The sequence below is a fragment of the Paraburkholderia sp. GAS32 genome, assembly GCF_050434225.1.
Classification (GTDB): Bacteria; Pseudomonadota; Gammaproteobacteria; order Burkholderiales; family Burkholderiaceae; genus Paraburkholderia; species Paraburkholderia madseniana.
This window is the reverse complement of record NZ_JBNPVS010000053.1, coordinates 1-56,539: the sequence shown is the minus strand read 5'-3', so window position 1 is coordinate 56,539 and position 56,539 is coordinate 1. Positions and strand designations below refer to the sequence as shown.

Here is a 56,539-nt window from a genome sequence, read left to right as displayed (position 1 = left end):
ACATCGAAACCTGCACCGCTGATCAAACCTTCGTCGAGCGCCTGCACCAATGCACCTTCATCGACCAGGCCGCCGCGCGCCGTGTTGATGATCAAGGGCTTTCTTTTCATCGCGCGGAACTCGGGCATGGCCAGCATATTCCGTGTGTTCGGTGTGAGCGGACTGTGCACGGTGATGATGTCGCTGGTCGCGAGCACCTCGTCCCACGGCGTGTAAAGCGGACCCAGACCGTCACGCCCTTTGTGCGCGGCGAACATCGGTTGCACGCCGAAGGCTTTGGCGATTTCCGCGACACGCTGGCCGAGCACGCCTTCACCGATGATGCCAAGACGCGCGCCGGCCAGATCGTGAATCGCGTGCGTAAAGAAACAGAATTGTCCGGACTTCTGCCACTCGCCGGCGAGCACGTCATCGCGATACGCGATCAGATTGCGCCGCAGCGCGAGTATCAGTGCGAACGTGTGCTCGGGCACCGTGTTAATCGCATAGCCGCGAATATTGCACACGGCGATGCCGAGCCGCTGGCAAGCCGCTTTGTCGACGCAATCGGTGCCCGTAGCGGCGATGGCGACAAGTTTCAGATCGGGCAATTGAGCGAGCACGTCCTGCGTTAGCGCCACCTTGTTGATGATCGCGATCGACACACCGGCGAGCCGCTGCAACACCTGCTCAGGAGACGTGTTTTCATACTCGATCAACTGATGATCGAAGCGCGGCTCGCGCAACACGATTTGCGGCGCAAGCGTGGCGCGGTCGAGAAAGGCGATCTTATGCATGCTCATGTCCTTGTTGATTTACAGATGCCGCTTTGCTTCGGCCACGACATGCTGCGCGGTGATACCGAAGTGCTCGTACAACGTCGCCGCGGAAGCCGAGGCACCGAAGCCCGTCATCCCGACAAAACCGCCACGCTCGCCCAGATAGCGATCCCAGCCGAAACGCAGTGCCGCCTCGATACCGACGCGCACCGTGTTCGGACCCAAAACCGCGGCGCGATAGTCAGCGTCCTGTTCATCGAAGATTTCCCAACACGGCATCGACACCACCGCGGTCGCAATGCCCTCTTCCTGTAACCGAAGGCGTGCCTGCAACGCCAACGCGACCTCGGAGCCGGTGGCCAGCAACGTCACGACACGCGCGCCGCCGTCCGCTTCGGCCAGCACATAGGCGCCGCGACGCGACAACGACTCGGCGCTATATTCGCGGCGCACCAGCGGCAACGCCTGCCTTGCAAAAATCAACGTACTCGGCCCGCGCCGATGTTCGAGCGCGAGGGCCCAGCACTCGGCGGCCTCCACCGCATCCGCGGGACGCAGCACGCGCATATTCGGCATGGCGCGTAACGAGGCGAGTATCTCCACGGGCTGATGCGTCGGCCCGTTTTTGCCGACGCCGATCGAGTCGTGGCTGAACACGTAGTGCACCGGCAGGCCCATCAGCGCGGCCATGCGCATCGCCGGGCGCTGATAGTCGGAGAACGCCAGATACGTGACGCTGGTCGCGACGATGCCGCCGTGCGCGGCCATGCCGTTGGCCATCGCACCCATCAGATGCTCGCGCACACCGCAGTGGACGTACGCGCCGCTGTGGTCGTCGGCGGTGAAGGCGTGCAACTGGCGTTTGTGGCCCGTAGGCGCTTCGAGATCGGCGCAACCCACCATGCGTTCAGGCAGCAGCGGCGCGAACAGATCGCTGATCTCGCCGGACACGGTGATGCCAGGCTGCGGCTCGTCGCGTTCCACCGCACGCTTGCGGTAAGCGTCGAGCACGTCACACCAACCTTCCGGCAAGCCACCCGCCATGACCCGTTCGAACTCGGCGCACTGCGCGTCCGGCAACGCGGCGAGACGCGCATGCCACGCGTTGTATTCGTCACTACTGCGCCGGCCCGCTTCGCGCCATGCGCTCAGGATATCGGCGGGCACGTCGAACGGTGCGTGCGGCCAGCCGAGTTGTGCGCGCGCCGCGTCGGCATCCGCCTGGAACAACTTGCCACTATGGCCGCCGCGCTGTCCTTGCAAGCGCGCAATGCCGCGGCCGATGACCGTCTTGCACGCGATCATCGAGGGCCGCGGGTCGGCGCGCGCAATCGTCAACGCCGCGCTGACCGCTTCGAGATCGTGACCGTCGACTTCGATCACCTGCCAACCGGCAACGCGAAATCGCGCGCAGACATCCTCGCTGATCGAGAGTGAGGTGCTGCCGTCGTCGGTGATCTGGTTGTCATCCCAGCACAGGATCAGTTTGCCGAGCCGCAGATGGCCGGCCAGCGAGATCATTTCCTGACCGATGCCCTCCTGCAGACAGCCGTCGCCGACGAACGCATACGTGTAGTGATCGACGAGCTCGCGGCCGAAATTCGCCGCGAGATACGCTTCGGCGATGGCCATGCCGAACGCGTTGGCAATGCCTTGCCCCAGCGGACCGGTGGTCGCCTCGATACCATGCGCCGGCTCGTACTCGGGATGTCCCGCGCAATGCGAACCCAGTTCGCGGAAAGTCTTGAGCTGGTCAAGCCCGATCGCCGCATAGCCAGTCAGATACAGCAGCGAATACAGCAACAGCGAACCGTGGCCGTTGGACAGCACGAAGCGGTCGCGGTCGGGCCAGGTTGGATCGGCGGGATTGAATTTCAGGTGCCGGGTGAACAACGCGGTTGCGATTTCGGCCATGCCGAGCGGCACGCCCTGATGGCCTTCACCCGCGCACAGAATTGAATCGATGGAGAGGAAGCGGATCGCGTCGGCCAGCGGCAACTGGGGTGCTTGCTGACGAGATTGCGTCGCTGCGGCCAACAGCGAAGTCGACGGCGTAAGCGAAGCAATCGATGCAGCAGACTGAGCTTCAGTGGTGGACATGACAAAAGGCTCCTCTACGCCGCCCCGGCATGCAGGGCGGCGGCAATCAAAACGGATTGGATCAGGCGGAAGAACTTCGTCTGAGACGGCACCGCGCAGCCTCATACGTCAGCGGATCAATGCAGGAAACCTGTCGAAATCCACGGCACCGCGGCAACGATAATCAACCCAACCATCAACGCAGCGATATAACCAAGAATCGGCTTCATGCCTTCGTCGGGATGAATGCGGCTCACCGCGCAGGCCGAGTAATAGCCCACGCCGAACGGCGGTGCGAACAGGCCCACACCCATCGACAGGATCACCACCATTGCGTAGTGCACGTCATGGATGTGCATCGCCCGCGCGATCGGGAACATCAGTGGGCCGAACAGCACGATCGCCGGAATGCCTTCGAGCACGCTGCCGAGAATCACGAATACGCAGATGGATGCAGCCATGAACATCGCCGCGCCGCCAGGCAGAGCACCGAGCGTCTGCGCGAGCTGCCCTGAGAAGCCCGACTGCGTCAACGCCCACGCCATGCTGGTCGCCGCGCCGATGATCAGCAGAATCGCGCCCGACAACGTTGCTGTATCGATCAGCATCGGCTTGAGCCGCGCCCACTCGAAACGGCGATAGATCAGCAAGCCCGCCAGCACTGCATACGCAATGCCGATGGTCGAGACTTCGGTCGCCGTTGCAATACCTTCGACCACCGCGGCGCGAATCACGAACGGCAAGGCGATTGCAGGAAACGCGATGACGAACTTGCGCAGAATCTCCACGCCCGTCGCACGCTTGACGCCCGACATGTCTTCGCGTCGATAACGCCACTGCACCACGATGCACAAGGTGATCGCCAACACGATGCCCGGCAGCATGCCGCCTGTGAAGAGCGCCGAGATCGACACGCCAGTCACGGAACCGAGCGTAATCAGCACGAGGCTCGGCGGAATCGTCTCGGTCTGCGCGCCCGTCGCGGCCAGCAGCGCGACCAGATCGCCCGGCTTCGCACCGCGCGCTTTCATCTCGGGAAACAGCACGGGCGCAACCGCCGCCATGTCCGCGGCTTTCGAGCCCGAAATGCCCGACACCAGATACATCGCGCCGACCAGCACGTACGACAGCCCGCCGCGCACGTGACCCAGCAAGCTCGCGAGAAAAGCGATCATCGCCGCGGCCATGCCGGTCATCTCGATCAACTGGCCGAGAAACACGAAGAGCGGCACCGAAAGCAGGATCAGATGCGACATGCCCTCATCCATCCGGCCGACCACCACCGGCATCGGCGTATTCGTGGTCAGCGCGAGGTAGCCGAAGGTCGCGAGTCCAAACGAGAAGGCAATCGGCACGCCGCTTAGCACACCGAGCGCGACCAGGCCGACAAAGAAGATCAGTAGGTTGATATTGCCGAGATCGTGAAGCAGCGGGCCAAGCGCAATGAAGATGCCCGCCAGCGCACCGACCGTTGCAATCGCGGCGAGCGTCAGGCGCCAGTTGCCCATACGGGCGAGCCGTACCACTGCCACCAGCAGCATCAGCGCCGAACCGACCGGCAATGCCGCCGCGCGCCACGAGTTCGACAATTCGAGAGCCGGCGTGGTGATGAACGATTCGTCCTGCGCGAAGCTGATCGCCGGACCGATCACCATCGCGAGGAACGCGATCGGCGCGGCGATCGCGACCACGTCGAGAAAGGCGCGCACACCTGGCGGCGCCATGCCGACCAGCGCCGTCATCCGCATATGCTCGCCGCGCCGCAACGCGATCACGGCGCCAAGCATGGCGAGCCACAGGAACAGCATCGATGCGAGTTCATCGGACCACACGAGCGGCGCGTGCAGCAGATAGCGGCTCGTCACACCAGCCAGCAGCACGACGATTTCCGCAAGCACCAGCAACGCAGCGGGAATCTCCACCAGATGGCCGAGAGCGGAGTCGAGCGCACAGGCGAACCGATGCTGCCGCTCGTGCGAATAGGAGATCGAGATCATCGCATTACCCCAGTTTTCCGACGGACTTCTCCAGCAGCCCCCACGCCTCGTCGCCGTACTTGCCTTTCCAGTCGTGATAGAAGCTCGTCTTGGCCAGCGCGCCACGGAAAGCGTCCCGGTCAACATCGATAAAAGTAATACCCTTCTTTTTCAGGTCGTCGCGCAACGAGAGGCTGAGCCTGGCGATATCCGCGCGTTGCAGCATCGCGGCGCTTTCGAATTCACGCGTGACGATCGCGCGGATGTCCGCAGGCAGACGCTCCCAAGCAGCGCGATTGCCGAGAATCCAGTAACCGTCCCACACGTGCGACGTGAGGCTGATGTACTTCTGCACTTCATAGAGCTTGGCCGTCGCGATGATCGGCAGCGGGTTTTCCTGACCTTCCACCACGCCGGTTTGCAACGCTGAATACAGCTCGTTGAAATTGATCGGCGCGGGGCCGGCGTCGAGCGCCTTGAACAGCGAGGTCAGCATCGGCGCTTGCGGCACGCGAATCTTGAAGCCCTTCAGATCAGCCGGCGCGCGCAACGCCTTGGTGGACGAGCTAATCTGCCGGAAGCCGTTGTCCCACACCTTGCTCACCGACACGAGGCCCGACTTGCCGATCTGCGCGCGGATGTAGTTGCCGAGATCGCCGTCCATGGCCTTCCAGACCGCGTCGTAGTCCTTGAACGCGAAGCCGGTGTTGACGATGCCTGCGGCGGGCGTCAGCGTGGCCAGAATCGACGACGCCTGGTTGAAGAACTCGACGCCGCCATTGCGCACCTGCGAGAGCAGATCGGTGTCGGAGCCGAGCTGATTCTGCGGAAAGAGTTTGATATCGAGGCGGCCCTTGGTCGCTTCGCGAATGCGATTGATCGCCTCCTGCGCGCGGATGTTGACCGGATGTGTCGGGTCCTGGCCGGTTGCGAGCTTGTACGAAAACTCGGGGGCCGCCATCGCACTTCGCGAGATGCTCCATAACGGCGCGGCGGCGGATAAGGTCGCACCGGCCTTCAGAAAGGTGCGGCGGCTGATGCCCTGCGGGGCGTTCGAACGGGTTGTCATGGTGTCTTCCTCCAATGCTGGATCGCGCGTCGTTATGGTTTTGGAATCTGAACCGCGGCGGCTGCACGTGTTGCTCGCCGCGGTCGTCTGTTCTCTACTACGTGGTCTCCATCGCCGCCGCCGGCCTCCCGCCCAACGGCCCGTCCTGCCGTTGGGCGTCAGCCGTGAATCAGCATGCCACCGTTCACATCGATCACCGCGCCGGTGATATACGACGACAGGTTCGACGCGAGGAACAGGAAGGCGCCGGCCACATCGTCAGGTACGCCCAAACGATTAAGCGGAATGCCCGCGAGAATTTCGCCGCGCTTGTCGTCGCTGATCTTGCCTGCGTTGATGTCGGTCTGGATCAGACCCGGCGTCACGCAGTTCACGCGAATGCCGTCGTTGCCGAGTTCGCGCGCCATCGCTTTGGCGAGGCCCAGCACGCCGGCCTTCGCCGCGGAGTAATGCGGGCCGCCGAGAATGCCGCCGCCGCGCTGCGCCGAGACCGACGACATGCAGCCGATCGAACCGCTCTTCTGCTTCTTCATCTGCGGGACGACCGCTTGCGACAGATACAACACGCCGCGCAGATTGACGTCGAGAATGCGGTCCCAACTTTCCGGGTCGATCTCGAGCAGCTTGGCAGCCTGGGTAATGCCGGCGTTGTTGATCAGGATATCGATCGATCCAAAATCGGCGACGGTGCGTTCGACAGCAGCCTGGCAGGCGCCACGGTCAGTCACATTGCACACGTAGCCACGATGTTCGGGTCCGATCGACGCTGCGGCTTCGACCGCGGCATTTTCGTCGAGGTCGAAAATGGCGATGCGTGCGCCATGCGCCGCGAACATGCGGGCGGTCGCCATACCGATGCCGCGCGGCGACGCGCCGCCGGAAATGACGGCGACCTTGCCGTCGAGTAGACGTGACTCTGACATGATGCGGATCTCCTGAATATGAAGCTTATGGTTTGCTAAATTGTTTGCTATCGGTAAGTGCGCGTATGTGCGGCGCCTACCCGCCTTGATGAACCTTTACCGCAACCACCCTTTAATCGTGTCGCACATCGCCTCGGTGGAAATGCCGTAGCGGTCGTGCAAGGTCGGTAGCGCACCTGCGTCAAGAAACGCGTCGGGCAAGCCGATATGACGGAACGGCGGCGTGACGCCATTGGTCAGCAGCACTGCCGCCACCGCTTCGCCCAGGCCACCGATCACCGTATGGTTCTCCGCCACCACGACAAGGCGGCCGGAACGGCGCGCTTCGCGCAGCAGCGTGGCGGTGTCGAGCGGCTTGATGGTCGGCACGTGCAGCACACCTACGTCGACGCGATCGGCGGCCAGCGCCTTCGCCGTTTCCAGCGCGCGCATCGTCATGATCCCGGACGAGATGATCAGCACCTCGGCGCCGTCGCGCAGCAGCTTCGCTTTGCCAAGTTCGAACTGGTAGTCGTATTCGTCGAGCACGACTGGCACGTTGCCGCGCAACAGTCGCGCATACACCGGCCCGCGATGGTCGGCGATGGCCGGCACCATCTGCTCGATTTCGATGGCATCGCACGGGTCGATCACCGTGAGGTTCGGCATCGCACGGAACAGGGCGAGATCTTCTGCCGCCTGGTGGCTCGGGCCGTAGCCAGTCGTGAGGCCGGGCAACGCGCAGACGATCTTGACGTCGAGGTTGTCCTCGGCAATCGCCTGATGGATGAAGTCATAAGCACGGCGTGCGGCGAACACGGCGTAGGTGGTGACGAACGGCTGCGCGCCTTCGTGCGCCATGCCGGCCGCGGCGCCCATCAGCAGTTGCTCGGCCATGCCCATCTGGTAATAGCGCTCCGGGTATTCCTTCGCGAACAGATGCAGGTCGGTGTACTTGCCGAGATCGGCCGTCATGCCGACCACTTCGGGGCGGTTACGCGCCAGTTCGACCAGTGCGTGGCCAAACGGGGCCGAGCGGGTGATCTGCCCTTCACCTGCAATCGAGGCGATCATCGCCGATGTTTTCAGACGCGGTTTCGGTACGGCGGCGCTCATACGGTTCTCCCGGCTTCCAGCGCCTGCAGCGCGAGTTGCCACTCGTGCGCATCGACGCGGATAAAGTGATTTTTCTCGCGCGCTTCGAGGAACGGCACGCCACACCCCATCCGCGTATCGCAGACGATGATTCGCGGTTGCGCTTCCGGATGCGCGTGTGCCGCATCGAACGCGGCGACGACGGCGGCGAGATCGTTGCCATCCACGCGTTGCACGAACCAGCCGAACGCCTGGAGTTTGTCGACCAGCGGCTCGAACGCCATGACGCTCGACGACGGGCCGTCGGCCTGCTGGTTGTTGACGTCGACCATCGCGATCAGGTTGTCGAGCTTCCAGTGAGCGGCCGACATCAGGCCTTCCCAGATCGCGCCTTCATCGAGTTCGCCGTCGGAGAACAGCGTGTAGACGCGGGCATTCGAGCCTTTGCGCTTCAGACCCAGGCAGCGGCCCACCGCGATCGTCAGCCCCTGTCCGAGCGAGCCGCCGGACATCTCCATGCCGGGCGTATAGCTCGCCATGCCGGACATCGGCAGACGGCTGTCGTCGCTGCCGTAGGTTTCCAGTTCTTCGTCGGCGATGATGCGGGCCTCGATCAGCGCGGCGTACAGCGCGATGGCGTAGTGACCGTTCGATAGCAAAAAGCGGTCGCGGCCTTCCCATTCGGGGTCGTCGGCGCGATAGCGCATGGCGCGGAAATAGGCGACGGCGAGGACATCGGCGATATCGAGCGCCTGGCCGATATAACCCTGCCCCTGCACTTCGCCCATGCGCAGCGCGTTGCGGCGAATCTGATAGGCGTGCTCCGCGAGTTGGGCGTACGGCGCGGTTTCGCTAGTGGTCACTGTTTGTCTCCTTATGGATCGCTTTGCAGGGGCCGCTGTGATGCCGACCCCAGTGACTCAAGCGTAATCTCGCGCTCACACGCGCTCAAACGAATTAAGATGGGCCAATGGATGAATTCAATTCACCTTGATGCTGCCATGCACAATCGCGTCACCTTCAAGTCGATACAGGCATTCGAGGCCGCCGCGCGGCTCTCGTCGTTTGCGCTCGCAGCAGACGAACTGTTTGTCACGCCCTCAGCCGTCAGCCATCAGATCAAGCTGCTGGAAGAGCAATTGAGCATTCGTCTGTTCCATCGGCTGCACCGTACGGTGATCCTGACGGACTATGGGCGGCAATACGCTGAGGAAATCACCGCGGCGTTCGCGCGGATCGACTCAGCCACCCGCGAGATCGGGCGCGCCGCCAAGAGCGACATCCTCACGATCCATTGCACGCCCAGTTTTGCGACTCAATGGCTGATGCCGCGCATCGCGCGTTTCAGTGCGGCGCATCCGGATATCGACGTACGGTTGAATGCCTCGTCAGAGGCGGTGGATCTGATCTCGGAAGCGGTGGATATCGACATCCGCTACGGTCCGAGAAAGTTGCAGCCGGCCGGCACAATGGTGCTCGAATTGCCACCCGAGACGATCGTGCCGTTGTGCTCGCCCGCGCTGATGGCTGGAGAGCATCCGCTGCGCAGCGTCGCGGATTTACCGCACCATGCGCTGATTCATAGCGAGGGGTGTCTGGTCGGATGGCGAGACTGGATGCGTCTTTATCGCAAGACGCGGCTCGATATTGGACGCGGTCCGCGTTTCGATCGATCGTTCATGGCGATCAGCGCGGCAGTGGACGGCTTGGGCGTCTGCCTCGAAAGCCTGCTTCTGGCGCAGCGTGAACTGGAAACGGGGCGACTGGTGGCGCCGTTCGGCCTGGAAGGACTTCCAGTACATGGCTATACGCTGAACCTGCTGAAGTCTCGCGCCGAATTGCCGAAGCTGCATAGCTTCCAGGATTGGCTGTTTGCGGAACTTGAGAAGTGATGCGCGTGCGGCACTGATCCGGTGATGCGCAATGCGCTGCCGGTGACAGTGCCGACTACCGGCCTTTAAGGTTTGCCTTTGAGGGTGAACGGCGCAAGCAGTGACCGCACGTCGACCTGCTGCCCCTGAAGCAGAAGCAGCCTCGCGTGAAGCACCGTGTTCTCAAGAACGAGCTTAGCGGTGCTCAGCAGATACAGCGCGTGGATATCGGAGATCGACATGTTGCCTGCTTCGACCTGGTGGTGACGCTCGACAAGTGAACTCATGACGAGCCGCCTGAGTTCCTGTTCTCCAAATGGAAGGTCCGCGTAGTCGATCGGGTCGTCGGCTTCTACTTCCCGCAGCAGTTCCACCAGCGTTTCAGTGCTCACGTCCATGTGCAGGCTCCACGTTGTCGTTCAAGACCAGCATAGCCAAACAGAGTCACCAGCACTGACAGCCTACCGTTTCTATTTAAGGGAGTCCAGCTTGAGCAGAGCAGTAGAATGCTCCGGATACGGAGGGGCACGCCATGGCAAGAATAACGAGTGTCGGCATTGAACAACTGCGGCCGCTGCAGGCAACGGTCGGCATGCTGGAAGTCGATGCAAAACGAAAGCGCCTGCTGGCCATGGATGCAAAGTCTTTGAAAGACTTTCTGAAAAGCGCACCGATTCCCACCGTCATCGGCAAGCATGACAGGCACTATGTCATCGACCACCACCATCTCGCGCGTGCGCTGTGGGATGGCGGTATCGCGAAAGCGTTCGCCGAGGTCGTAGCGGACCTGTCGCGGCTGCCGGACGCGAAGTTCTGGGACACCGTGATTGAAAGGCGCTGGGTGCATCCCTACGATGAACGCGGCATCCTGCGAGCCATTTCCTCGATCCCCGATGAGGTTTCCGCCCTCACGGACGATCCGTACCGCAGCCTCGCCGCATTCGTGCGCGACGCGGGCGGCTATCTGAAGACACCGGAACCCTTCGCCGAATTTCAGTGGGCGGACTTTTATCGCACACGTATGCCGGTCTGGACGAGCGAGTCGCAGTTCAAGGCAGCAGTGGAGCAGGCAGTCCACCTTGCGTGGAGCCCCGACGCCCGGACACTGCCGGGTTTCAAGTCCCGCCGCGCGAAATAGCGTCGAGATAGTCGCCGGCAAAGAAACCGTTCGACGCCCCGAAAAGTAAGTCGCTGGAGCGTCGAACCGCAGCGAAGAGCAACTTATCCGTGTCGCTTCTTCTTCAACTCGATCGTTTCGAATAACTCATAGTTCTGCGTCGGTGTTTGATCCGCACCCGGCGCGTGGTAGTAGTTCATCGTGATCGTGGTCTCGCCACCCGGATGGCCCGGATCATGATCGAACACCGCGATACCGTAGCCCGTGCCCGTATCCCGTTGCGCCGACCACACTGCATCTTCAACGGCATCCGCGCTGGCACGCACAAACGTACTCGCGGTCGTCCCGGCAACCGGACGATTCGGCCGCGTAAAAATACGCGCCTGCGGCAAGCCGGTGCCGATATCCACCCCGTACACATCGAGCGGCGCACTCGTCCCGCCACCGCCGAGAATCAGGTGAATCGTGCCGTGACTCGTATCGAACGTCGATGCCCCCGACGACACGGCCGACATCACCGGCCGCGGCTGCAATGTATCGACCACGCGTCCTGTGGCGATATCGGTGCCCTTGTTGTGATTGCAGCCGCGCACGGGATAGCTGCGCTCGTAATCATGGTCATGCCCGCACAGCACCAGATCGACGCCGTAGCGGTCGAACAGCGGCAGCCAGGCTTCGCGGATGCCCTTGTCGGAACCGTTGCCGGTCTTCGATGAACTCAGCGCGTCCTGATGCATCTGCACGACGATCCAGTCGACTTCGTCGTCTTCCGCCGCCCGGTGCAATGTCTTCTCGAGCCAGCGGGTCTGCTCGCCCTCGCTATAGCCACGCACATAGAGCGACGTGCCTGGTTGAATCGGCGGATTGCCGGTACTCGCCACCGGCACGAGAGGATTCGGGCCGGCCACGAACGCAGCCGCATCCTGATAGACCACGTCATCAGCATCGAGCGAGATGAAGAGCACCGAACTCACGCGGAAGCTGTACCAGCGTCCCTGGAAGCGCGTGTGATTCTCCGGCAGCGTGTAGCGCGAGAGATACGAGGCGAGGCCCTGTTCGCCGTTGTGGAATTCGAGCTCGTGATTGCCCGGACAGGGCATCCACGGCCGGTTCGACGCCGAGGTCTGGCAGTTGTTGCCGAAATCGCGCCACACGTCGGGCTGGTGCATCGGGTTCAGGTTGGCGTAGCAGAGATCGCCGTTGAGCAGGTGGAACAGCGGCTGAAATCGCTCGACGGCCTGAACCGCGAAACGGCTTTGCGGCGACGACAGGACCCAGCCGGTGTTGGGCGTGGCGAGATCGCCGTAGCTCGTCCAGCGAAACGACGCGCGGCCGCGGGGCGCAGTGCGGAAGCTCGCGGTGAAGGGCTGGGCCGCGTTGCTGTCGTTGTCGGCGCTCACCTCGTACTCGTAGCTCGTGTCGGCCTTCAGGCCACGCAGACGCGCGTGATAGGTGAACACGACTTCGCCGTTGAGGCCATCGGTATAGGTGCTTTGCACGCCGTGCACCGTTACTCTCGCCCCGCCCCCGCCGCTTAACCGCACTTGCGGATTGACCGCCGGTGCCGGCGATGCCCACGACACGGTCACTTCGCTCGTCGGATCGTTGCCCCATGTCAGGTGGATCTGCTCCGGCGTACCGTCGGGCGTGCCGTTCGCGGCCCGCGCCGCCGACGCGAGCGCGCCCGCGGCCGTCGCGAGGCTCGATGCGCCCGCAAACTTCAGAAAGCCACGGCGCGAGACGATGGTAGCGCCCTGATCGGTCGGCAAATCCTTGTCGATTTTCTTGTTTGTCATGTCGGGTGTTTTTGTAGGGGGGTGGAAGGTCGGCAACGCGGACGGCGAACGCACGGTGTTATGTGAGCCGCGCGTGCCGTGTCGGACCAAGGTGCGACAGAAGTGACAGGGCATCCTAGTCGCGAAGCTATGACATGCAGATGAAACGGCTGGACGTGGGCGGTGCCGTGCCGCCTCTTTCGGGAGAGACTACACCGCGTCGGCGCGGTGCATCACGCCGCCCGACCGCCGTGATCATTCAGTCGATAGACGGTGTAGAAGCCGCCCAATTAACCTCGTAAAAACCCTCATGGCGGCCCAAATTACTGCATCACAATCGGCCCGTTGGCCGCGCTGAAACCCCTCGCTTACCCCGCCCACTCATTAAGGGGCTGCATCCCTCACCCTGCCGCCGTGTAAACTGCTGACTTTTTTGACTCTGGTGGTATGGTGCAAGCCCCACAGCGCACAGCTTTCAGTGGCCCGGCGCTCATTCGTTTACTTGCTCGCCTGACGGACGTCGACGTTCCCGAATCCAGCCAGTCGCTTTCGGACCAGCTAAGCCAATGGCTCGGCTGGACCGACGCGATCGCGTTGTCCTCGGCGCTGAGCAACGCTCCGCCCGCCGTCGCCGTCGGCGCACGCGCCTTCAGCGACGCTGAAGAGAGCGAGTGCGCCCGCGTGCGCGTGTCGTTGGCGGATGCCATCGTCGGCGATAGCGTGTTTGCCGTCGCGAGGCGTCGCGGGTCGGCGGCGCAGGCGCTCCCGCAAGGCGCCCCGGCGGATGCGCCAGTCGATTACGCGGTTTTTCGTCAGCGCTACCTCTCCATGCAGCAGTCGATGGAGACGGGCATCGGCACCCTGCGCGCCCGACTGCGGGCCATGCTGGCCGCCAGAACGCCCGCCATGGCCCGGCTCGCGGTGGTGGACGCCGTGATGGAGCGAGCGCTCAGCGAGCGTGAGCGGAGTCTGCTGGCCGCCGTGCCCGGCTTGCTCAAGGGGCACTTCGAGCGTTTGCGTGAGGCGGAGCAACAGACGCTGGCCGACGCCGAAGCCTCGGGGGACGCCGCAACCGTCCCGCCCGCCACACCCGCCACACCCGGCACGTGGCTGAACACGTTCCGCAAAGATATGCAGAGCGTGTTGCTGGCCGAACTGGATGTTCGTTTACAACCGGTCGAGGGGCTGCTCGCCGCCCTTCGCACCTGCTAACTGGGACACTATGTCCAGATATCTCAATCTCGTTGTTTTTCTGGTAGGTCTGGCCGCGGTGTGCTGGATCGGTGGCGGCTACGTCGGCTCGAATGTGCTGGCGTTGGCGGTCACGCTGTTGATTGGCGCCTGCTACCTGGCAGGCGCGCTCGAGCTGCGGCGCTACAGCCAGGCCACGTCCACGCTGGCGCGTGGGGTTGCGGGCCTGTCTGGGCCGCCGCCCAGCCTGGGCGTCTGGCTTGAGCCCCTGCATCCCAGCCTGCGCAACGCGGTGCGCCTGCGCGTCGAGGGCGAGCGTGTGGCCTTGCCGGGCCCGGCGCTGACGCCGTATCTGGTCGGCTTGCTCGTCTTGCTGGGCATGCTCGGCACGCTCCTCGGCATGGTGGCGACCTTGCGGGGCACCGGCCTGGCGCTGGAAAGCGCGACGGACCTGCAAGCTATCCGCGATTCGCTCGGCGCGCCGGTCAAGGGACTGGGCTTCGCGTTCGGCACGTCGATTGCGGGTGTGGCCACGTCCGCGATGCTGGGACTGCTTTCGGCGTTGTGCCGGCGCGAACGGATCGATGCCGCGCAGTTGCTCGACGTGAAGATCGCGACGACCTTGCGCATCTACTCGCAGACCCATCAGCGCGAGGAAAGCTTCAAGCTCCTGCAGCGGCAGGCCGAGGTGATGCCCACGCTGGTCGATCGTCTGCAGGCGATGATGACGGCCATCGAGCAACAGAGCCTCGCCTTGAACGAGCGGCAGCTCGCCAGCCAGGACGCTTTCCACAGCAGGGCCGAGGTCACCTATACGCGCCTTGCTGCGTCCGTGGAGCAGTCGTTGAAGGAGAGCGTCGCCGAAAGCACCCGCGCCGCCAGCGCGGCGCTGCAGCCGGTCATGGCGGCCACGCTGGCAGGTCTCGCGCGCGAGACGGCCGCGATGCACGACACCGTCACGCATGCCGTCCAGCGGCAGTTGGATGGACTCTCGACTGGCTTCGAGGCAACCACCACCACCGTCGCGGGCATCTGGAACAAGGCACTGGAGGGGCAGCAGCGATCGAACGAGGCGCTCACCCAGCGTCTGGGCACGTCGCTGGATCGATTCACCGAGACTTTCGAGCAACGCTCGGCTGGCCTGCTGGAAGGCGTCTCCGCGCGCCTCGACGCAACTGCGGGCAACGTGTCGGCAGCGTGGAACGAGGCGCTGGCACGGCAAGAACAGGTCGGCGAGAAACTGGCGGGACACAATCAGCAAGCTTTGGCGGCGGCCGCTGCAACCTTCGAGCAGCACTCGGCGTCACTGTTCGCCGCAGTGGGCCAATCGCATACGGACTTGCAGACGGAATTGGCCGCGCGAGATCAGCAACGATTGGCGATCTGGACCGAGACACTCGGTTCGATGGCCGCTACGCTGAACAAGGAATGGGAGCAGGCGGGCACGCTTAGCGCGAGCCGCCAGCAGGAAATCTGCGATGTACTCGCACAGACCGCGCGCGACATCTCCGCTCAAACCCAGGCACACGCGAGCAGCACGATCGCAGAGATTGACCGGCTCGTGCAAGCGGCCGCGGAAGCACCTAAGGCCGCGGCGGACTTGCAGGTGGAACTGGCCGCGCGAGATCAGCAGCGGTTGGAGGCCTGGACCGCGGCACTTGGTTCGATGGCCGCTACGTTGAACAAGGAATGGGAGCAGGCGGGCACGCTTAGCGCAAGCCGCCAGCAGGAGATCTGCGAGACGCTGGCGCAAACCGCACGCGACATCTCGGCCCAAACACAAGCACACGCGAGCAGCACGATCGCTGAGATCGACCGGCTCGTGCAAGTGGCTGCGGACGCCCCCAAGGCCGCAGCAAACCTGCAGGCAGAACTCGCCGCACGGGACCAGCAGCGGCTGGCCGCCTGGACCGAGACGCTCGGCTCCATGGCCACCACGCTGAGCAAGGAATGGGAGCAGGTTGGCACGCACAGCGCCAGCCGGCAGCAGGAGATCTGCGACACGCTCGCACAAACCGCACGCGACATCTCGGCCCAAACACAGGCGCACGCGAGCAGCACGATCGCCGAGATCGGCCAGCTTGTGCAAGCCGCGTCGGAAGCTCCGAAGGCTGCAGCCGAAGTCGTCGCCGAATTGCGTCAGAAGCTCTCAGACAGCATGGTCCGCGACACCGCGATGCTGGACGAGCGTAGCCGCCTGCTGGCAACGCTGGAAACCCTGCTCGATGCCGTCAACCATGCGTCCACCGAACAGCGCACGGCCGTCGACGCGCTCGTCGCCACATCGGCGGATCTGCTGGATCGTGTCGGCGCCCGTTTCACCGACAAGGTCGAACTCGAAACCGGGAAGCTGGGCGCAGTGGCCGCGCAGGTCACCGGCAGCGCCGTCGAAGTGGCGAGCCTCGGTGAAGCATTCGGCGCGGCCGTCCAGGTGTTCGGCGAGTCGAACACCACGCTGGTCGCGCATCTGCAGCGTATCGAAGCCGCGTTGGACAAGTCCCTCGCGCGCAGCGACGAACAGTTGGCCTATTACGTTGCCCAGGCACGAGAAGTCATCGACCTGAGCATCATGTCGCAGAAGCAGATCGTCGAAGACCTGCAGCACCTCGCGGGCAAGCGGGCGTCCGTCGGAGCTGAAGCGGCATGAGCGAGGAAATCGACGGCGGCGTGGAGACCACGGCGCCCATCTGGCCCGTCTTCGGCGACCTGATGTCGGTGCTGCTGGGCGCGTTCGTGCTGATCCTGGTGGGCGTCATCGGCGTGCAACTGGAACTCTCGACCCGGCTTGCGCAAGAGGTCAAGCAGCGTCAGATGGAAACGCAGCGCCGCAAGACCCTGGAGCAGGCGCTGGCAGGACCGCTGGCAGCGGGCCGGGTCACGCTGGTCAACGGACGCATCGGCATCAACGGCAGCGTGCTGTTCGCACTGAACTCCGACCAATTGCAGCCCGAAGGCCGGGACGTCCTGAAGAGCCTGGCGGGGCCGCTCTCCGCCTACCTCCGGGCCAATGACCAGATCCTGATGGTGAGCGGCTTTACCGATGACCGGCAGGTGCGGGAGGCTAACCGTCGCTTTGCCGACAACTGGGAGCTCTCGGCCCAGCGCGCGCTGACGGTGACTCGTTCGTTGATCGATGCAGGCGTTCCCGCCTCGTCCGTATTTGCGGCCGCGTTCGGCTCGCAGCAGCCCGTCAGCTCGAATGCCGACGACCAGGGCCGGGCGAAAAACCGGCGCGTGGAAATAGCGCCGGTCCCGAGGCCTTCGAGCGCAACGGTGAAGCCTCGTGAGTAGTGTGAGTCATACGAGTCGTGGCGCCGGCGAGGTGACAGGCGGCGCCCGGGCAACGCTCGACGCATGGCGCGAGCGCGGCGCCGATCGGCTGGATCCCATCCGCTTTCATTTCATCGAGGCGCTGGATAGGCGGGCAGCCGGTTATAGCGGCGAGGCGCGGCGTCTCCTGGATGAGAGGCTCGACAAACTGATCGAGGCGTATGCCTTCGATCTTGAACGCGCTGAGCCCAGGGCGGTCGATGCTGATGCCGACGCCGACATCGGCACCAAGGCATCATCCGATGAACCCGCTCGCGGAACGCTTGCCGGACTGATCGACTACATCGCCAGTCATGCGCCTGCAGGCGGTGACGGCCTCACAGCGGGTAGCGTCACGCCCCGGCCATCGTCCTATCCGGAACTGGAGGCGCTCGACTACTTCAGGGAGACCTGGTCCAAGGTCCGGTCCGAGAAACAGTTGCGGCAGTCGCTGAAGAAAGCGCCGGGCAATGCCGGTCCGCTCAACTCAAGCAGTCTCGTACATCGATCGCTCTCGTTGATGAGCGAGTTGTCGCCGGGGTATCTCCAGCAGTTCCTGTCGTACGTCGACGCCTTGTCGTGGATGGAGCAGATGAACGGCGGCGGTGCCTTGCCGGCTAAAGATGCGCCTCGCGCCACAAGCTCCAAAAAGAATACCAAGGGCAAATCGCGTTAGCGCGAGGGCAGATCTGTCGAGCCCCTGGGCCACCACAATCCGGCCAAAAGCAATCCCCCGGTTTGCGCCGCTTTAACGTCCGAAATCGCGATTTAGCAGAAAGACTCTACTTGGGATAATCAGATTGTACTGGCTAGTTAAAATCTGAAAATGCCCGAATCCCCGCTGTCTGATGAAGATTGGCAACGCATTGCCCACCTGTTCCACCACGACACCACACCGAGAGTCGGCCGGCCACGGCGAGATCCGCGCGAGATCGTGAACGCCATACTGTGGATCGTTCGCAATGACGAAAAGTGGCAGCGTCTCCCCGCAAGCTTTCCGCCATCGCAAACCTGCTACATCAAATGGCTGGAGTGGCGACGCGCCGGCATGATGTCGAAGGTTTTCGCCGAACTTGGCATGACCGAGCAGTTGGGGCGTTCAGACTGTACGCAATGTTGAAGTCGTGAAACAGGACAAGAAGAATCGAAACGCCGCGGATCACATCTATCCGCAGGTTGCGCTGGCCAACGCTCGTCATGTTCGAGCCGAAGTCCACTTCACGAATACCGCACCGACCTCCCGCAAGACAGCCTCCCGACCGGGCATGTCAAGCGCGGGCGCATCGTAGCAGGCTGCGATCAAAAGCGGTGTGCTGCACGCGGGCCTCGATTCCAGCTCACCATAAAAAACGGGCCAGTCCTATGTAGAACTGGCCCGCTCACAGCGCAAAAATCACGTCTGAGGATTCGTACCGTCTGCAGCCTGGGCGTTGTCGGCGTCGTCCTGCTTCTCGCCGTCTTTCTTCTCGACCAGCGACTCCAATGCACCGGCGCCTTCAAAGCCGGCAATCGCTGCAATGCCTTTCGTTAGCAAACCTGCTTCCGGATCGACTTTTTCTGCTGCTTCAACGGCCGCTACTGCTCCAGCGATCTTGCCTACTTCGTCCAAGAGTCCCATTTCGCCCTCCGCGAGAAAAAGTGAAGTGCCATCCTCTCACGAACTCCGCGGCTTGTCGCCAAATGTAAAATTGACTTACCAGTTTGCGGCCGCCCCGAAATGACATTGAAAGAAATGTCCACTCCGTACGCCTAAATCGCCTTCGTCACCGGCGCGGTGGCCGCCGGATCGGTGATGCTGGTGTGGGCTGTTTCCACATGACCTGCAATGCGCCGCAACCAGCCCGCATTGCCTGCAACCGTCAATTGAAAGTCATACCACTGGCTGCTGCATGACAGGTCCCAATGCGCCTCCACACTGCTCCCCGCGGGCACGGTCAGCGTGCGCGGCGCCTGTCCATAGGCGACGTCGGCCGCGGTGACCGTGAGCGGCGCGCTCCCTGCGTTTGACAGCGTCACGTAGACATTGCCGTTGGCCACGTCGTAACAGGTCACGACATCCGGCTTTGCCGCGGCATCCGCCGTGGACGAACCCGCGAAGCGCCGGAAGTAGCCGTTCGGGCCATAGACGTTCACCATATAGTTACCGTTCACGTCGAATGCCCACGTATCGGTCAACTGCTTGCCGGCTTCGACGGTGTAGCGACGCGGCATTGCAGTCGGGTCGCCCGTGTACACCCAGAAATGCGCGCCCTGCGTGCCGGTGTTCGCAAACGTCAGCGCATACCCTTGCGACTGCAACTGCCCGTTCACATGCAACTCATACGGCAGCGCCCGCGCGGGCCGCGTGCCCGCCTCCTGCGCCGTCACCAGCTGCTGAGCAGTGCTGGCCGGCGCAGCCTGCGCCGTGGAACGCGCGCATTGCAGATCGGCCTGCGCGACGTAGGTTTGCGTGCTCGGCAGCGACGGCACGGTCGAATCCGATTTCGAAAAGTCGAGCGCCGTGGTCAGGTCGCCGCAAACGGCACGGCGCCACGGCGAGATATTGGTCTCGACTACGCCGAAACGCTTTTCGATGAATTGCAGCACCGACGTGTGATCGAACACCTGCGAGCAAACGAAACCACCCTTCGACCACGGCGACACGACCGTCATCGGTACGCGCGGGCCAAGGCCGTACGGCAGATTGTCGGCGGTATACGTGCCAGTCTGCGTCGCGCTCACGACGTTGTGCCGTTCGAGCGAGATGTCCACGGTGCTCATGCCGGAGCCGGGCACCGTAGGCGCCTGCGGCGGCACCACGTGATCGAAGAAACCGTCGTTCTCGTCGTACATGATGAACAGGACGGTCTTGCTCCACACGTCGGGATTCGACGTCAGCGCGTCGAGGATCGTCGAAATGTAATTGGCGCCATAGAGCGGCGTGAATTTCGGATGCTCCGAATACGCGGCGGGCGGCAACAGCCAGGACACTTGCGGCAGTGCGCCGGCCTGCACGTCGGCCTTCAACTGTGTGAGCGTGCGTGTGCTCATCCCACGGTTCTGCAGCGACGAACCCGCCGGCGCGTTCACGAAATTCTGGAACGAGGCCAGCATGTTCGTGCCGTAGTTGCCGCTGAAATTGTCGAAGCCGGTGCCTTGCTGATAAATCTGCCAGGAGATGCCGGCCGTTTCCAGCCGCTCGGGATACGTCGTCCAGTTGAAGGGCTGCAGCTTGATAGTATCGAACTGGTTGTCGATGTAGTCGGTGTTGTCGAGTAGCGGCCCGCCACCCGTGGCGAGTGGGTCGACCATCCCCGTCATTAGATACATGCGGTTCGGGTGCGTGTTACCCGGAATTGAACAGAAGTAGTTGTCGCACACAGTGAAGGCGTCGGCGAGCGCGTAGTGGAACGGAATGTCCTCGCGCACGTGATAGCCCATCGTCATGTTGGTCTTCTGCACGGCCCACTTGTCGGCACGGCCGCTGTCGATCGCGCCGTGCGTGGTGGCCCACGTATGCGGCAAGCCGCCGATGCACTGCGCGTTGACGTTCGGATTGGTCGTGTCGTAGCGGAACGGCGCGATCACCTTCGTCTGATCCTCCTGACGCGGCTGGAACCACACCGGCTGGCCATTCGGCAGCGTCACAGGGAAACGGTCGTTATAACCGCGCACACCGCTCAGGTGACCGAGATAGTGATCGAACGAGCGGTTCTCCTGCATGAACACGACAATGTGCTGCACGTCCTGGATCGTGCCCGTGACCGAACTCGGTTCGATTGCCAACGCCTTGCGAATCGATTCGGGAAACAGGGTGGTGGCGGCTGTCGCGCCAGCCAGTCCGGCGGACAGTTTCAGAAAATCTCGACGAGTTTTGGTGACCATGCGATGGACCTAATTTGAATTCTGGACTCAGGAGGCGGGCGGGACGAAGCCCGGCGGGCAACTCATGCGCGCATTCGCGACGGTGGCGTTGCCGCATGCTGCCTTGACCGGCGTGGACGATACGCCGTCGCCGCATGCGCTGAGCAGCGCTGCCGCAGCAATAGAACAGACGAGCGCAAAAAGCCGGAATGCCGACGTCGGCATGGAAGTCTCCGTGGAAATGAACGACGGACGCGATCGCGCGTCAGCAACCGCCGCGCTCTGGCGCAAGCGGTGCCGAGACAATAGTTTCGATTTATTACATGCGAGTGTCGTGCTGGAAAGCAGATGGACTACGTGTAATTGCTAGCGCTTGGGCGGCTGCGGGTTATTCGCGGGATTAGTATCGAACCGGGTGATGCTTTTAATGCCATCGTCACTGAGGAGTGCCGTCAATTCAGCTTCGATCACGTCGGCGATTTCCTTGCCGTATATCTCGTCGCCATTCACGTAGACAGTGAACGATTGCAAGTACTTCGCTTTCTTCTCCGGGTTCTCGATTGTCTGCCGGGTCCATTGATAAAGCGGATAGTTTTCCAAGCCCTGCTTTTCCGCTTCACTCACGTAGTCAGCGAAAGCGTCGAACTGACATTTCAAGGTCGCGTTGTGCTGGCGCAGCACATTGCGAAGCGCAGCATGCGAAGCACCTGCCGGGTCAGTGCGCAGATCGTTTGCAAGTTCAGGTGAGACGGTGATTCTTAGCTGGAATTGCCATGTGGGTTCCATGTGGACCTCGGTGTCGAATCATGAGCGCGCGCTAGCGGAGATGAGTCAGTGCTATTGGCAGTAGTCCAATTTCTTGGCATGGACCGGTTAATGCTGAATTACTCCGCCTATACATCTCGCATAATAGTATTACGGACGGCTTTCAATTACAAAAAGAGAATAACTCTTCTGTCAATTTTTCTCCGGACTTGCCGATAACAGGTGAACTGCCTTTACGTAAGCGTCGAGGCGGTCGGCCACCTCATTTTGACCATAACCAAAGAGGCATTAGAAGCCCATGTTTGCTCTGCGAAGGATTCTCCTTTTAGTCCCCATTGCCGCGCTCGCCGCTTGCTCGGTTGTCGCGCCGCCCTATTCGGCTTCCGTCGACAATATCCAGACGCTGAAGAACGCATCTCCCGTGGCAACGCGTCTCGGCGCTTTCACTAACGACCCAACCGATGGCAATCACTCATCGGTACAACTGCGTGCGAATAGCATGCGCTCGCCCGTTGGCGATTCGTTTGCCCAATACCTTTCGAGTGCTCTACAGCAGGAACTGACGATCGGCCGTGCGCTTTCACCCGACGCCAAGGTCGAACTGAGCGGCGTGCTGCTGAAGAATAACGTCGATGCCAACATCGGAACAGCCACGGGCACGATCTCCGCGCGCTTCATCGTCAAGCGTGGCGCCGAGGTGCGATACGACAGCGTGAAAACCGCGACGACGCAATGGGATTCGTCGTTCGCAGCCGCGATCGCGATTCCGCGGGCGACCCAGGAGTATCCGCTCATCGTCCAGAAACTGCTCGCGTCGCTCTATGCGGATCCCGCGTTCATGCAAGCCATCCATTAATCCCTCTTTTCTCAACGAGCAGAAATCATCATGAAGCTGATGCACTTTATTCGCAGTATCGCGGTCACCGGCGCCATTGCGTCGCTCGCAGGTTGCGCACACGACATCACCATCTCCGGCGACCCGGCAGCGCTCACAGCGTCTACTACCGCAGCAACGTCGACGGCTCAAACGCAGCCGATCAACAAGACGGTTGGGCTCGTCATTACCGACGAACTGCGCGCAAAGGAAGTCGTCTCGCCAGGCGGTGGTGGCGACAAGGTGGCCTACAAACCATATCGTGATCTGGAACTCCCGATCTACGTCGAACTCAGCCAGGTGTTCAGCAATGTTGTGAAGCTGAATGCCGCGCCTGATGAGGCAACCCTCCAATCAAAAAGCCTGAGCTATGTCGTCACGCCGACCATCTCGACGACATCTTCGTCGCCGAGCCTCCTGACCTGGCCGCCGACCGACTTTTCGGTGACGCTCGTGTGTACCGTGACAGATCCGACCGGCAAGCTCGTGACGAAAAAGGAAGTGACGGGCAACGGCCACGCAGAGTTTGGCGAATTCAAGCGCAACTTCGGTCTCGCCGCACAGCGCGCGACGATTGACGCCGTGCAGAAGTTGCAGGCAGCTATGCAGGATTCGCCGGAACTGCGTCAGTAAGAGCAGGCCGCCATGATCGGCGCCCGCTGGATTCAGCGGGCGCATCGACCTGAAGCTGCTGTCAGACAAGCAGTCCATCAGCATACTGCTCTCAATCCAGCAGTTTGAAACCCCGACCCTACCCATAGAGCAGCGCGGCAGGACGCTCGCCTCGATGGCATAGCTCGTGCTTTGTAGTCCATATGGTCAAGAGCTCAGTCGCTCTGCCTTACCCCACCTATCGACTTTAGAGCAGGCGCATGACATCACAAAACCCGCGTGAAAAACTTCCGCTTTCGTACGGCACAGACTATGAACAGTTGGCTGCCAGGTTCAGGCCGATCTTCAATCGGATCGCGGAAGGTGCGCTCGAACGCGAACGCACTCGCGCGCTGCCGTACGAGCAGATTGTCTGGTTGAAGGAAGCCGGGTTCGGCGCCGTCAGAGTGCCGCGCGAATACGGGGGCGCCGGCGCGTCGCTTCCGCAACTCGTGCAACTCCTGATCGAACTGGCCGAGGCCGATTCGAGTTTGCCGCAAGCGTTGCGTGGCCACTTCGCCTTCGTCGAAGACAGAATCAACGCAGCACCCGGCGCTGCACAGGAAAAATGGCTGCAACGCTTCGTGGCGGGGGAAATCGTCGGCAATGCGTGGACCGAAGTCGGCGCGGTCAAGATCGGCGACGTGATTACGCGTGTCTCGCGCCACGGCAATCAGTGGGTCGTCAACGGAACCAAGTACTACAGCACGGGCAGCATTTTTGCCGACTGGATCGACGTCTACGCCCAGCGCGACGACAACGGCGCCGACGTCATCGCCGCAGTGAGCACGCACCAGCCAGGCGTCAAACAAAGCGACGACTGGGATGGCTTCGGTCAGCGCACCACCGGAAGCGGGACGTCCGTATTCGAAAACGCCGTGGTCGACGAAGAGAACATCATCGACTTCGCCACGCGCTTCAAATACCAGACAGCGTTCTATCAACTCGTGCTGATCGCGGTTATCGCAGGTACTGGGCGCGCCGCATTGCGTGACATCTCGCATGAAGTGCGCAAACGCACCCGGGTGTACAGTCACGGCAACGCGCCACGCGTCAGCGAAGACGCCCAGGTGCAGCAGGTGGTCGGGCAAATAGCGGCACGCGTGTATGCGGCGGAGGCCGCGGCCGTGCGAGCCGCGGAACCCTCACAAAGAGCGTACGAAACGCGCTTCGGCGCGGACCGCGATGTTGAACACGCAGCGAACGTGGCGGCCGAAATCGAATCGGCAAAAGCCCAGGTCGCCGTGGCCAGTTTGATTTTGCAGGCGACCACCGACCTGTTCAATGCACTCGGTGCTTCGGGCACAAGCGAGAACAAACTACTGGACCGCCACTGGCGAAACGCGCGCACTGCAGCGTCGCACAATCCGCTGATCTATAAGGAGCGGATTGTGGGCGACTGGGAAATCAACCGCAAAGAGCCGCCCTTCGTCTGGCAGATCGGCAACAGCAGAACCGCGGCATAGTCCGCTACCGCCGCGAACGCGGCGATACACAGCAACAACGCAGCGACATGCGGACTGGTCTCGCGGCCGGTCTGCTTTGACTTCTAAATGCACGCAAAAGGCAGGACTGCGCCCACTATCCGCTATCACGCATGTGAGCTTACTTCTGCGCGGAAATCTGCTTCGCCCGAATCAAGCGCGCCCGCAACACATTGCGACTAATGCCCAGCAGCCTCGCCGCCTGAATCTGATTCCGGTTGCAGAAGTCGAACGCCACGCGCATCACCGTGTCTTCGATCTGTTCGAACAGATTGCCTTCCGCGCGATCGAAGAGATGGCGCAATGCCCCCTCCAGTCCTTCCAACGGCGTAGACGCAACAGGTTCACTGGCCGCTCGCCGCGCGGCGTGAATCCCGAACGACGACATCTGCAAATCGCCCTCGCCCAGCGAATCGCTGCGGCACACCAACAACGCGTAGTGAATGACGTTCTCAAGTTCACGAATATTGCCGGGTCAACTATGTTCCAGCAGCTTTCGCTCCGCGCGCGGCTCGATGTCGACGGGACCGTAGCCCAACCGGTTCCGATACTCTTCAATGAAGTAGCGGGCCAGCGGCAATATATCGCCAGGCCGATCGCGCAGCGTCGGTACAGCCAGATGCACGACGTTCAGGCGATAAAACAGGTCCTCGCGGAAATGGCCTGCCGCCACCGCGTCCTGCAAATGCACATTGGTGGCCGCCAGCACCCGCACGTCGATGGGAATGCTCCGGCGCGAGCCGAGCCGCACGATCTCACGCTCCTGCAACACGCGCAGCAGCTTGACCTGCATCGATAGCGGCAGATCGCCTATCTCGTCCAGAAACAGCGTCCCGCCATTCGCCGCTTCGAACCAGCCGGGTTTGGCGCAGAACGCGCCGGTGAATGCGCCCTTCTCGTGGCCGAACAACTCGCTCTCCACCAGCGACTCGGAGAAAGCCCCGCAATTGACCGCCACAAACGGGCCGTCCTTGCGAGCACTCAGGTTATGCACATGACGCGCGACCAACTCCTTACCCGTCCCTGTCTCGCCGATCACGAGCACGTTAGCGTCGCTCGGCGCCACCATGCGAATACGTTCGAGTAACGCCAGCGATTGCGGGTCCGAGAAGACCTGGACGGTCGCGCGAATCGAGGTGGTCAGCGTGCGCTTGTCGGGCATCGTCAACAAAGGCGGCACTTCCGTTCGCGCGATGGCTGGCCGGTCTGGCAACACGTGATTAAATGTGATCGCGAGCCGTTGCGCGATCTGCAGCGGCGTTTCAGTGACCGATGCCTCCGCGCTCGGTGGCAGAGAAGCCGGCGCGTCCGGCAGTACGTAGGTCGAATTCATATGGTCAAGGACACTCACTCCGCTACGTGCGGGCGTGGACCGTCCTCTGTCGGCTGACGGGCGTTGAACGGCATCGATCAGGGTTTCTTCCTCAAAAGCGTATTCTGAACATCTACCGCGACTTCCGATGCATTTTGTTGTGGTATCCAAAGTTGAATTGCTGCTTACGCAGCAGCATCGGTATGGATGCTGCCTCTGCACCAGCACCGCCTTCCCTTACTGCCTCCCAGGCAGCAGGCCTGTTGGAATACTGAAAGCGCGCGCGTCCATCGCTGACACCCGGCACTGCTTCTCCGGCAGCAGCACCGAGGCCATCTTGCTTCGCCAGCTTCATACGTCACCCTGCCCCGTAACTAGCCGGCCAACGCCGCGGAAATCGGCATCATGCCGGTCGATAAGATCTCTCAAGCCTTATCCGCGGAATGCGCAGCGAGCCGTTTTTCGAGGTGCGGGATCTCTTCACCCCGGACCGGCTTTCCCAGAAGAAAACCCTGCGCATGCGTGCATCCGCAGACGCGCACGAAATTCAACTGCTCCTGCGTCTCAATGCCTTCCGCCGTGGTGGGCATGCCGATTTCCCGTGCCAAAGCCACAATCCCGCGAACCACGGCCGCGGATTCGCGTCGATGCACAGACTCCTTCACGAACGAACTGTCGATCTTGAGCTTGTCGAATGAGAAGCGCACAAGCGTCGACATGGTCGAGAATCCGGTGCCGAAATCGTCGAGCGCGAGGCCGATTCCCAATGCGCGAAGCTTCTCGACGTTGTGCCGGGTGACGATATCGTCGCTCAACAACACCGTTTCCGTGACTTCGATATTCAGGCGCGCGGGCGGCAATCCCGTCTTGCCGAGGATCGCCTCAACCGCCGACGCGAACGATTCCTCCCGCAATTGCACCGGCGAAACATTCACGGCGACGCTCACTGCATCACGCCACGTGGCAGCTTCGGTGCAGGATTGCAGCAGCGCCCACTCGCCGAGTGCAAGGATGAGGCCCGTACGTTCGGCTGTGGGAATAAATGCGGAAGGAGAAAGCTCACCGCGAGTCGGATGCGTCCAGCGAAGCAGCGCCTCGCGGCCGGAAATCGTATCGTCGGCGAGATCGACGATCGGCTGGTACTCCATGCGCAGATCGCTGTAAGACTGCATCGCCCCTTCCAGATCGCTTCGCAGAAGGCTCAAACTTTCGTCGGAGGCGTGCCTGACGGCATCGAAGATAGAGAAGGCACTTTTGCCACTGCGTTTGACGGCGTACAACGCGCGGTCCGCGCAGATCAGCAATTGCGGTCCTGTCTTTGCGTGCTCGGGATAGAGCGAGACGCCCACGCTCGCACCGATATGCACCAACGCTTCGCTGAGTGTGAAAGGACGCGCCAGCGTTTTGACGATACGGTCTGCCAGCAAATGGACGTCGCGGGTCAACGCCGTGCCGTCGGTAATGGCGACAAACTCATCGCCGGCGAGGCGTCCGACCAGATCGCCGGCCGGCAGTACTTCACGCAATCGAATCGCCGCTTCCTGAAGAATCTGATCGCCGGCGGCGTGACCCAGGCTGTCATTGATAGCCTTGAAGCCGTCAAGGTCGATCAGTAGAACCGCGAATCGATGATTCAGTCGTAACGAGCCGGCCGCAGTGCGTTCCAGCAGAAGCTCGGTAATGCGGGCGCGGTTAGGAAGGCCAGTGAGACTGTCCTGGTGAGCCAGCCGATGACTGCTTTCGCGCGCCAGCAGTAAGGCAACGGTGTCGCGATTGCTGCGCAATGCCACAGTAAAGAAACCCGCCGCGCAAAACGGCGCCTGAAACAGCAGCACAAGTTTGCCGGAGCCGGGAGACAGCGCCGCCCCCCAACCCAACAGCCCGAGAATGAACGATATCTGGAGAAGCACCAGCCTGGGTGTGCCTGCGTTGCGTCCGGCCAATCCGCCGATCACACCCACCGCGCAAACGTTGCCGAGCAGAAAAAGTGTCTGATTTCCGCTGGTATTGCACAAAAAAGTGCCAAAGCCGAACAGGGCCGCCCAGAGAAGACTGGCAAAGAGAAAAGCCGAGGTAGGGGTGGGCAGGTTGCGGGCACTGCGCTCGCAGCACAGCCAGATCAACGCGAGACGCGTCATCAGCAGCGCGACCACGGCGCTGCCCCACCACGCGTAAAGGGCTCTTGGATAAAGATAGTAAGCGGTTGCGCAGACACTGATTTCGCAGATCGACGCAAAGACAATCGATGCGGTTCGCGTGAACAGGTTGGCAAGCAATATTTGCCGATTGTCGGCGCTCAGGTTCTGAGCGGAGGACACCACCCATTTGAAAAATGGAGACCTTGGTTCGCTGAAAGCCATGACCTACGCATTTTTAATGGTTAGTGGATCGAATCGGACACGCCTCGCAATTATTACGTAAACACAAAACGTCCGTTACAACGCAATGGCGCTGGCTTATTAGACACCCTTATTAGACAGCATTACGCCTGTGCAACAGGCAATGCGGCACCGCCTCTCGTCCGAAGACGTGAGTATCTCTTGCGGATTGCTTCACGCTCCGGCGAGAGAGGCGGTCATTCAGGCTATTTCTACGGGCACCCGTTTTGCCAGCGCACACATCAGTTCGTACCCGATCGTCCCGGAAGCGTGAGCGACGTCATCGATCTTGATCTGTTCCCCCCACAGTTCGACCTTTGAGCCGATCTGCGCACGCGGGCACGGTGTCAAATCGACAGTGAGCATGTCCATCGAAACACGGCCCACCACCTGCGTCATGACGCCGTCGATTGCGATTGGCGTACCCGTCGATGCGTGCCGTGGATATCCGTCCGCATACCCGCATGCGACCACACCAATGCGCATCTCGCGGTTCGCAGCGAAGGCACGGCCGTACCCAACCGTTTCCTCCGCCGACAATGACTGCACACCGATCACTTCGCTCCTGAGCGTCATCGAAGCGCGCAAGCCCACGTCGTCAATGTGACGCGACTGGCCGGTGGGCGAACCGCCATACAGCACGACACCTGGTCGCACCCAGTCACGATGCGCCTGGGGATGCCACAAAACGGCCGCTGAATTCGCGAGGCTTCGTTGACCCGGTATATCTTGAGTCACCGCATCGAAGCGATCCATCTGCCACGCCACGTCGCCGTCGTCAGCATTCGCGAAATGGCTCATCAACGTGATGTCCGCAATACCCGGAATCGATCTGGCCTGCTCCCACGCGGTGCGGTACGCGTCGGGCCGGAATCCGAGGCGATTCATCCCGGAGTTCATCTTCAGATGCACGTTGACACGCTCATGCGACGACGACAGGCGCAACAGATCGAGTTGCTCACGGCAATGCACGGCCATGGAAAGATCGAACTGCTGGGCGATTTGCACGTCACCTGGCTTGAACACGCCTTCCAGAAGAAGAATCGGCTTGGTCCAACCCAACTCACGCACACGGACTGCTTCGTCGAGATCGAGCAATGCAATGCCGTCGGCATTCGCGAGTGCCGGAAAAACGCGATCGATTCCGTGTCCATATGCGTTGGCTTTGACCACGGCCCAAGCCCGTGATCGAGATGCCCGTTGCTTGACGATGGAGAGGTTGTGGCTGACTGCGGCGGGATGAATCTGTGCAACGATCGGGCGTGGCATAGGAGGCGTTGAGAGCTGGTTTGGAAAGGGAATGGATGCCCGTTGGTAAAGACCAGTGTTACGGTCAATAGGCAGCTTTTTCCACTATCGTATCCAGCTCAAGCCAGTTTTTGTTACTGTATTGTTTTGATTTTTGGGTTTATCTATCCCTACTCACACGTTACGGATTCACGCCGGTCGCGCGGCAATAGAAAGTCCGCAGGCTGACGGGCCACGGCGTTCGCTGCATGTCCAGTTGCCGCTGCGACCATGACCGCAGTGACCCGTCACAACGCAGCATCCAACTCACGGATCGTCTGGTAAAGAACCCGCGTGCCGTCGAGCAACTGCTGTGGCTCGATCCACTCCTCCGGACAATGACTGCGCCCGTTCAGACACGGGATGAAGATCATCCCGATAGGGCCGGTCGGCGCGACATACACCGCGTCGTGCCCCGCACCGCTCGGCAGACGCATGGTGGCGTATCCCAACGCCCCCGCTGCCCGTTCGACGGCATCCATCACAAGCGGCTGGCAGTCGGTTGGTTTGGCGCGACTGACATGCGCCGCGCTTGCGGACACGCGCAATTCAGCGAGATCAGCCGTGGCGCCGGCCATCAGGTCTTCCGGAAAACATTCGAGGATTGCGTCGCTGTCGCTGCGGACCTCCAGCATCAGTTCGACATGCCCTGGCACCGCATTCGGCACGTTCGGCGTCATCGCAATCCGGCCTATCGTCGGTGTATGTGCTGGGTGTATTCCGGAAAGCAGCAGGAGATGCGCAGGTTGCTCAGATCGCTGGATTCAATCCGTCTGGAAATCAGAAGCAGGCAGTTGGGCGCCTCGGAATCCGCAGCGTATTCTGAGGTCGAGAGGTAAGGCGGATCTGCGGTCTTCCCATTCTTAAAGCAGGTCCGGATTGACCTTGGACACTTCAGGTGCGAGCTGCAAAAGCCTGTTTGCCTGCGCGCAAATGAAGTCGGAAATCTTTCGCACCCTTGCTCGCTCGTCGTCACCGACATACACCTCGGACTGCGCAAGCCCGGGCGCAAACTTCAAGGCAGCCAAAGACATGCGCTCCAGCTCCCGCGCTAGAAGCGCCGGCCGTGTGCGGGTGCTCTGTGCGAACAGAGCAAGCTCAAACGGGGTGATTTCCTCGAGAAGGAACGCATCCCCATAAGCCATAGCCATTTCCTGGTCCACGTTCGCGTTGTCCGCGTAGGCGCTCACCGAGACCAGGTCATAAAGCGGCGCGGGTGTGAGGCGCGTGCGGCGGACGAAATACGAGATGTTTTTCCCGTGTGCGTCGCTATTGCCAATGAGCAACTGGAAAATCGCCCACCGGAGCATGAATGACCGGGCGTGCGCTGGAAGTTCGAAGTGTTGTTGCGAGAACAGCTTCTCAAAGCTCGCGCCTTCCCGGATGTTTCGCACATCCAGCGTACGGCCATAATTGCGCTCGTACTTCAACTGCGACGGCAGGTCCAATGCCTGGCAGCCATCGATGACATGCACTCGGCCGACCGCCTTGATTTGCCCTGGATTATCCGCGTCGACTTGCGCTACCCGGTCGAATCTCTCAATAAGCAATATTGGCTCAGGAATGCGGCGGATGGCGACCGGTGCGGCCGGTAACCCCATCTGTGCGGCAAGCGTCATGCAGTAATGCTCGTTGGCGACCATGAACGGCGTAGCCGTGTTCCGCGATTCCGGCTTCAGGATATGCGTGGAGCTGAGAGAACCATCAACCAGCGAGATGCGATTGCCCTCCACCATCACCTGCAGCTTGTCCTGGTAGCCCGCAACAGACAGGCGCACTTTCTTGTCCCAGACGGGAAACGGAATCTGCTCGCGCTCCTTGATTCGCTGGCTCAACTCTTCAACAGGAATGTCTCGCCGGATGGGCTCATCGGCGGGCACCTCCCCGGCTGCCTCGTTTTCGGCGGCAGTGAAACTGAACGCGCCGACCGGCTCCTTCCCGAGCATACGAATCAGGCCAAAGATATTGTCCTTGGACATCTGCGCAAAGCCCGCGGCCACTTCGAGCGCGCGACCTTCCGGCAGCAGGTTTCCGAGAAACCGCTGCACCGCGCCGGCCGCCGGCGCCTCCCCCGTATGAAGGATGTGCGGCGAGAGCGAAAAAGCGCTCCGCCGGTCTTGCCAGGCTTGCTCGTAGCGGAAGCTGTACTGGTTCTGCACGGCATCGAAGCCGAGGTGGCCAACGGTGTCACCGTTTGTCGAAATGCGGAGGAAATGTTCCATCAGACGCTCTCCCCAGCCGAAGGCCTGAGCGCCCTCACTGCGTCCTCTGCTTCGCTGGGCGTGAGGATAAGCATCTTCAGGCCCAGTCCCTCGAGCACCTTGAACAGCTTCTCCAGGCCAACGGATTCCCCGCGCTCCACCTTTGAAAGGAGGTTGTGGCTTACGCCGACCTGGTCCGCGGCGTCATCGATGCGCAACTCGTTTCTTGCTCGCTGATTGCGCACGAGACGCCCGAGCGAAGGAAGGTCGTGCACGACTGGGTCGAGAGCATCGATTGCGCGAGGTAGTGTTCGGGCCATAGTTCACAGATTTTCACAATAATCGCAGTGTGGCGAGCTATCGATCTATAGTTCACCGATTTCTACAATTATAGCCCAATCGCTATCGACAAAGCAATAGTTCACCGATTTCTACAGTTATGACAAGAAAATGCTCGAAGCGCGGGTAGTTCACCGAAAACGACGATTATCAACACCAAGCCAATCTCAGGCGGATAGTTCACGTTTTTTCACAATTAACGTCCTTCCATAGCGAACGCGGCGGCGTGCCACAGGTTCGGGGCGGGGCGAATCCGGATAGAGATGAGTGACATGACCTCAACGGTCATGCGGGTCAGCAGAGGAAGCTCCTGGAAATGCCGGCCCAGCGCCGCGCCGCGGAACACGCGCGGCGTGCCGTTGCCCGTTATCACCCGGTTAATTGAACCGCAAATCGTGTGACTCTCGGTGCCGTAGAAAATCTCGATGGCTTCGCCGTCGGCGACACCAAGCCGACGAGGTTTTATTGCACCTGTGCTGCCTGACGTTGCGCGGCTTGCTGTTGCGCATGCTGCTTCGCAAGGTGCCTGCCGACCATGCAGCCGCCGACAGCACCAACCACAGCGTGGTGCCCCGCGTAATGCCCGGCGCCCCCACCTACCACCGCGCCCTTGAGGCAGCCTGCGGCGTTTGCCGAGCCTGCCGTTGCGAAGGCCAGCGTCGTTGCAATCAAGGCGATTCTTATCGGGCTAGCTTTCATTCGAAGTTACTCAGAGATTGGATTTTTCAGATGCGGCGGCTTGCGGCGTCGTTTCAATACCCGCGCCAATCACGATGCTCGCGCCACTCGTGCTCACGCCATTCCTGGCGGCGCCATTCACGTTCACGCCACTCGCGACGTTCGCGCCATTCACGGGCTCGCCAGTCGTCACCACCGCCGTACGCGACGGCGACAGGTGCGGGAGCATACACAACGGGCGGTGGCGGTGCGTACACTGGTTCTGCAGGCGCATAGACGGCTCCGGGGATGCCCAATCCAATGGCGACGTCGACGTGTGCCGATGCTGCCGTCGATGCTGCCAGTACTGCCAGACCGAGCGCTGCGCCGAGAATTTTCTTGTTCATGTTCGCTACTCCTCGCACATTGAGTGCAATGTCAGTGACTACGGCTCGGAGTGTAAGGAGCGATGTCGGACACATGTGAAACGGCGGTGCGAGATTCGTAACATGGGATTACTCCTGAAGGCGTACCGCGTAGGCGATACGCCTTCAGAACCTGCGTTGTGCCGTGTGGCAAGTGAACGGGGTAACGCTACCACGCAACTGAACTTGAACAGTCATGTGACGTGAACTAGCCTTAACGTCTAGCCGGAAGCAAGCCTTTGGTATCGAGCCTCGTCAGAGGTGCGAGCCCCCTGTAGCGAACGTTTGACCTATCCGGTTCCCGGCTAGCGCTGTAGGACCTGGGTAGGAAACAGGTTCGTGTCACGAGACCTCCCGTGCCGTGCCCCCGGTGATTTCTTCGGGCTGGGACATTCGTAGGCGACTTCGTCGCCCTGATGCCGTTATATCGGAGGGAGCATGTCCGTTGACAACATTAAGACCATCGTCATAGTCATGATGGAGAATAGGTCTTTCGACCACGTTCTTGGCTACCTGAGCCTCAACGGGAAGGATGTCAACGGCCTCTCGGCCGACCCCACCTGGCGACAGAACTTCACGAACCTCTACGGCGACAAAACGTATGCCCTACATGCGCTTTCGCCGTCGACCCAACTTATCCCCGACCCGCCGCATGACCGCACGCCGATTTCGATGCAAATAAACACGCCGTGCGCGAATGGGGGCTGTCCCGAACTGGGTGGATTCGTCGCGAGCTATGCGACACGAAACCCTGCGCCAGCCGACCTATCGATGGTGATGGGCTACTACACGGCCGGTGCGTTGCCTACTTATGATTTTTTCGCAAAAAATTTCACGATCTGCGATAGCTGGTTTGCGCCACTTCCGACGGGAACCCAGGCAAATCGCCTGATGGCAATGGCGGGAGAGAGTGCGATTAGCGACAATGTTTCTGGTTTTCTTCCCGAGCAGTCCCTTGTTTACGACTGGCTGACCACACACGGCGCAAGTTGGTGTGTCTACCAGTCGGGAGGCTTCTTCCCGTTCTTCAGCTTGATGCCCAAGTGGTTGCCTGAGATAGTAACTTCGCTTGCCTTGCCGCTGGATGGCAATGGAGGGAGGTTCAGGCGGTATTCGCGCTTCAAGGCAGACTGGACGAACAGTAGCAATTTGCCTCAAGTCATTTTCATCGAGCCGGAATACACGGACGGGCCGCACGGGGTCCCGAATGACGACCATTCGCCTACTGGCGTCGCCCCAGGGCAAGCGTTCCTTGCCGATATTTATCAAACGATTTCTGCGTCCGAGCGATGGGATGAGACGCTGATGATTGTCACGTATGACGAGCACGGGGGATTTTTCGACCACGTAAGCCCACTCAACATTTCGACTGAGGTCGCCGGTTATCAGTTTGAAACTACTGGGCTGCGTGTACCCGCATTCCTGGTCTCGCCCTATGTCGCGCCCGGGGGCGTCTTCTCCGGTAACCTGGACCATACGTCGATACTCCAGCTTCTCGCAGATAAATTCAACGCTGGCAGCACGTACTCTGCTCCCGTCAGCGCACGCAAACAACTTTCGAAACTCAGCTCCGCTCTTTCTGAAACCAGAACGCCGGGCTCTGCACCGAAGCTAAATGTCCCCATAGCAAGCAACTCACCTGTACCGGCTCCCCTCTCGCCACCGACCTGCTTCTCGGCATGCGCACAAGCCTTTCGTAGCGTCGCGCTTAAGGTTCAACAGGACCATCCGGAGTTGCTGTCTTCGCCGAACTGGGGCGACCTTGCGAGCTTTGTTGCGACATACAAGGGTGGGGCGTGAATTGGCGCGAAGTCTCCGGCTACAAAGAAGGCCGTTTCTGCTCTCAAGAAGGTCGCTGCGAAGAAGGCAACAAGCGAGAAACTTACTGACGCATCTCGACGAACCAAGGCGCCTGCTCTCTCAGGCACTTTGCATTTCAGTGCCAGGTCGCGGAACGCCTCACTTGCGCTAGACTGGTTTGGGCAACCGGAAGGAGACTTGGATGATACGCAAGACGCTCAATGCCTCGCAGCTTCAGCAGGAGGTCAACCGGCGAATCCATCGACTGCAGGAAATCGTCGAGGACGGCGTGAAGATTCGTGTGCCGCGGCCGCAGTTGCAAGAGGTTGACAAGACGGGCTGCAACTGGAACATGACCCACTTCGGCAACGCGGTCGGCTTCGAGCGCGACATCGAGGGCGTGCTCAAGGCCGTGCGTGCGGAATACAACCTCAATACCGAAGTGAAAGACACAGACACCGGCAACCCGTTTGGGGACTAACCGCGAACGACATCGATTCGTTGTTCATTTGTGACGGCGTGGGCACGAATGATGCACTTATCTCAAACGGTCTGCCTCGCGGCGCCCCGTCGCAGATATTCCTCGCTTTGAAACGTCAGCGCAGCGTCCGGAAACTCACGCGAACTTCTTCCGTGAACGCCTGCGGCTGTTCCCACGCCGCAAAGTGCCCGCCTTTCGGAAGCCGGTTATAGTGAATCAGCTTCTGATAAGCGTGCTCCGTCCAGCTCTGCGGCGCTGCGTAGATTTCATCCGGAAACACGCTGACGGCAACGGGAATCGCAACGTGCTTCGGCGCGAAGAAGTTTAACTTGTTCTCCCAATACAGCCGTGCCGACGAAACGGCCGTATTCGTCACCCAGTAGAGCGTGACGTTGTCGAGCACGTCATCTCGCGTCAGGCCCTCGCTCTGACCTTCAAAAACGCGGGCAATCATCGCCTGACTCGCGGCGTCGTGATCGAGCATCCATGCAGCGAGGCCGATAGGCGAATCTTCGATCCCATACAGCGTCTGCGGACGGTTCGCCATCTCTTGCGCATAGCCGAGACCGTGCCTGTAGAAGTAGTCGAGCTGATCGAACGCGTGCTTCTCATCCGGCGAGAGGCTGGCCGGCGGCGAATTTCCGTACTTCAGTGTATTGGCAATGTCGTCCGGTACGGTGGCCGGCATGTTGGTATGAATGCCCAGCAGTTCCGGCGGCGCGATGAGCGCCATCTGTTCCGTGACCGCATTCCCCCAGTCGCCTCCTTGCGCCACGTAGCGCGTGTATCCAAGGCGCTTCATCAACGCGATCCACGCGCGCGCGATACGTGCAGGATCCCAGCCCGTCGCAGTCGGCTTGCCTGAGAAGCCGTAGCCCGGCAACGAAGGGATCACTACGTCGAAAGCGTCCGAGGCATTTCCACCATGGGCAGTTGGATTGGTCAGCGGATCGATGATCTTCAACTGCTCGATGATCGAGCCAGGCCATCCGTGCGTGACGATGACCGGTAACGCATTCTGATGTTTCGAACGAACGTGGATAAAATGAATGTCTAGCCCATCGATCTCGGTGACGAATTGCGGCAGCGAATTCAATCTCGCTTCGACCTTACGCCAGTTGTAATCTGTCGACCAATACTGCGCGAGCTTTTGCATCGTCGCAAGCTGCACGCCTTGCGATGCATCCGTGACCGTTTCGCGTTCCGGCCAACGTGTCGACTTGATGCGTCTGCGCAAATCGACGAGTTGTGATTCCGGCACATGCACACGAAGTGGACGGATCGTGGTTTTGTCGCCGCCCCCTGCTGGGGCAACTTCGGTAATGGATTGACTCGGTTCCGCAAAGGCATACCGGCTCAGTGAGGCCGCAGCAAGGGACGCCGTTGCCATACCAATAAAACGACGACGCGACGGCGCATGGGGATCGATAATATCTAACACGCAAACTCCTACATCAACTTAGTAATCTTAACGATAAATTAGAAGACACAATTTATTGGCTATCTCGTCCGCTTCACGTTCCTTATTTCGTCACAACCCCCTTGCTTGCCGCCGCGATGATCGCATCGGCAACAGCCTTCGGATGACTCAGCATTGCGACGTGACTCGAATCGACATGAATCGTCGTTGCGCCGATCTCCCTTGCCATTGCTTCCTCTGCGCGCGGATCGATCATGCGATCCTGGTCGGCGACCACGAACCAGGACGGCTTCGTGTGCCACGCAGCGATACTCACCTTGTCGTCCAGACAGCCCGCGAACCACGGTCCTTGCGTCGTCGCGAGGACACGTGCTTGCGCCGTCGGCAGATCCTGGGCGAAATCATTGATCACCGCGTTGGTGGACAACGTCAGGAAGTTTGCGGAGTCTTTCCTCAGTTCGCCTGCCCAGACCGGGGCCGGCTGGTTTTTCATCATGTCGTTGACCGATGCGCCGCTGTCCGGAACGAGAGCGGCTACATACACGAGCGCCTTGACTTTGTCGTCGTCGCCAGCCTGAGTGATCACGAAACCGCCCCACGAATGCCCTACGAGCACAACGGGGCCAGTTTGCTGTTCTATTGCGCGCCTCGTTGCCGCCGTGTCATCCGCGAGCGAGCTGAGCGGGTTCTGAACTGAAACCACATGAAGACCACGCGCCTCGAGCAGCGGGATCACCCTATCCCAGCTTGATCCGTCAGCGAAAGCCCCGTGCACAAGGACGACGTTCGTTCCTTTCAGGTCCTGCGGCGGGGCAGCATGGGCCGCGTGCAGCGCGAACACGCTGCCAAGCAGAAGCGCGGACGTGAGATATCTCTTCAACAGAAGGTACATGATGGAATCCTTACCAAATGTGTGGAGTGAGCAGGTAGCATCGCAGGCAGCTCGCGCGGAACCGGGTCGGTCAAATGACCGGCACCACCTCTGTCGGTCGAGAAGCCGGCTGGATTTCTGTCCTTAAGGCGCGGCACGTGAACGCTTAGTAGCTTGCGACTTCGATCACTGCGTCCGCAAAGGCCTTGGAGGCTTCCTGCGGCAGGTTGTGACCGATTCCACCTGTGATGCTGCGGTGCGCGTATTTGCCGACGAACTTCTTCGCATACGCCTCAGGCTCCGGATGCGAAACGCCGTTCGCGTCGCCTTCAAGGGTGATCGTCGGCACGGCGATGACCGGCGAGGCCAGAGGACTAGTGGCCGTTGAGCAATGCAACACATAGGGCCACCCCGAAAGCGTACGTTCCCAGGGCCCCGATCGCTCGGGCTGGATTGGGCTTCGACATGGACGGCCAGGCAACTAGCGCGACCACCAGGAGCAAGCGGCAGGCAGTTGCGCCTACCATGCACCAGAGTTCCCAGTGATGCGGATGCTGAGAGCCGAGGTACAAAAAGAGCACCGCGAAGAATGGAGCGTACTCGGCGGTGTTGCCGTGAGCGCGAACCAGTTTGCTTAGCAACTGATCAGGCTCAGGTGCGTAGCCACTCAGCACGCCAACGCGAAAGCGCAGGATAGAAATGGAGAGTCCGAGAGCGAACAGGAGGAGGCCAAGGGCAGCGGTACAGGCCAGTACGATGCTATTCATTCGATACTCCTTGCTTGGCGCCCGGTAACCACGGCGGTGCCCTTTGACTGCTTCTGGATCATGTGAAATCTCCCTGGAAGATGAACGCTCTTTCGACATGCCTATCGTAAGGCCCTGGACGATGGCTTGAAAGACGTAAATCCGATGTTTTAGGACAACCAATGCTTTCGGACATGTCCCGGAATTGCATCATTGCTGGCGCAGGACTATGATTGGCTCAAATTGCCGATATCTGCATTTTGGGACATCCTATGAAGACCGTTGCCTTGTTGCTCTTCCCGGGGTTCGAGATCCTCGACCTCGCCGTCATTGCCGTGTTCGAGTTGGCGAACAAGGAACTCGGGTACGAGTCGTATCGGCAAGTCCGGCTGTCCGAAGCCGGGGGGCCGGTTCCAAGCTACTCGGGCGCAACGGTAGACTCGCGCAAGTTCCGGAACGCCGCGTTCGATACGCTGCTGGTCCTCGGCGCCATCCCCGCCCCGACTTCCACACCGAGGATGAGGTCATTCCTGAAGCGCGCCGAACAGGCTTGCAGGCGAGTGGGCAGCATCTGCACCGGCGCGTTCATTCTCGCGGAAGCAGGGGTCCTCGACGGCCGCCGTGCAACGACCCACTGGTCCGCGGCTCAGGAGCTTCAGCGGCGACACCCGGACGTGAAGGTTCTGCCGGACCGAATCTTCACGAATGACGGCGGCGTGTGGACATCGGCTGGCATGACCGCATGCATCGACCTGGCTTTGGCCATGGTCGAAGAAGACCATGGAGAGGAGGTGGCGAAGGTCGTGGCGAAGAAACTGGTGGTCTACCACCGGCGTACCAGCGGCCAGTCCCAGTTCTCGGCGCTGCTGGAGCTTCAGCCCAGATCAGACCGCATACAGAAGGTGCTTTCATTCGCCAGAGCTAACCTTCACCTGGATCTTTCCGTGGAGGTCATCGCTGACGCCGCGCATGTGAGCCCAAGACAACTGAGCCGAATCTTCAAGATTGAGACCGGACAGTCTCCTGCGCAGGCAGTGGAGAAACTGCGCGTCGATGTCGCTCGCAGCCTCGTCGACGCTGGGGAGCTCTCACTTACAGTCATCGCCAGGGAGACCGGTTTCGGCGACACCGAAAGGATGCGCAGAGCATTCGTCAGGACGTTGGGCCAACCTCCCCAGACCATCCGCCGGGTTGCAAGGCAGCAAGCTGCCTAGCCAGGCGGGCCCCTCGCACTGTGGGTTTTTCCCGTTGGGGGCGCGGTGTCGTCCAGGTACTCGATTCCAGGTACGCGATGCGCAGTTTTCAGATGCTGTATTTCCTTAGAGGAATGGCGAGATGTTCGCTATTGCACGCGTCACGTAGGTCTCCTTCTCTCCCACCGGGGCGACATATTGAATCGCGTTGCGTGCAGCCTCGACACCCTCCAGACGCGCGATGAACCAGGCCGCCAGATACTGCGACGACAGGCACCCGCCTGCCGTCGCGACGTTCTGCTTCGCCACGAACGGCTGGTTGAGCACCGCCACGCCGGCTTCTTCGACCCACGGTTTGGTGGTCACGTCCGTACACGCCGGAACGTCGTCCAGCAGGCCCAGCTTCGCAAGTATCAGCGTGCCCGAGCACTGCGCGCCGAGCAACTGGCGCGTCGGGTCGAGCCTTAGCTGCGACATCAACTCGGCATCGGCAGCAACGTCCCGGGTCTTTATCCCGCTGCCGACCAGCACCGCGTCGGCCTCGCATGCGTCCTGCAGCGACGCTTGCGCCTCCAGCGCCACGCCGTTCATCGACCGCACCCTCGATGACGGGCTTGCGATCGAAACCCGCCAGCCGGGCTTTTTGACCCGGTTGAGGATGTTTAGCGCGATCAGCGAGTCTAGTTCGTTAAAGCCCTCAAAGGTCAGGATGGCGATGTGCATGACGTCCTCGTGCGGGTGGAGAAGTTGTGACGAACCATGCTAGAGCCGATAATTAATACAATCAAATAATTGTCATGGATACATTCGGATATGGCTCAGCCGCGCTACAAGCAACTGGTCGACCGTCTCGCGGCCGATATCCGTGCAGGCCGTCTGCGTCCCGGGACGCGTCTGCCAACGCACCGCGACCTCGCTGTTCGCGAAGGCCTGGCGCTGGTCACGGCCACGCGTGTTTATGCGGAGTTGCAGGAGATGGGTTTGGTGAGCGGCGAAACCGGCCGTGGCACATTCGTCAAGGAGGCGCTCCCTCGAGGTGAGGGCATCGACCTGAGTGCGTGGAGCGCGGACACAGTAGACCTGAGCTTCAACTATCCGTCGTCGCCCGGCCAGACTGACCTTCTCAGGGCGGCGCTGCGCCAACTCGCTGTTGCAGGTGACCTGGAGTCTCTGCTTCGATACCAGCCCCACGGCGGGCGCGAGCACGAGCGCGCGACGGCGGCGCGCCACCTGGCCAGCCGGGGGTTGCCAGCAACGGTCGAAACGACATTGCTCGTGAGTGGCGCACAGCACGGGTTGACGACGGCCGCCATGGCGTTACTCGAGCCCGGCGACGTCGTGGCGGTGGACGCGCTGACTTACCCGGGATTCAAACTCGCTGCCGAGGCCAATCGGCTGGAGCTCGCGCCGATCCCGGCCGCTGGGCGCGGCCCCGATCTGGACGCATTGGCGGCTCTGTGCAAGCAACGACGAGTACGCGCCGTCTACGTCATGCCGACGCTGCACAACCCGCTTGGCTGGGTGATGAGCGCGACGCGATGTCGGGACCTTGTCGCCATCGCCCGGCACCACGGACTGATACTCATCGAAGACGGGGCCTACGCATTCCTGGCTGAAGGCGCGCCGCCTCCGTTGGCATCGCTTGCGCCGGAGACGACGGTCTATGTATCGAGCTTGTCGAAGAGTGTCGCGACAGGGCTGCGCGTCGGTTTCGTCTGTGCACCGGGCGAATGGATTCCCAAGCTCGAACGGGCGATCCGGGCAACAACCTGGAACACCCCGGCGATCATGACGGCCATCGGCTGCGGCTGGATGGAAGACGGCACGGTGACTCGGCTTGAAGAGGAGAAGCGACGCGATGCCGCGATGCGTCAGAGCCTCGTCGCCGACATTCTGGGCCAGTTGAAGAGGGTCGGCCATCCCTGTTCGTACTTCGTGTGGCTCCCTCTGGCGCAGGAAGTTCGCGCGGACGAGGTTGCGATGGCGTTGATGCGCGAGCGGGTTGCCGTGTCGACAGCCCTGCCGTTCTCGACGTCGGCTCATGTGCCTCACGCCATCCGATTGGCAATCGGGTCCGTCGACCTCGCTACGCTCACGCGGTCCCTGGAAACGGTGGCCCGAGTTATCGCCGAACGGACCTACTGACCGGCAGTCGCGCCTGATTGATGCCGTCTTACTTCAACCTTCGATCAAGCTTCATCCGCTCCCGCCAATCGCGACCGCCGAGCGGCGCAAAGTCGCCTGCGACGATGACAAGGGCGAAGCTCAGCCCTCCGCGAACGCCAACAGCGGTTTAGCGTCGTGTGCGGCGCTCTCCGCGGCCGTGAAGGCTTCGAGTGCGCGATCGACGTGGTAGCGGCGCGCTGCCGGCGGCTTCAAGGTGCCCTCGGCCATGCGATCGAGCAGGCTGCGCAGCGTCTGGCTGCCCTCATTCACCCCCTTGCGCGCGAGCCACGAGAAGATGAGCCAGCCGCGTACCTCGGCACTCGAGTAGACAAGCGCCGGGGCGAAAATCGGCATCTCGAAGGCCGCCGGGTCGGTCTGGCGGTGCGACGACAAGGCTCCGTAGACGAGCAGGCATCCATTCGGGGCCAACTGACGCGCAAGCATGGCGCCGGTGCGACCAGCGACGCAATCGATCGCGCTCACGATGCCATTGCTGCCGGTGGCCTCCTTCAATTGCTCGGGCCAGCGTTCGTCCGCGGTACATAGCACGACGTCACCGCCAAGATCCTGGATCTCGGCGACCTGCTCTTCACGGCGTACGAGGTTGATGGTGCGGAACCCCTCCGCTTTCGCGATCTGCAGCACGAGGCGACCGACCGTCGAGCCGGCCGCGCTCTGGACAAGCCAGTCGCCGCGTCCAAGCTGGTGCTCCGACATCGTCATCGCCCATGCGGTCATCGGGTTGATCAGGGCCTGCGCGGCGTCCTCGTCGGAGATCGCCGCCGGTACAGGAATCGCGCGGGCGCCCGGACTGATGACTTGCTCTCTCCAGGTTCCGGGCACGTCCAGCAAAACGACGCGCTCTCCGATCCGCGAGCGCGGCACGTCGCTGCCGACGGCGTCGATGATTCCGACGCCCTCCGACCCGGGCGAAGCGGGCAGTTCGGGCTGACGCTGAGGGGCGAAACGTCCACGGATGACGTGCAAGTCGGACGGGTGCACGGGCGCCAGCAGCATCCTCACGCGGACTTCAGCTGGCCCGGGCGTGGGCTCGGGCAAATCACGCCAATGGACGACCTCTGACGGCTCGCCGTTGTGTTCGATGATCAGGGCCTTCACGTGGTTTCTCCTTCGAGTGACGGTGTTAATCGTGCCCCTGCGGGCGCGACGCGATGCACGTCCGCCGACGACGCGGGCGCCGCGGTCCTCGCAGTAGGCGACGCTGCTTCAGACGAAACTGACCCATTCAACCTTCGCTCGGATCATATGGCGACGCCCGGTTTTCAAGCTTCCATTTCTTCTCAGCTTCCGTATCAGGCCGAGGTGGTCGAATGCCGTCGATCAACCACAGTTCTTGCGGCGTTTCGCCGACATGCAACTCGTAGTGATAACCTCGATCCTGGACAAATGGCGCAATCGCGGCGTTCGCCTTGCGGAGCCAGGACTTCGTCCATTCGGGGTCCTTGGCGATGTGTCTGGCGAAATGGTCTAATCTGATTCTGACAAAGTCGTCTCGCGACTCCCCTCCCATGAAGAAGGAGTCTTTCGGCTGTTCATGAAACAGAACGCCTACATAGAAGCGAGGAATGATATAAACGTCGACGATTCGCTTGGCCATCTCCTGCTTGTCATCTGCCGTATAGGCGCCGACCGGATGATAGATATTCCACAAAGGCATTTTTGTCTCCATGCATCAATAAATGCCGCGTTTCTTATGCCAGAACATCTAAGTCTCTTGCGAGAAAGGATGAACTTGACATGAGTGAGGCGGCGGTATCGGTAGCCCAAGGACAGGCTACCGGGTAAAACCATTGATCTTCGTAACGCAGCGTTCTTAGGGAAGGCGATCCCGCGCTCCACCCGTTCTATTGGCGACGGGGAAGGCCGAGTATGCTGCGAGCCTCGTCAGGCGTTGCCACGTCTGCGCCGATGCTTTTGACGATACTGGCCGCACGTTTGACCAGCGCTGCGTTGCCTGGCGCCAGTTCCCCTTTGGCAAGATAAAGATTGTCCTCGAGGCCGACGCGGACATGCCCGCCAAGAATCACGCTTTGCGCCACGATCGGAAATTGCGCGCGCGAGATGCCGAACGCCGACCAACGGGCGTTCTCGGGCAGATAGCGTTTCATCTGAAGAAGGCTCTCGGTGTCGGCGGCCGCTCCCCATGGCACACCAAGACACAACTGGAACAGCGGAGCCTGCAGAATCCCCTGCGTTTCGATCAGGTGGCGCGCGAGGCGAACGTGCCCCAGATCAAATACCTCGATTTCAGGCTTCGCGCCTGCTTCCTCGATCAAGGTTGCCATTTTGACCAGATGGTCGGGCACGTTGACGAATGCGCGATTGCCGAAGTTCATGGTCGCTACGTCCAGAGTGCAGATTTCCGGACGCAACTCGAGCACATGCTGGACTCGGGCCTCAGGCGTCATCATCGTACTCAATTCACTTCCCCGGTTCGGGTCTTCGTCGCTGGGAACGAAACGTGCACCCGGGCCCGTCGTCAGATTGATCAATATCGGGCACCCACTATCGCGGATACGCGAAACGACTTCTCTGTAGAGCGACAGATCAGTGCTTGGAACGCCAGTCCTGGGGTCCCGTACGTGAATGTGTGCGATGCTCGCACCGGCTTCACATGCAGCAATGGCCTCATTGGCGATTTGCTCGGGCGTCACAGGCACTGCAGGGTTCAGCCGCGGGGTATCGTCGCTTCCAGTGAGCGCGCAACTGATAATCGTCTTGTTCATCATAGTGTTCGGTCAAAGGGAAAGAGGGACGAGGCGCCACAATCACGCGCTTCGCCGTGGGAGCAACGTCAGACACCCCGTTCAAGCGGCCCGCGCGGGGCCGAACGGTGCTGCCCCGACGGGGGCAACCCTGATCAGCTTTTTGTTGACGAACTCGTCGAATCCCACCTGAGAAAGCTCCCGGCCAAAACCTGAACGCTTGACGCCGCCGAACGGCAGTTCCGCCGCCGTGGCGAACGGCTGATTGACGAACACCATGCCGCTCTCGATCTGCGCGGCGACCCGCTCGCCACGTTCGGTATCCGCGGTAAACACCGACGCACCGAGACCGTACGGCGTGCCGTTGGCGAGCGCAATTGCGGCGGCTTCGTCCTCGACGACGTGGAAGGCGGCGACCGGGCCGAACAGTTCTTCGGCGAAGACCGGATTCTGCGGCGAGATGTCGGCCAGAACGGTCGGTTGCAAGTAAAAGCCCGGGCGTTCGACGCGCGTGCCGCCACACACGATGCGTGCGCCGTGCGAAGCCGCGCGATCGATCTGCTCAAGCAGCAGCGTCAACGCGCGCTCGGACGAAAGCGGGGCGACGGCGGTCGCCGGATCGGCTGGGTCGCCCGTCTCGAGCGATGCCATCCGCTTCGCGAAGTTCTCGAGGAAAGCGTCCCCGCGCGCCTTGCCAACCACGATGATGCGCTTGGAACCAACGCAGCATTGACCCGCATTGAGCATGCGGCCCGCGACCGCGCTTTGGATCGCCCAGTCGAGCGGCGCATCCTCGAGCACGATGAATGGGTCGCTGCCGCCCAGTTCGAGCACGACCTTCTTCAGATTGCGGCCGGCACGCTCGGCGACGGCGGCACCGGCGCGCTCGCTGCCGGTCAGGGTCACGCCCTGGACGCGCGGGTCGTCGATGACGCGGCCGGCCTGCTCGATCGAGATAAACAGATTCGTATATACGCCTTCGGGCGCGCCTGCCTCCTCGAACAATCGAGCGAAGGCCAACGCCGACTGCGGCACGCTTTCCGCATGCTTGAGCAGCAGGACGTTGCCCACCATCAGTTGCGGCCCGGCTACGCGCGCAATCTGGTAGTACGGAAAATTCCACGGCTCGATGCCGAAGAGCACGCCGATTGGCTCGATGTGCACGGCTGCGCCGGGCGCTTCCGCGAGCGGGCGCGGTTGCAGATACGCGTGCGCATGCTTTGCGTAGTAGTCGAGAATGCTCGCCGACGATTCCACTTCCTTGCGCGCTTCGCCGGCGCGCTTGCCCATTTCCAGCGTCAGATAGCCCGCGTATTCGTCGGCCTTTTCCCGCAACAGCGCAGCCGCGCGCGACACAATGCGCGCCCGGTCGCTGACCGGACGGCGGCGCCAGTCGGTTTCGAAAGCGCGCTGCGCGGCAGCGAGCTTCGCTTCGAGCAACGGGTCGGATATGTCCTCGTAGGTGGCGAGCAGTTCGCCGGTAGCAGGATTGACAGTCGTGTACGGCATGAGGTTCTCCGCGAAAAGGTTGGCATTGAGTCATCGCATGGCCCCATGTTAACACCGTTATCTAATCCTTTGCACCCATTTTTGAGGCCAGGAATAACCCTCATAGATCTTCATGTTAACGGTGTTACTATGATCAGGTATTTTTTCAACAGAGGAAGCGAAATGGCAAAGGGATATTGGGTAGCAGCGTATCGGGCGGTCCATGACGCAAGCAAGCTCGCGGCATACGGCGTCCTCGCGACACAGGTGGTGAAAGCGGCGGGTGGAAAATTCCTGGTGCGAGGCGGAGAGGTCGTTGCATTCGAAGCGGGTCTCAAGGAACGGACCGTCGTGGTCGAATTCCCGAGCTTCGAACAGGCTCTCGCCACGTTTCAGAGTGAGGCGTATCAGAAAGCGTTAGCAGTACTGGCGGACGGAGCCGAAAGGGACGCGCGCGTCGTCGCGGGTGTCGACGACTGAGATGCTTACTGGCAACTACCGAGGCCGAACGCACTGTATGACGGTGCGGGCGCCGCTCACACTGGAGCTCACATGTTATGCATGTTTACATGCAATTCGGAAATCACCTGAACCCGACGAAATGGAGCAAAAATGGACGAAGCAATTGTTCTGAAGGAACTCAAAGGTCATGTGACGGTTCTTACGATGAACCGTCGCCCCCATAACCTGATGGGTCCGACGCTGTATCGCGCGCTACTCGATGAATTCGACGAGGCGGTAAAACGCGGCTCGCGCGCGATCCTGCTGCGCAGTGGTCTGCGGCACTTCTCGGCGGGTGCTGAGGTGTCACTTTTCCCGGATCGCATTGCCACGCAAGGCAAGGCGCTGATGGATCCGCTCGAGGTGCTTCGCGGCTTCGAGACACTACCGATCCCGATCGTCGTCGCGGTGAACGGTACATGCCTTGGCGGTGGCTTCGAAGTGGCGCTCGCCTGCGACTTCAGCGTGGTCGCCGCATCAGCCAAGATCGGATCGGTCGAGGTCGCGCTCGGCTTGCATCCGCTACTCGGTGGCATCCAGCGTCAGGTGATGCGTGCCGGCCCGGCGCGTGCGAAAGAGCTCGCGATGCTCGGCCGCCGTTACGACGCGGCGACGCTCGAACGCTGGGGCCTGATCAATCTCGTTGTACCCGACGACAAACTCGACGAAGTCGCATTGTCGGTTGCGCAGGAACTGGCGGCCGGGCCGACCGTCGCGCATGCCGCGACCAAGCAGCTCGTGCGGGTCGCCGTCAACGAGGGAGTCGCTGCCGCCGACGAAGCGATGTTCGAACTGCAAAAGCCGATCTGGGCGTCGCAGGATCTCAAGCGCGGATTGGAAGCCTTCGATAAGGCCGGGCCAGGTACCGCTATTTTCGAAGGGAATTGACATGGCCGGACCGCTCGAAGGACTCAAGGTCGTCGATTTTTCGCGGGTGCTGGCGGGTCCGCTGTGTGCCCGCACGCTGGCCGATCTCGGCGCCGACGTTATCAAGATCGAGCCGCCGCGGCCCGATGTGTCGCGAGCCGCATTTCCGAATCGCGACGGCATGTCCGGCTACTACGCGCAGCAGAATAGTGGCAAGCGCAACGTCAGCATCGATCTGAACGTGCCGCATTCACGCGAGCTTGTGCTACGCCTGTGCGACGAGGCGGACATCGTCGTGGAGAATTTTCGGGCCGGCACGCTCAAGGGGTTTGGACTCGACTACGAGACGCTCGCAAGGCGTAATCCAAAGCTGGTCTACGTATCGATCACCGGATACGGCCAGCGAGGTCCCTGGGCCTCGCGCATGGCCTACGCGCCGACTGTGCAGGCTGAAACGGGATTCACGCACAACACATTGCGCCATTTCGACAGCGCGAGCGACGGCCCCAAGTGGACCGATCCCCTGTCGCACGCGGACGTCTATGCGGGCCTGCAGGCGACCATCGCCGTGCTGGCGGCGGTGCGCAAACGTGAAGTAACCGGACGCGGTCAATACATCGACGTCGCAATGGCTGCCGTGATGCTGTCGATCAACGAACGCGCTCACCTTGACCTCGCGGGTGTCGATACGGGCGCCGAGCCGGGCATCCTCGGCGCCTCCGACGGCCCGCATTTCGTTGGCCCCGGTGGCGAGGAGTTCGTGGCAGCGCAAAGCATCATCGGCAGCAACACGTTTCCGAATTACTTGCGCGCCATGCGCCGCATGGACCTTGCGCAGGATCCACGCTTCAGCACCGCTGAGCGCCGCCTGCAGAACTACAAGGCGCTGCACGCGGTAATCCAGACGTGGATGCTCTCGTTCCGCGATCTCAGGACGCTTGATGCGCAACTGGACGAGGCCAAGATCGCGATAGGCCAGATCCGTACGCTGAAGGAATTGGCCGAGACCGATTGGGCGAAGCAGTGGGGTGCGGTGCACGAGATCCCGGATCGCCGCGGCGGCTCGTATCTCATCCACGGCTATCCATGGCGCTTTTCCGATGACGAGCTTGGAATGCGCAGCGCACCGGCGTTTCGCGGCGAACACAACGAGCAAGTGTTCCGCGAAGTGGGACTGGCGGATGTCGAAATCCGCAATGCGGTCGACACCGGCATTTTGGTCGGCGGGCCGCCACCGTCCGCGAAGGAGATCGACGCCGCTGTTCTTGCGGAAGCACGGTCCAACTAAACGCAACCACGTGTCGCGGCGCGCTAACGGGCTGGAGCCCGTGCGCAAGCGCTGTCGCGACTGTTGCTCATGACAGGCGACGTCGGAGGACAGAATGGAAGTGGTGAAGGAAACCTGTGCAGACGGCTCATCATCAGATGACAACGCCCTCCTGCGGAAGGCCTACGCTTCAGCGCAATGGAGGATACTGCCGATACTGTTTGGCTTATGGATGCTGGCGTGGGTCGGTCGTTCGAACGTTGCTTTTGCGAAGTTGCAGATGGTCGTGGATCTGCGATTCAGCGAAACGGTATAAGGATTGGGCGCCGGGCTCTTCTTCGTCGGCTATGTGCTGTTCGGCGTGCGGCACATTGTCAGGAGGCGATCGCACGTTGGCGATATTGCGTGCCTATCTACGCAGAATTTATAATCATTTCCTTGTTTTGCTCCTCGAACGAAGGTCACGTGAGTCCCAAGTCAGCTAACCCGAAGAATGCGGATTACCACCATGGCAATCTGCGCAACGCACTCATCGAAGCAGGGCGCAGCGCGCTCATGGAGGTATCGGCACAAGACTTGAGCCTGCGTTACCTCGCACGCATGGTGGGCGTATCAGAAGCCGCACCCTCGCGACATTTTTCGGGTATCGACGAACTGCTGGCCACGATCGCGGCAAGCGGTTATCGTGACCTCGCTGCGCTGCGCGTTGCGATCCGTGACAGCGAGGATACGGCGCTTGCCAAAGCGTACCGGATGATGCGGGTGTATGTTGAGTTCGCGCAGCGCCACAATGGGCTGTTCAGTCTGATGATCGGGCCTCGCATCGTGGCGCATCAAGCGTATCCGGAACTCGCCGAGGAAAGTAACAGGTCTTTTGGCTTGTTTTCCGAGACGATCCAGGCGCTGGCTATCGAGAGTGGTTGGACCCACTCCGATCTCAAGCTCGTGACCCATGCCGCGTGGAGTATGGAGCATGGTCTCGCCACGCTGATCCTGGCGAACCGCGCGCCGCGCGCGGACACCAAAGTGGCGGTACCAAAGCTGATCGATTTTGTCGTGATGACGTTGCTTGGCGCGATCACGGCGGGTCCGGATCATCTGCAGAGCGTCACCGAACAATGCGCAGCTTTTCAGAAGTCAGCGGTTACGCGAACGGCGCGCAAGCGCGCCAAAGCGTAGCCAGCATCGCCCATTTGGCGGCGATACGCTCTCTCGCTCCTTTGGGGCCAATGTGCCCCGATAACCAACTCGAATTCAGCCGCGCCTTTTCGATGGTTGCGATGAAAGAGTGTCTGTGAGTACCGCTTCGATCGTCGTGGCGGCAAGCGTCTTTCGAACGCCATCGTCGATCGAATCATAGACGTGGCTCAGCGTCGCCCCGATGCCTCGACCGACGGGGCACGCCTGGCTAGGTTTCGAAGGGTGCAGCGCGAAACGCGCGCCCTCTTCAAGTGCGTTGAAGACGTCGAGCAAACTGATTGCGTCCGCACTCTTCGCCAGACGCCATCCCGCGTTGACACCGCGATAGCTCTCGACAAGGCCACCTGTTGCAAGCAACCCAAGCGTACGACGAATCACCACCGGATTGGTGTTGACACTCGCAGCGATCCGATCGGACGTGACCGGGTCAGGACTGCGCCGTGCGACAAGCGCCATCCACGCCAGGATGTGGGTCGCCACGGTCAAGCGGCTGTTGGCGCTCATAGAAAGCCCGCGTTAGTCAATTTAGTTGTAACTATATTCGTTACACCATGGGTAGTCAATCCTGACAAGTTTGATGAATCCGGCGACAAAGCGCATTCCTTGCCTTAAAAGACGGACGTTTTCACGCTACACACATGGGTACCGGAGCCGCCCCGCCCGCGCCATATGCGTCTCGTCGACGATGTCTGTTCATGACAAGAGACTTGTGTCGATGGCCTCGATGGTTTATGTTGTAACAACTATTGTTACATCAAATACGCTGTGACGATAAACGTTTGGTGTGCCACGTTCCATAGTCAGAGGAACGCAGCAGCCGTTCTTGCTACCCTCAACACCGAAATGAGAAGCCCGCAGATGTCCACACTCTTCGATCCCATCCAGATTGGCGCGCTGAAGTTATCGAACCGCATTGTCATGGCACCGCTCACGCGCATGCGCGCGTTCGCCGAGCGCAGTCCAGGCTTCCTCAACGCGCACCACTACGCGCTTCGTGCAAGCGCAGGACTCGTCATTACCGAAGCCACTTCCGTCACGCCTCAGGGCGTTGGCTACCCCAACACGCCGGGCATCTGGACGGAGAAGCAGATTGCCGGCTGGAAAGAGGTGACCTCAGCGGTACATGATGCGGGTGGCCTGATCGTCTCCCAGTTGTGGCACGTCGGGCGAGTTTCCGACCCGATCTACCATGACGGCCAGCCTCCGGTCGCTCCAAGTGCGATTGCGCCGGAAGGCCATGTCACTCGCGTGCGGCCTCAGCGCCCATACACCGTGCCGCGCGCGCTGGAGACCGAAGAAATTTCCGGCATCGTCGAAGAATTCCGGATCGGCGCCGCAAACGCACAACGCGCTGGTTTTGACGGTGTCGAACTTCACGCTGCAAATGGTTACCTGTTCGATCAGTTTCTGCACGACGGATCGAACCTGCGGACCGACCGTTACGGTGGCTCGATCGAGAACCGTGCGCGCTTCCTGCTGGAGGCAGTCGATGCGCTGCTCACGGTTTGGCCCGCGGACCGCATTGGCGTACATCTGAACCTGATGTCGAGTTCATATTCGATGCGCGATTCGCATCCGCGCGCGCTGTTCATCTATGTCGCCGAGCAACTCAACACGCGCAACATCGCTTTCATTTTTGCGCGCGAGGCACTGGATCGCGGCGACGATCGCATCGGCCGTGACGTGCGGCGTATCTTCAAGGGGGCCTACATCCTCAATGAAGGACTGACGCGGGAGAGTGCGGAATTGGCCATCAAACGCGGCGATGCAGACGCGGCGGCGTTTGGGCGCCCTTTTATCGCCAACCCTGATCTGGTGGAGCGCTTTCGACGCGGTGCGCCACTCAATACGGTCAATCCGGAAACCATCTACGCGGACGACGAAACCGGCTACAACGACTACCCGCTGCTGGATGAAGCTGTGTGAAGCAGACGCGCGATGGATGACACCTTCGCCACTCGTCATAGATGCAGGCTCGTCAGTTTCGGTGCGCCAGGGAGCATGCCATTCTGCAAGATGCGGTCGAGGTGACCTATTGACTGGACTGTCCACCGCTTCTGAACCGAGGCGCTTGGCCTATCGGGCTAGCTGATATTGAACGACCGCGTTGTGACGGCGAGCGGCCATGCAAACGCGCGGCGCGATCGTCGCTTGCTGACCGTCCGACGAAGTATCGCGCGCCCCACGTGGACCTGCGGCGAGCAAAACGGATGCGCCTTAAAGTCAATGCGGCTGCAAAGAATCACCGAGGGATGCGATTGACGCCATCGCGGTGCCAACCGCATCGTTGAGGTCAGCGCGGAGTCCGAAAGCTCAAGTGAACTTCGTTCACGAACGCCTGCTGCTGCTCCCATGCCGCGAAATGCCCGTACATTGCACGAGGCAACACGCTCCAAACTCGCCGCTATCGAAGAGATACGCATCATGTTCGTTGCGTGACGGACTTTATTCTTCCGGATCACAATGATCCGAGAGAATAAAGTCTGTCACAAGGCACTTTTTCAAACCATTGATTAGAAGACGGAATTTTCGGACGCATCGATGCATTCAAAGTCTGTCACGAGATGCAAGATTAAGGAAACTCGGAAGTGGCTGCGGAATATAGTCTGTCACGCTAGAGCGGACAGGCCTGAGCGGGCAGTAAAGGTTGAGCGCGGCTACTCAGTGCGAAACTACAGGTCGCCAATGTCGCTCCAAAAGATTTCTTCAAAAATCGATCTGGGTCCCGAGGTGAACGCCCTTTCCGAACATCGACCAATCCAAACAGGCTAATAGGATACGGCCGGGCAATGCAATCCCACGATACGTGGTTGGTGGAACTATTACGGGGCTTTCTATCGGAAGGCCATGCAGGGGCTCGGTCGGTATCTGAACCGCAAGCTCGCGCGCTGGGCCAGGTGCAAGTACAAGACACTACGACGGCATAAACGGCGTAGCGAGGAGTGGTTGCACAAGATGAGGAAGGCGTACCCGCGACAGTTTGTACACTGGCAGTTTCTGGGGGTAGAGGTTGGATGACGGGAGCCGTGTAAATCGAGAGGTTTACGCACGGTTCTGCGAGAGGCTCGGGGTGAAATCCCTCGGGCCTACTTATCTGTTTGTGACGATGCGCGTCGCACACAGGCGTTTCTCTCGTGCTTCGGCCCGATCCGGCAGCACTTCGCGCTGCCCAGACATCAGATGAACGCGGCGTATCTCAGTACGCAATATATGGACCCTTTCCTCCAGGCGTCGATTGTTGCTCGACGGCAGCATAGATGTTACGCCCGTAGAAGAATGGCAAGCCCCAGACGAACATCGTCGGGGTGACGAATGCCGGACCGGCAAGCAGCGGCATCACCGGATCGCCCGCATGAATCAGCCTGATCTCCGCGGCATTGCCGACCGAAAATGAGACCGCACTGGTCACACCATTGACACCTTCAATCATTGCGCTCAACTGCTGGGTCGATGCAGGGCAGTAAAACCAGTTGTTTGGCGTTGCGCAGATCGGCAGCGCGCTGGTTTGAAAGAAAAGCCCCGTCGAGCCGCTATCCATGACGCTCCTCGAGTAGGTCGTGCCATTTTGCACTGTTCTGAACGTGCCGGTGGACGGACTGACCCCGATCACCTGCGCACTGCCCAAGCTGTTATTGCCCTGCGTGCCAATGCCAAACACCAGTTGCCCGCTGAGCGAGGCTTCGCTGCTTGACGACGCGGCTGGCAACATCAAAATCGAACCGTTGTTATTGGTCGCAAAGTAGGGAATCGGATTGGCAACCTGCAGCTTTTCGGCGACGGCGATCGACGTGCAACTGGTCTCGACGCAACTGTAGTAGGTCGCCGGCACTGCATCCTGCACGCAGACCGGACCGCAATCGTGCTTGAACACGCTAATGCCGAGTATTCCGTTGGCCGCCAGACTCGTAGGGGTGTTCCGCGACGCGCCGAGACTGCTGCAGTCCGACGGCGTAGCGCTATAGTCCGGATCGATCACCTGAATCGGCAGCGACGCTGCTTTTTCGCCGGCAATCCGTACATCGGCAAGCTGCACCGAACCCCACGTGTAACCGTCGAAGAACTGCATGCATTCGGCAAGCGGATTGCCCGCGCCATCCTTCTGTTGCGGCAGCTCCAAAGACACCGGAAGTTGAGTGGCGAACACGCGCAGCCCGGAGGAGCCCGTGTCAACTTGTACGTGATCAATGGTTTGACAGTGCGTCGTGCCCGGCATACAGAGCGTGACGCTGACGAAGGGTATATTCGGCACACCGATTACGCCGAAATCGACGGTCACCGCTGCTGCATTGGAGGCTAGCACCTGGGGCGCGGTGGATATATTCGTGGGCGATTGCGCGGGTACTGACGTGCTGGATGAACCGCTGCTCGCGCCACTGCCTCCGCATCCGGCCATCAACACTGCAAGCAATGCAGAGGCAAGCAGCTTGAGAAGCGAATCTGATTTAAGGAGCAGACACGGATCGCGCATGATCGCTCCGCTATTGAATGACGCTGGCGTCGACCCCGACGGGGATCGCTCGCGGTAGATACGCGTAGCCCGCAAACGCACGTAAATGACCGCCCGAGAACACCACCAGCGCATCGTTCGAGACGGCAAGCGGGATCGCCCGGCGCGCTACGCTGGCCGCGATATATTGATTGAACGCATCGCCGAGCGTAGCCCTCAGGTTCGGCAAGGTCGGGCCTTCCCACGCGACGCCGAATACGATTCCGTTCACTGCGACATACTCGCGCACCACGGTGCCCGACGGCAGCGTAATCAGATGCACGGTATACGCAATTTGCGATGTGGCGCCGTGTGCTGTGGCATGCATTCGAACCTGGTCGCTGCCTACACTGCTGACCCTTTCGCCAAGGGTGGCCTGTGCGGGTAAAGACAGCGCACAAGTCGCCGTGAACATTGCACAAGCAATACCGGTACGATATATCGCTATCACGAGCTTCCCCTCCAGCTGAAAACACCCTGACTGGCCGCTTTCACCAGTAACAATTAATATGTAATACGAAATATCCGTCAAACTCTTATGGATTTGTTTATGGATAGCCCCGCCGTTTGCGTCGAAAGTGCGTTGGCCTTTCCATGACCACGCGTGCGAGGTTTTGGTGTCGCTTCCATAGATTGTTTTTGGCTTGATATCGGCCGCAACAGACTCGCTTGTGACGCTCATAGAGCAATGACTGTGCCATGAGGGCGCAAACGCTTGCTACGCGACAAGCGGCGTTATTCCAGTGTGGTCGACGAGTACCAGGCAGGCGCCTAATGTCTCGCAAACGTTACATGTCAGAGGCTTGACCTAGTTGGAAATGCTCGTTTCGCATGTAAGCAGTCACGTCCATGCCACCCCGCTCGTCCAACGCGCATAAGGCTAGAACGAGGGTTCCTATCGAATATTCAGGCGTAGCCGGACGGCAACGAACAAGAAGCGAAGTGCCGCAAAACCTGTCTCAACATTGAGACGGGATGGGGGTCGCATTGAACCGCATTAGGTTTTCCGGAGACTCCAACGTTTGAGAGAATGGAGTTATGGAAAGCGTAACGAAGGAATCACCGAGGTATTCACCGGAAGTCCGTGAACGGGCGGTTCGAATGGTCCACGAGCACCGTGGCGAGCATGAATCGCAGTGGAAGGTGAGCGCAAATTGCCCAACTGGTTGCGGGTTTTATGACGCGGCCGAATTTTGTCTGTGAGCCCCGCTAGGACTGGAGTTTTGATCGGCGGAGCCAGATCGGTTAAAGTCCAGATTTGTGGATGGCACTGGTGGCTGGAAGCCAATGCTGGCAAACGATTCCGACGAAATTGAGCCTTGCGCAGTTCGAACAGTTTGTCTTGCCGCATCTGAATACGGGTCGCGTGGTCCGGCACCGACGCTGGGGTTGCACAGGATCTTCAACTACATCCTGCAGTTGCTGTACATGGGATGACAGTGGAAGACGTTGCCGATCGAAAGGAATGCCGAAGGTCGCCCTGAAATCCACTACACGCGCATCTATCGGGCGTTGCGGCGACGGCAGGCCGATGGTTTCATCGACGCGATTTTTGCGGGCTCGGTGCGCAAGCTTCATCAGGACGGGCTGCTTGAACTCACGGTCATCCACGGCGACGGCACGACCACTGCCGCGAAGAAGGGCGGCGACAACCTTCATTGGCGACGCGCCCGAAGGAGTTGTTCTTCCGGATGCACGCGCAGGGCGTGCGTATGCCTGCTTTCAGGTTGGTACCCGCACCGCGCGGGCGACCAACTTGACGACCGCGCCCACCGTCCAGCCAGCCGGTTTTGTACAGCCGCATGTGCGGATATTCCTGGTCTGAGGGGAACATGGACCGGTTAAAGCATGCGATGCTTGAATATCACGAGCGCAGCAAGCATCGCGTCAGTGGCTACGCCCCTGGCCCCGGGAAACTCGACTGGGCAACCCAACCGGATCCGTTCCGGGTGTTTCACGGCGCACCGCG

The 56,539-nt window shown here is 60.9% G+C and carries 52 protein-coding genes and 6 pseudogenes (1 of these 58 cut by a window edge); 23 read left to right on the top strand and 35 right to left on the bottom strand.

Annotation, left to right across the window (positions count from 1 at the left end; all coding sequences use genetic code 11):
* The 7 genes from P3T25_RS40335 to P3T25_RS40305 all read right to left on the bottom strand — a co-directional run.
* Positions 1-776 carry the 5' portion of a D-2-hydroxyacid dehydrogenase gene (locus P3T25_RS40335; protein ID WP_154567008.1) on the bottom strand. 190 nt of this gene lie to the left of the window's left edge, so 776 of the gene's 966 nt are visible here — the first part of the coding sequence; the start codon lies at positions 774-776; the stop codon falls past the left edge of the window.
* Between the two features lie 18 nt (positions 777-794).
* Entirely contained in the window at positions 795-2,858 is a 2,064-nt protein-coding gene (tkt, locus tag P3T25_RS40330; protein ID WP_429362817.1) for a transketolase, read from the bottom strand.
* Between the two features lie 116 nt (positions 2,859-2,974).
* Positions 2,975-4,834: a TRAP transporter large permease subunit gene (locus tag P3T25_RS40325; RefSeq protein ID WP_154567006.1), complete on the bottom strand. Its 1,860-nt coding sequence runs from the start codon at positions 4,832-4,834 to the stop codon at positions 2,975-2,977.
* A 4-nt stretch (positions 4,835-4,838) separates the two neighbouring features.
* Positions 4,839-5,882: a TRAP transporter substrate-binding protein gene (locus P3T25_RS40320; RefSeq protein ID WP_154567005.1), complete on the bottom strand. Its 1,044-nt coding sequence runs from the start codon at positions 5,880-5,882 to the stop codon at positions 4,839-4,841.
* Between the two features lie 158 nt (positions 5,883-6,040).
* Entirely contained in the window at positions 6,041-6,805 is a 765-nt protein-coding gene (locus tag P3T25_RS40315; RefSeq protein ID WP_054033623.1) for an SDR family NAD(P)-dependent oxidoreductase, read from the bottom strand.
* Between the two features lie 96 nt (positions 6,806-6,901).
* Entirely contained in the window at positions 6,902-7,900 is a 999-nt protein-coding gene (locus tag P3T25_RS40310) for a transketolase family protein (RefSeq protein ID WP_154567004.1), read from the bottom strand.
* Positions 7,897-8,742: a transketolase gene (locus tag P3T25_RS40305; RefSeq protein ID WP_168435995.1), complete on the bottom strand. Its 846-nt coding sequence runs from the start codon at positions 8,740-8,742 to the stop codon at positions 7,897-7,899. The genes P3T25_RS40310 and P3T25_RS40305 overlap by 4 nt, the downstream gene beginning before the upstream one ends.
* Before the next feature lie 111 nt (positions 8,743-8,853).
* On the opposite strand from P3T25_RS40305, the gene gcvA reads away from it, so the two are divergent.
* Complete coding sequence (gcvA, locus tag P3T25_RS40300; RefSeq protein WP_408518351.1) at positions 8,854-9,771, top strand: transcriptional regulator GcvA; 918 nt, start codon at positions 8,854-8,856, stop codon at positions 9,769-9,771.
* A 65-nt stretch (positions 9,772-9,836) separates the two neighbouring features.
* Here gcvA and P3T25_RS40295 read toward each other — a convergent pair whose 3' ends face one another.
* The gene (locus P3T25_RS40295; RefSeq protein WP_154567003.1) at positions 9,837-10,148 is read right to left on the bottom strand and encodes a hypothetical protein; all 312 of its coding nucleotides are present in this window, start codon (positions 10,146-10,148) and stop codon (positions 9,837-9,839) included.
* Positions 10,149-10,282: 134 nt separating this feature from the next.
* Here P3T25_RS40295 and P3T25_RS40290 point away from each other — a divergent pair, with 134 nt between their 5' ends.
* The gene (locus tag P3T25_RS40290) at positions 10,283-10,888 is read left to right on the top strand and encodes a ParB-like protein (protein ID WP_154567002.1); all 606 of its coding nucleotides are present in this window, start codon (positions 10,283-10,285) and stop codon (positions 10,886-10,888) included.
* A gap of 83 nt (positions 10,889-10,971) precedes the next feature.
* Here the strand turns inward: P3T25_RS40290 and P3T25_RS40285 are convergent, their stop codons facing one another.
* Positions 10,972-12,663, bottom strand: a complete 1,692-nt coding sequence (locus P3T25_RS40285; protein WP_154567001.1) for a purple acid phosphatase family protein — start codon at positions 12,661-12,663, stop codon at positions 10,972-10,974.
* A gap of 426 nt (positions 12,664-13,089) precedes the next feature.
* Here P3T25_RS40285 and P3T25_RS40280 point away from each other — a divergent pair, with 426 nt between their 5' ends.
* The 5 genes from P3T25_RS40280 to P3T25_RS40260 all read left to right on the top strand — a co-directional run bounded on the left by P3T25_RS40280 (position 13,090) and on the right by P3T25_RS40260 (position 18,262).
* Entirely contained in the window at positions 13,090-13,854 is a 765-nt protein-coding gene (locus tag P3T25_RS40280) for a DUF3348 domain-containing protein (protein WP_429362811.1), read from the top strand.
* Positions 13,855-13,864: 10 nt separating this feature from the next.
* Positions 13,865-16,480 carry a DUF802 domain-containing protein gene (locus tag P3T25_RS40275; protein ID WP_154565763.1) on the top strand — a complete coding sequence of 872 codons (2,616 nt, stop codon included), beginning with the start codon at positions 13,865-13,867 and terminating at the stop codon, positions 16,478-16,480.
* Positions 16,477-17,124 (top strand): OmpA family protein, encoded by a 648-nt coding sequence (locus tag P3T25_RS40270; protein ID WP_154565762.1) that lies wholly within the window; start codon positions 16,477-16,479, stop codon positions 17,122-17,124. The genes P3T25_RS40275 and P3T25_RS40270 overlap by 4 nt, the downstream gene beginning before the upstream one ends.
* Entirely contained in the window at positions 17,117-17,818 is a 702-nt protein-coding gene (locus P3T25_RS40265) for a DUF2894 domain-containing protein (protein ID WP_429362809.1), read from the top strand. The genes P3T25_RS40270 and P3T25_RS40265 overlap by 8 nt, the downstream gene beginning before the upstream one ends.
* A gap of 150 nt (positions 17,819-17,968) precedes the next feature.
* Entirely contained in the window at positions 17,969-18,262 is a 294-nt protein-coding gene (locus P3T25_RS40260; RefSeq protein ID WP_154565761.1) for a transposase, read from the top strand.
* A 273-nt stretch (positions 18,263-18,535) separates the two neighbouring features.
* On the opposite strand, the gene P3T25_RS40255 is transcribed toward P3T25_RS40260, so the two are convergent.
* From P3T25_RS40255 to P3T25_RS40240, 4 genes are all read right to left on the bottom strand, one after another.
* The gene (locus P3T25_RS40255; RefSeq protein WP_154565760.1) at positions 18,536-18,760 is read right to left on the bottom strand and encodes a hypothetical protein; all 225 of its coding nucleotides are present in this window, start codon (positions 18,758-18,760) and stop codon (positions 18,536-18,538) included.
* Between the two features lie 131 nt (positions 18,761-18,891).
* Complete coding sequence (locus tag P3T25_RS40250) at positions 18,892-21,006, bottom strand: phosphocholine-specific phospholipase C (RefSeq protein ID WP_429362806.1); 2,115 nt, start codon at positions 21,004-21,006, stop codon at positions 18,892-18,894.
* 27 nt (positions 21,007-21,033) lie between these two features.
* A complete protein-coding gene (locus P3T25_RS40245; protein WP_166618301.1) occupies positions 21,034-21,210 on the bottom strand; it encodes a hypothetical protein in 177 nt (58 codons plus the stop codon).
* Positions 21,211-21,351: 141 nt separating this feature from the next.
* Entirely contained in the window at positions 21,352-21,771 is a 420-nt protein-coding gene (locus P3T25_RS40240) for a hypothetical protein (RefSeq protein ID WP_154565758.1), read from the bottom strand.
* A 277-nt stretch (positions 21,772-22,048) separates the two neighbouring features.
* Between P3T25_RS40240 and P3T25_RS40235 the strand changes: the two genes are divergently transcribed.
* The 3 genes from P3T25_RS40235 to P3T25_RS40225 all read left to right on the top strand — a co-directional run bounded on the left by P3T25_RS40235 (position 22,049) and on the right by P3T25_RS40225 (position 24,741).
* Positions 22,049-22,606 (top strand): hypothetical protein, encoded by a 558-nt coding sequence (locus P3T25_RS40235; protein WP_154565757.1) that lies wholly within the window; start codon positions 22,049-22,051, stop codon positions 22,604-22,606.
* Between the two features lie 30 nt (positions 22,607-22,636).
* Positions 22,637-23,257, top strand: coding sequence for a hypothetical protein (locus P3T25_RS40230; protein WP_154565756.1), 621 nt, complete (start codon positions 22,637-22,639; stop codon positions 23,255-23,257).
* A gap of 239 nt (positions 23,258-23,496) precedes the next feature.
* The gene (locus tag P3T25_RS40225) at positions 23,497-24,741 is read left to right on the top strand and encodes an acyl-CoA dehydrogenase family protein (protein WP_154565755.1); all 1,245 of its coding nucleotides are present in this window, start codon (positions 23,497-23,499) and stop codon (positions 24,739-24,741) included.
* Positions 24,742-24,880: 139 nt separating this feature from the next.
* Here the strand turns inward: P3T25_RS40225 and P3T25_RS40220 are convergent.
* The 5 genes and pseudogenes from P3T25_RS40220 to P3T25_RS40200 all read right to left on the bottom strand — a co-directional run.
* Positions 24,881-25,921: pseudogene (locus P3T25_RS40220) on the bottom strand (sigma-54 interaction domain-containing protein).
* Positions 25,922-26,204: 283 nt separating this feature from the next.
* Positions 26,205-26,426 (bottom strand): hypothetical protein, encoded by a 222-nt coding sequence (locus tag P3T25_RS40215; RefSeq protein ID WP_154565753.1) that lies wholly within the window; start codon positions 26,424-26,426, stop codon positions 26,205-26,207.
* Positions 26,427-26,496: 70 nt separating this feature from the next.
* Complete coding sequence (locus P3T25_RS40210; RefSeq protein WP_154565752.1) at positions 26,497-28,431, bottom strand: putative bifunctional diguanylate cyclase/phosphodiesterase; 1,935 nt, start codon at positions 28,429-28,431, stop codon at positions 26,497-26,499.
* Between the two features lie 219 nt (positions 28,432-28,650).
* Positions 28,651-29,718 carry an alanine racemase gene (alr, locus tag P3T25_RS40205; RefSeq protein WP_154565751.1) on the bottom strand — a complete coding sequence of 356 codons (1,068 nt, stop codon included), beginning with the start codon at positions 29,716-29,718 and terminating at the stop codon, positions 28,651-28,653.
* Positions 29,719-29,984: 266 nt separating this feature from the next.
* Positions 29,985-30,479 (bottom strand): annotated as a pseudogene (locus tag P3T25_RS40200) (M20/M25/M40 family metallo-hydrolase); the annotation flags it as partial.
* Between P3T25_RS40200 and P3T25_RS40195 the strand changes: the two are divergent.
* A pseudogene (locus P3T25_RS40195) lies at positions 30,431-30,562 on the top strand (porin); the annotation flags it as partial. The pseudogenes P3T25_RS40200 and P3T25_RS40195 sit on opposite strands and share 49 nt — an antisense overlap.
* Before the next feature lie 37 nt (positions 30,563-30,599).
* Here P3T25_RS40195 and P3T25_RS40190 read toward each other — a convergent pair.
* The 4 genes from P3T25_RS40190 to P3T25_RS40175 form a co-directional block, all read right to left on the bottom strand.
* Positions 30,600-31,958, bottom strand: coding sequence for a HipA domain-containing protein (locus tag P3T25_RS40190; RefSeq protein ID WP_154565750.1), 1,359 nt, complete (start codon positions 31,956-31,958; stop codon positions 30,600-30,602).
* Positions 31,958-32,212, bottom strand: a complete 255-nt coding sequence (locus P3T25_RS40185) for a helix-turn-helix domain-containing protein (protein ID WP_233465055.1) — start codon at positions 32,210-32,212, stop codon at positions 31,958-31,960. The genes P3T25_RS40190 and P3T25_RS40185 overlap by 1 nt, the downstream gene beginning before the upstream one ends.
* 526 nt (positions 32,213-32,738) lie before the next feature.
* On the bottom strand, positions 32,739-32,975 hold the full coding sequence (locus P3T25_RS40180; protein WP_154565748.1) for a hypothetical protein: 237 nt from the start codon (positions 32,973-32,975) through the stop codon (positions 32,739-32,741).
* A 53-nt stretch (positions 32,976-33,028) separates the two neighbouring features.
* The gene (locus P3T25_RS40175) at positions 33,029-33,340 is read right to left on the bottom strand and encodes a hypothetical protein (protein ID WP_154565747.1); all 312 of its coding nucleotides are present in this window, start codon (positions 33,338-33,340) and stop codon (positions 33,029-33,031) included.
* 456 nt (positions 33,341-33,796) lie between these two features.
* Between P3T25_RS40175 and P3T25_RS40170 the strand changes: the two genes are divergently transcribed.
* Positions 33,797-35,158, top strand: coding sequence for an alkaline phosphatase family protein (locus tag P3T25_RS40170; RefSeq protein ID WP_429362800.1), 1,362 nt, complete (start codon positions 33,797-33,799; stop codon positions 35,156-35,158).
* 202 nt (positions 35,159-35,360) lie between these two features.
* Complete coding sequence (locus P3T25_RS40165) at positions 35,361-35,639, top strand: hypothetical protein (RefSeq protein ID WP_266261369.1); 279 nt, start codon at positions 35,361-35,363, stop codon at positions 35,637-35,639.
* Between the two features lie 115 nt (positions 35,640-35,754).
* Here the strand turns inward: P3T25_RS40165 and P3T25_RS40160 are convergent, their stop codons facing one another.
* The 4 genes and pseudogenes from P3T25_RS40160 to P3T25_RS40145 all read right to left on the bottom strand — a co-directional run bounded on the left by P3T25_RS40160 (position 35,755) and on the right by P3T25_RS40145 (position 38,697).
* On the bottom strand, positions 35,755-37,029 hold the full coding sequence (locus P3T25_RS40160) for an epoxide hydrolase family protein (RefSeq protein ID WP_408518372.1): 1,275 nt from the start codon (positions 37,027-37,029) through the stop codon (positions 35,755-35,757).
* Between the two features lie 133 nt (positions 37,030-37,162).
* Positions 37,163-37,951, bottom strand: a complete 789-nt coding sequence (locus P3T25_RS40155; protein WP_154565745.1) for an alpha/beta fold hydrolase — start codon at positions 37,949-37,951, stop codon at positions 37,163-37,165.
* A 145-nt stretch (positions 37,952-38,096) separates the two neighbouring features.
* A pseudogene (locus P3T25_RS40150) lies at positions 38,097-38,294 on the bottom strand (alpha/beta hydrolase); the annotation flags it as partial.
* A 10-nt stretch (positions 38,295-38,304) separates the two neighbouring features.
* Positions 38,305-38,697 (bottom strand): MAPEG family protein, encoded by a 393-nt coding sequence (locus tag P3T25_RS40145; RefSeq protein ID WP_429362798.1) that lies wholly within the window; start codon positions 38,695-38,697, stop codon positions 38,305-38,307.
* Positions 38,698-38,948: 251 nt separating this feature from the next.
* Here P3T25_RS40145 and P3T25_RS40140 point away from each other — a divergent pair, with 251 nt between their 5' ends.
* Positions 38,949-39,890: a GlxA family transcriptional regulator gene (locus P3T25_RS40140; protein WP_154565743.1), complete on the top strand. Its 942-nt coding sequence runs from the start codon at positions 38,949-38,951 to the stop codon at positions 39,888-39,890.
* A gap of 105 nt (positions 39,891-39,995) precedes the next feature.
* Here the strand turns inward: P3T25_RS40140 and P3T25_RS40135 are convergent, their stop codons facing one another.
* A complete protein-coding gene (locus tag P3T25_RS40135; RefSeq protein WP_171928690.1) occupies positions 39,996-40,592 on the bottom strand; it encodes a DJ-1/PfpI family protein in 597 nt (198 codons plus the stop codon).
* A gap of 90 nt (positions 40,593-40,682) precedes the next feature.
* Between P3T25_RS40135 and P3T25_RS40130 the strand changes: the two genes are divergently transcribed.
* Positions 40,683-42,014 carry a PLP-dependent aminotransferase family protein gene (locus P3T25_RS40130; RefSeq protein ID WP_429362795.1) on the top strand — a complete coding sequence of 444 codons (1,332 nt, stop codon included), beginning with the start codon at positions 40,683-40,685 and terminating at the stop codon, positions 42,012-42,014.
* A gap of 120 nt (positions 42,015-42,134) precedes the next feature.
* Here the strand turns inward: P3T25_RS40130 and P3T25_RS40125 are convergent, their stop codons facing one another.
* From P3T25_RS40125 to P3T25_RS40110, 4 genes are all read right to left on the bottom strand, one after another.
* Complete coding sequence (locus P3T25_RS40125; RefSeq protein ID WP_429362793.1) at positions 42,135-43,154, bottom strand: zinc-dependent alcohol dehydrogenase family protein; 1,020 nt, start codon at positions 43,152-43,154, stop codon at positions 42,135-42,137.
* A 127-nt stretch (positions 43,155-43,281) separates the two neighbouring features.
* Entirely contained in the window at positions 43,282-43,713 is a 432-nt protein-coding gene (locus tag P3T25_RS40120; RefSeq protein ID WP_154565740.1) for a tautomerase family protein, read from the bottom strand.
* 187 nt (positions 43,714-43,900) lie between these two features.
* Positions 43,901-44,785, bottom strand: coding sequence for a 3-keto-5-aminohexanoate cleavage protein (locus P3T25_RS40115; protein ID WP_429362790.1), 885 nt, complete (start codon positions 44,783-44,785; stop codon positions 43,901-43,903).
* A 78-nt stretch (positions 44,786-44,863) separates the two neighbouring features.
* Complete coding sequence (locus P3T25_RS40110; RefSeq protein ID WP_429362788.1) at positions 44,864-46,270, bottom strand: NAD-dependent succinate-semialdehyde dehydrogenase; 1,407 nt, start codon at positions 46,268-46,270, stop codon at positions 44,864-44,866.
* Between the two features lie 162 nt (positions 46,271-46,432).
* Between P3T25_RS40110 and P3T25_RS40105 the strand changes: the two genes are divergently transcribed.
* From P3T25_RS40105 to P3T25_RS40085, 5 genes are all read left to right on the top strand, one after another.
* Positions 46,433-46,729 carry a DUF1330 domain-containing protein gene (locus tag P3T25_RS40105; protein WP_154565737.1) on the top strand — a complete coding sequence of 99 codons (297 nt, stop codon included), beginning with the start codon at positions 46,433-46,435 and terminating at the stop codon, positions 46,727-46,729.
* A gap of 132 nt (positions 46,730-46,861) precedes the next feature.
* Positions 46,862-47,638 (top strand): enoyl-CoA hydratase/isomerase family protein, encoded by a 777-nt coding sequence (locus P3T25_RS40100; protein WP_154565736.1) that lies wholly within the window; start codon positions 46,862-46,864, stop codon positions 47,636-47,638.
* A 1-nt stretch (position 47,639) separates the two neighbouring features.
* Positions 47,640-48,905, top strand: a complete 1,266-nt coding sequence (locus tag P3T25_RS40095; protein WP_429362786.1) for a CaiB/BaiF CoA transferase family protein — start codon at positions 47,640-47,642, stop codon at positions 48,903-48,905.
* A gap of 94 nt (positions 48,906-48,999) precedes the next feature.
* A complete protein-coding gene (locus tag P3T25_RS40090; RefSeq protein WP_429362784.1) occupies positions 49,000-49,200 on the top strand; it encodes a hypothetical protein in 201 nt (66 codons plus the stop codon).
* 149 nt (positions 49,201-49,349) lie between these two features.
* Positions 49,350-50,063, top strand: a complete 714-nt coding sequence (locus P3T25_RS40085) for a TetR/AcrR family transcriptional regulator (protein ID WP_266241070.1) — start codon at positions 49,350-49,352, stop codon at positions 50,061-50,063.
* A 75-nt stretch (positions 50,064-50,138) separates the two neighbouring features.
* Here P3T25_RS40085 and P3T25_RS40080 read toward each other — a convergent pair whose 3' ends face one another.
* Positions 50,139-50,588: an Rrf2 family transcriptional regulator gene (locus P3T25_RS40080; RefSeq protein WP_154565733.1), complete on the bottom strand. Its 450-nt coding sequence runs from the start codon at positions 50,586-50,588 to the stop codon at positions 50,139-50,141.
* Between the two features lie 354 nt (positions 50,589-50,942).
* On the opposite strand from P3T25_RS40080, the gene P3T25_RS40075 reads away from it, so the two are divergent.
* The 3 genes and pseudogenes from P3T25_RS40075 to P3T25_RS40065 form a co-directional block, all read left to right on the top strand.
* Positions 50,943-52,010, top strand: a complete 1,068-nt coding sequence (locus tag P3T25_RS40075; protein WP_429362781.1) for an alkene reductase — start codon at positions 50,943-50,945, stop codon at positions 52,008-52,010.
* A gap of 864 nt (positions 52,011-52,874) precedes the next feature.
* Positions 52,875-53,102, top strand: a pseudogene (locus P3T25_RS40070) (group II intron maturase-specific domain-containing protein); the annotation flags it as partial.
* Between the two features lie 87 nt (positions 53,103-53,189).
* Positions 53,190-53,276 (top strand): annotated as a pseudogene (locus tag P3T25_RS40065) (IS6 family transposase); the annotation flags it as partial.
* Positions 53,277-53,280: 4 nt separating this feature from the next.
* Here the strand turns inward: P3T25_RS40065 and P3T25_RS40060 are convergent.
* From P3T25_RS40060 to P3T25_RS40050, 3 genes are all read right to left on the bottom strand, one after another.
* Positions 53,281-54,552: a DUF3443 domain-containing protein gene (locus P3T25_RS40060; protein ID WP_154565731.1), complete on the bottom strand. Its 1,272-nt coding sequence runs from the start codon at positions 54,550-54,552 to the stop codon at positions 53,281-53,283.
* Between the two features lie 10 nt (positions 54,553-54,562).
* Positions 54,563-54,985: a DUF2844 domain-containing protein gene (locus P3T25_RS40055; RefSeq protein WP_154565765.1), complete on the bottom strand. Its 423-nt coding sequence runs from the start codon at positions 54,983-54,985 to the stop codon at positions 54,563-54,565.
* Positions 54,986-55,815: 830 nt separating this feature from the next.
* Complete coding sequence (locus P3T25_RS40050; protein WP_429362778.1) at positions 55,816-56,229, bottom strand: hypothetical protein; 414 nt, start codon at positions 56,227-56,229, stop codon at positions 55,816-55,818.
* Between the last annotated feature and the right edge of the window lie 310 nt (positions 56,230-56,539).

What these genes read in the sequence shown, in the direction of transcription:
- tkt (WP_429362817.1), bottom strand. Translation starts at nt 2,858, where the DNA reads ATGTCCACCACTGAAGCTCAGTCTGCTGCATCGATTGCTTCGCTTACG.
- P3T25_RS40325 (WP_154567006.1), bottom strand. Translation starts at nt 4,834, where the DNA reads ATGATCTCGATCTCCTATTCGCACGAGCGGCAGCATCGGTTCGCCTGT.
- P3T25_RS40320 (WP_154567005.1), bottom strand. Translation starts at nt 5,882, where the DNA reads ATGACAACCCGTTCGAACGCCCCGCAGGGCATCAGCCGCCGCACCTTT.
- P3T25_RS40315 (WP_054033623.1), bottom strand. Translation starts at nt 6,805, where the DNA reads ATGTCAGAGTCACGTCTACTCGACGGCAAGGTCGCCGTCATTTCCGGC.
- P3T25_RS40310 (WP_154567004.1), bottom strand. Translation starts at nt 7,900, where the DNA reads ATGAGCGCCGCCGTACCGAAACCGCGTCTGAAAACATCGGCGATGATC.
- gcvA (WP_408518351.1), top strand. Translation starts at nt 8,854, where the DNA reads ATGAATTCAATTCACCTTGATGCTGCCATGCACAATCGCGTCACCTTC.
- P3T25_RS40295 (WP_154567003.1), bottom strand. Translation starts at nt 10,148, where the DNA reads ATGGACGTGAGCACTGAAACGCTGGTGGAACTGCTGCGGGAAGTAGAA.
- P3T25_RS40290 (WP_154567002.1), top strand. Translation starts at nt 10,283, where the DNA reads ATGGCAAGAATAACGAGTGTCGGCATTGAACAACTGCGGCCGCTGCAG.
- P3T25_RS40285 (WP_154567001.1), bottom strand. Translation starts at nt 12,663, where the DNA reads ATGACAAACAAGAAAATCGACAAGGATTTGCCGACCGATCAGGGCGCT.
- P3T25_RS40280 (WP_429362811.1), top strand. Translation starts at nt 13,090, where the DNA reads ATGGTGCAAGCCCCACAGCGCACAGCTTTCAGTGGCCCGGCGCTCATT.
- P3T25_RS40275 (WP_154565763.1), top strand. Translation starts at nt 13,865, where the DNA reads ATGTCCAGATATCTCAATCTCGTTGTTTTTCTGGTAGGTCTGGCCGCG.
- P3T25_RS40270 (WP_154565762.1), top strand. Translation starts at nt 16,477, where the DNA reads ATGAGCGAGGAAATCGACGGCGGCGTGGAGACCACGGCGCCCATCTGG.
- P3T25_RS40260 (WP_154565761.1), top strand. Translation starts at nt 17,969, where the DNA reads ATGCCCGAATCCCCGCTGTCTGATGAAGATTGGCAACGCATTGCCCAC.
- P3T25_RS40255 (WP_154565760.1), bottom strand. Translation starts at nt 18,760, where the DNA reads ATGGGACTCTTGGACGAAGTAGGCAAGATCGCTGGAGCAGTAGCGGCC.
- P3T25_RS40250 (WP_429362806.1), bottom strand. Translation starts at nt 21,006, where the DNA reads ATGGTCACCAAAACTCGTCGAGATTTTCTGAAACTGTCCGCCGGACTG.
- P3T25_RS40245 (WP_166618301.1), bottom strand. Translation starts at nt 21,210, where the DNA reads ATGCCGACGTCGGCATTCCGGCTTTTTGCGCTCGTCTGTTCTATTGCT.
- P3T25_RS40240 (WP_154565758.1), bottom strand. Translation starts at nt 21,771, where the DNA reads ATGGAACCCACATGGCAATTCCAGCTAAGAATCACCGTCTCACCTGAA.
- P3T25_RS40235 (WP_154565757.1), top strand. Translation starts at nt 22,049, where the DNA reads ATGTTTGCTCTGCGAAGGATTCTCCTTTTAGTCCCCATTGCCGCGCTC.
- P3T25_RS40230 (WP_154565756.1), top strand. Translation starts at nt 22,637, where the DNA reads ATGAAGCTGATGCACTTTATTCGCAGTATCGCGGTCACCGGCGCCATT.
- P3T25_RS40225 (WP_154565755.1), top strand. Translation starts at nt 23,497, where the DNA reads ATGACATCACAAAACCCGCGTGAAAAACTTCCGCTTTCGTACGGCACA.
- P3T25_RS40215 (WP_154565753.1), bottom strand. Translation starts at nt 26,426, where the DNA reads ATGAAGCTGGCGAAGCAAGATGGCCTCGGTGCTGCTGCCGGAGAAGCA.
- P3T25_RS40210 (WP_154565752.1), bottom strand. Translation starts at nt 28,431, where the DNA reads ATGGCTTTCAGCGAACCAAGGTCTCCATTTTTCAAATGGGTGGTGTCC.
- alr (WP_154565751.1), bottom strand. Translation starts at nt 29,718, where the DNA reads ATGCCACGCCCGATCGTTGCACAGATTCATCCCGCCGCAGTCAGCCAC.
- P3T25_RS40190 (WP_154565750.1), bottom strand. Translation starts at nt 31,958, where the DNA reads ATGGAACATTTCCTCCGCATTTCGACAAACGGTGACACCGTTGGCCAC.
- P3T25_RS40180 (WP_154565748.1), bottom strand. Translation starts at nt 32,975, where the DNA reads ATGAAAGCTAGCCCGATAAGAATCGCCTTGATTGCAACGACGCTGGCC.
- P3T25_RS40175 (WP_154565747.1), bottom strand. Translation starts at nt 33,340, where the DNA reads ATGAACAAGAAAATTCTCGGCGCAGCGCTCGGTCTGGCAGTACTGGCA.
- P3T25_RS40170 (WP_429362800.1), top strand. Translation starts at nt 33,797, where the DNA reads ATGTCCGTTGACAACATTAAGACCATCGTCATAGTCATGATGGAGAAT.
- P3T25_RS40165 (WP_266261369.1), top strand. Translation starts at nt 35,361, where the DNA reads ATGATACGCAAGACGCTCAATGCCTCGCAGCTTCAGCAGGAGGTCAAC.
- P3T25_RS40160 (WP_408518372.1), bottom strand. Translation starts at nt 37,029, where the DNA reads ATGGCAACGGCGTCCCTTGCTGCGGCCTCACTGAGCCGGTATGCCTTT.
- P3T25_RS40155 (WP_154565745.1), bottom strand. Translation starts at nt 37,951, where the DNA reads ATGTACCTTCTGTTGAAGAGATATCTCACGTCCGCGCTTCTGCTTGGC.
- P3T25_RS40145 (WP_429362798.1), bottom strand. Translation starts at nt 38,697, where the DNA reads ATGAATAGCATCGTACTGGCCTGTACCGCTGCCCTTGGCCTCCTCCTG.
- P3T25_RS40140 (WP_154565743.1), top strand. Translation starts at nt 38,949, where the DNA reads ATGAAGACCGTTGCCTTGTTGCTCTTCCCGGGGTTCGAGATCCTCGAC.
- P3T25_RS40135 (WP_171928690.1), bottom strand. Translation starts at nt 40,592, where the DNA reads ATGCACATCGCCATCCTGACCTTTGAGGGCTTTAACGAACTAGACTCG.
- P3T25_RS40130 (WP_429362795.1), top strand. Translation starts at nt 40,683, where the DNA reads ATGGCTCAGCCGCGCTACAAGCAACTGGTCGACCGTCTCGCGGCCGAT.
- P3T25_RS40120 (WP_154565740.1), bottom strand. Translation starts at nt 43,713, where the DNA reads ATGCCTTTGTGGAATATCTATCATCCGGTCGGCGCCTATACGGCAGAT.
- P3T25_RS40115 (WP_429362790.1), bottom strand. Translation starts at nt 44,785, where the DNA reads ATGATGAACAAGACGATTATCAGTTGCGCGCTCACTGGAAGCGACGAT.
- P3T25_RS40110 (WP_429362788.1), bottom strand. Translation starts at nt 46,270, where the DNA reads ATGCCGTACACGACTGTCAATCCTGCTACCGGCGAACTGCTCGCCACC.
- P3T25_RS40105 (WP_154565737.1), top strand. Translation starts at nt 46,433, where the DNA reads ATGGCAAAGGGATATTGGGTAGCAGCGTATCGGGCGGTCCATGACGCA.
- P3T25_RS40100 (WP_154565736.1), top strand. Translation starts at nt 46,862, where the DNA reads ATGGACGAAGCAATTGTTCTGAAGGAACTCAAAGGTCATGTGACGGTT.
- P3T25_RS40095 (WP_429362786.1), top strand. Translation starts at nt 47,640, where the DNA reads ATGGCCGGACCGCTCGAAGGACTCAAGGTCGTCGATTTTTCGCGGGTG.
- P3T25_RS40090 (WP_429362784.1), top strand. Translation starts at nt 49,000, where the DNA reads ATGGAAGTGGTGAAGGAAACCTGTGCAGACGGCTCATCATCAGATGAC.
- P3T25_RS40080 (WP_154565733.1), bottom strand. Translation starts at nt 50,588, where the DNA reads ATGAGCGCCAACAGCCGCTTGACCGTGGCGACCCACATCCTGGCGTGG.
- P3T25_RS40075 (WP_429362781.1), top strand. Translation starts at nt 50,943, where the DNA reads ATGTCCACACTCTTCGATCCCATCCAGATTGGCGCGCTGAAGTTATCG.
- P3T25_RS40060 (WP_154565731.1), bottom strand. Translation starts at nt 54,552, where the DNA reads ATGCGCGATCCGTGTCTGCTCCTTAAATCAGATTCGCTTCTCAAGCTG.
- P3T25_RS40055 (WP_154565765.1), bottom strand. Translation starts at nt 54,985, where the DNA reads ATGTTCACGGCGACTTGTGCGCTGTCTTTACCCGCACAGGCCACCCTT.
- P3T25_RS40050 (WP_429362778.1), bottom strand. Translation starts at nt 56,229, where the DNA reads ATGAAGGTTGTCGCCGCCCTTCTTCGCGGCAGTGGTCGTGCCGTCGCC.